The organism is Paludibacter sp. 221 (genome assembly GCF_010501035.1).
GTDB lineage: Bacteria > Bacteroidota > Bacteroidia > Bacteroidales > Paludibacteraceae > QVMH01.
The window spans coordinates 1-51319 of record NZ_QVMH01000018.1 but is presented as its reverse complement, the minus strand read 5'-3'; the positions used below and the strand labels follow the sequence as shown (position 1 = coordinate 51319).

36 protein-coding genes are annotated in these 51319 nt (G+C 41.1%); 20 read left to right on the top strand and 16 right to left on the bottom strand.

Going from position 1 to position 51319, the window contains the following annotated elements; genetic code table 11:
• Nucleotides 1-477: 477 nt before the first annotated feature.
• From mutA to uraA, 6 genes are all read left to right on the top strand, one after another.
• The gene (mutA, locus tag D0T49_RS05945; RefSeq protein ID WP_163629679.1) at nt 478-2355 is read left to right on the top strand and encodes a methylmalonyl-CoA mutase small subunit; all 1878 of its coding nucleotides are present in this window, start codon (nt 478-480) and stop codon (nt 2353-2355) included.
• A gap of 26 nt (nt 2356-2381) precedes the next feature.
• Nucleotides 2382-2771 (top strand): GxxExxY protein, encoded by a 390-nt coding sequence (locus tag D0T49_RS05940; protein ID WP_163629678.1) that lies wholly within the window; start codon nt 2382-2384, stop codon nt 2769-2771.
• Nucleotides 2772-2877: 106 nt separating this feature from the next.
• Complete coding sequence (gene scpA, locus D0T49_RS05935) at nt 2878-5007, top strand: methylmalonyl-CoA mutase (protein WP_163629677.1); 2130 nt, start codon at nt 2878-2880, stop codon at nt 5005-5007.
• Between the two features lie 108 nt (nt 5008-5115).
• Nucleotides 5116-5685, top strand: coding sequence for a hypothetical protein (locus D0T49_RS05930; protein WP_163629676.1), 570 nt, complete (start codon nt 5116-5118; stop codon nt 5683-5685).
• A gap of 794 nt (nt 5686-6479) precedes the next feature.
• Nucleotides 6480-7109, top strand: a complete 630-nt coding sequence (gene upp, locus D0T49_RS05925; RefSeq protein WP_163629675.1) for a uracil phosphoribosyltransferase — start codon at nt 6480-6482, stop codon at nt 7107-7109.
• An 86-nt stretch (nt 7110-7195) separates the two neighbouring features.
• Entirely contained in the window at nt 7196-8491 is a 1296-nt protein-coding gene (gene uraA, locus D0T49_RS05920) for a uracil permease (RefSeq protein WP_163629674.1), read from the top strand.
• An 860-nt stretch (nt 8492-9351) separates the two neighbouring features.
• Here uraA and D0T49_RS05915 read toward each other — a convergent pair.
• The 3 genes from D0T49_RS05915 to pta all read right to left on the bottom strand — a co-directional run bounded on the left by D0T49_RS05915 (nt 9352) and on the right by pta (nt 12667).
• Nucleotides 9352-10566: an acetate/propionate family kinase gene (locus D0T49_RS05915; RefSeq protein ID WP_163629673.1), complete on the bottom strand. Its 1215-nt coding sequence runs from the start codon at nt 10564-10566 to the stop codon at nt 9352-9354.
• A gap of 18 nt (nt 10567-10584) precedes the next feature.
• Complete coding sequence (locus D0T49_RS05910) at nt 10585-11550, bottom strand: 3-hydroxyacyl-CoA dehydrogenase family protein (RefSeq protein ID WP_163629672.1); 966 nt, start codon at nt 11548-11550, stop codon at nt 10585-10587.
• A gap of 118 nt (nt 11551-11668) precedes the next feature.
• Entirely contained in the window at nt 11669-12667 is a 999-nt protein-coding gene (gene pta, locus D0T49_RS05905; protein ID WP_163629671.1) for a phosphate acetyltransferase, read from the bottom strand.
• A gap of 279 nt (nt 12668-12946) precedes the next feature.
• On the opposite strand from pta, the gene D0T49_RS05900 reads away from it, so the two are divergent.
• The 3 genes from D0T49_RS05900 to D0T49_RS05890 all read left to right on the top strand — a co-directional run bounded on the left by D0T49_RS05900 (nt 12947) and on the right by D0T49_RS05890 (nt 16197).
• Nucleotides 12947-13264, top strand: coding sequence for a hypothetical protein (locus D0T49_RS05900; RefSeq protein WP_163629670.1), 318 nt, complete (start codon nt 12947-12949; stop codon nt 13262-13264).
• 173 nt (nt 13265-13437) lie between these two features.
• A complete protein-coding gene (locus tag D0T49_RS05895) occupies nt 13438-14925 on the top strand; it encodes a hypothetical protein (protein WP_163629669.1) in 1488 nt (495 codons plus the stop codon).
• A 369-nt stretch (nt 14926-15294) separates the two neighbouring features.
• Nucleotides 15295-16197, top strand: coding sequence for a diaminopimelate dehydrogenase (locus tag D0T49_RS05890; protein ID WP_163629668.1), 903 nt, complete (start codon nt 15295-15297; stop codon nt 16195-16197).
• A gap of 920 nt (nt 16198-17117) precedes the next feature.
• Here D0T49_RS05890 and D0T49_RS05885 read toward each other — a convergent pair.
• The 9 genes from D0T49_RS05885 to D0T49_RS05845 form a co-directional block, all read right to left on the bottom strand.
• Complete coding sequence (locus D0T49_RS05885; protein WP_163629667.1) at nt 17118-18296, bottom strand: LamG-like jellyroll fold domain-containing protein; 1179 nt, start codon at nt 18294-18296, stop codon at nt 17118-17120.
• A 188-nt stretch (nt 18297-18484) separates the two neighbouring features.
• A complete protein-coding gene (locus D0T49_RS05880; RefSeq protein ID WP_163629666.1) occupies nt 18485-19996 on the bottom strand; it encodes a DUF4091 domain-containing protein in 1512 nt (503 codons plus the stop codon).
• Nucleotides 19997-20080: 84 nt separating this feature from the next.
• A complete protein-coding gene (locus D0T49_RS05875) occupies nt 20081-21619 on the bottom strand; it encodes a DUF4091 domain-containing protein (RefSeq protein WP_163629665.1) in 1539 nt (512 codons plus the stop codon).
• Between the two features lie 84 nt (nt 21620-21703).
• On the bottom strand, nt 21704-23080 hold the full coding sequence (locus D0T49_RS05870) for a glycoside hydrolase family 27 protein (protein ID WP_239057013.1): 1377 nt from the start codon (nt 23078-23080) through the stop codon (nt 21704-21706).
• Nucleotides 23081-23584: 504 nt separating this feature from the next.
• Nucleotides 23585-24673: an FISUMP domain-containing protein gene (locus D0T49_RS05865; protein ID WP_163629664.1), complete on the bottom strand. Its 1089-nt coding sequence runs from the start codon at nt 24671-24673 to the stop codon at nt 23585-23587.
• A gap of 159 nt (nt 24674-24832) precedes the next feature.
• On the bottom strand, nt 24833-26359 hold the full coding sequence (locus D0T49_RS05860) for a RagB/SusD family nutrient uptake outer membrane protein (RefSeq protein WP_163629663.1): 1527 nt from the start codon (nt 26357-26359) through the stop codon (nt 24833-24835).
• A 13-nt stretch (nt 26360-26372) separates the two neighbouring features.
• A complete protein-coding gene (locus tag D0T49_RS05855; protein ID WP_163629662.1) occupies nt 26373-29807 on the bottom strand; it encodes a TonB-dependent receptor in 3435 nt (1144 codons plus the stop codon).
• Nucleotides 29808-30392: 585 nt separating this feature from the next.
• Complete coding sequence (locus tag D0T49_RS05850; RefSeq protein ID WP_163629661.1) at nt 30393-31415, bottom strand: FecR family protein; 1023 nt, start codon at nt 31413-31415, stop codon at nt 30393-30395.
• A gap of 115 nt (nt 31416-31530) precedes the next feature.
• Nucleotides 31531-32109, bottom strand: a complete 579-nt coding sequence (locus tag D0T49_RS05845) for an RNA polymerase sigma-70 factor (RefSeq protein WP_163629660.1) — start codon at nt 32107-32109, stop codon at nt 31531-31533.
• A gap of 801 nt (nt 32110-32910) precedes the next feature.
• Here D0T49_RS05845 and D0T49_RS05840 point away from each other — a divergent pair.
• Nucleotides 32911-33465 (top strand): DUF488 family protein, encoded by a 555-nt coding sequence (locus tag D0T49_RS05840; protein WP_163629659.1) that lies wholly within the window; start codon nt 32911-32913, stop codon nt 33463-33465.
• Nucleotides 33466-33667: 202 nt separating this feature from the next.
• Entirely contained in the window at nt 33668-34363 is a 696-nt protein-coding gene (locus tag D0T49_RS05835; RefSeq protein WP_163629658.1) for a hypothetical protein, read from the top strand.
• Nucleotides 34364-34444: 81 nt separating this feature from the next.
• Here D0T49_RS05835 and D0T49_RS05830 read toward each other — a convergent pair whose 3' ends face one another.
• Entirely contained in the window at nt 34445-35920 is a 1476-nt protein-coding gene (locus D0T49_RS05830; protein ID WP_163629657.1) for a hypothetical protein, read from the bottom strand.
• A 314-nt stretch (nt 35921-36234) separates the two neighbouring features.
• Here D0T49_RS05830 and D0T49_RS05825 point away from each other — a divergent pair, with 314 nt between their 5' ends.
• Nucleotides 36235-37626, top strand: a complete 1392-nt coding sequence (locus tag D0T49_RS05825) for an arginine decarboxylase (protein WP_163629656.1) — start codon at nt 36235-36237, stop codon at nt 37624-37626.
• 245 nt (nt 37627-37871) lie between these two features.
• On the opposite strand, the gene argC is transcribed toward D0T49_RS05825, so the two are convergent.
• The 3 genes from argC to D0T49_RS05810 form a co-directional block, all read right to left on the bottom strand.
• Complete coding sequence (argC, locus tag D0T49_RS05820; RefSeq protein ID WP_163629655.1) at nt 37872-38846, bottom strand: N-acetyl-gamma-glutamyl-phosphate reductase; 975 nt, start codon at nt 38844-38846, stop codon at nt 37872-37874.
• A gap of 657 nt (nt 38847-39503) precedes the next feature.
• The gene (locus D0T49_RS05815) at nt 39504-40073 is read right to left on the bottom strand and encodes a sugar O-acetyltransferase (protein ID WP_163629654.1); all 570 of its coding nucleotides are present in this window, start codon (nt 40071-40073) and stop codon (nt 39504-39506) included.
• Nucleotides 40074-40165: 92 nt separating this feature from the next.
• Nucleotides 40166-41101 carry a DMT family transporter gene (locus D0T49_RS05810; RefSeq protein WP_163629653.1) on the bottom strand — a complete coding sequence of 312 codons (936 nt, stop codon included), beginning with the start codon at nt 41099-41101 and terminating at the stop codon, nt 40166-40168.
• Nucleotides 41102-41519: 418 nt separating this feature from the next.
• Here D0T49_RS05810 and D0T49_RS05805 point away from each other — a divergent pair, with 418 nt between their 5' ends.
• From D0T49_RS05805 to D0T49_RS05770, 8 genes are all read left to right on the top strand, one after another.
• Nucleotides 41520-43310 (top strand): transglutaminase domain-containing protein, encoded by a 1791-nt coding sequence (locus tag D0T49_RS05805; protein ID WP_163629652.1) that lies wholly within the window; start codon nt 41520-41522, stop codon nt 43308-43310.
• Nucleotides 43311-43491: 181 nt separating this feature from the next.
• Entirely contained in the window at nt 43492-44370 is an 879-nt protein-coding gene (gene lepB / locus D0T49_RS05800; protein ID WP_163629651.1) for a signal peptidase I, read from the top strand.
• Nucleotides 44371-44571: 201 nt separating this feature from the next.
• Nucleotides 44572-45453 (top strand): DUF1573 domain-containing protein, encoded by an 882-nt coding sequence (locus tag D0T49_RS05795; protein WP_163629650.1) that lies wholly within the window; start codon nt 44572-44574, stop codon nt 45451-45453.
• A gap of 87 nt (nt 45454-45540) precedes the next feature.
• Nucleotides 45541-47301: an O-antigen ligase family protein gene (locus tag D0T49_RS05790; protein ID WP_163629649.1), complete on the top strand. Its 1761-nt coding sequence runs from the start codon at nt 45541-45543 to the stop codon at nt 47299-47301.
• Between the two features lie 385 nt (nt 47302-47686).
• Nucleotides 47687-48760, top strand: coding sequence for an efflux RND transporter periplasmic adaptor subunit (locus tag D0T49_RS05785; RefSeq protein ID WP_163629648.1), 1074 nt, complete (start codon nt 47687-47689; stop codon nt 48758-48760).
• Nucleotides 48761-49158: 398 nt separating this feature from the next.
• On the top strand, nt 49159-49509 hold the full coding sequence (locus D0T49_RS05780; RefSeq protein ID WP_163629647.1) for an NVEALA domain-containing protein: 351 nt from the start codon (nt 49159-49161) through the stop codon (nt 49507-49509).
• A 17-nt stretch (nt 49510-49526) separates the two neighbouring features.
• Nucleotides 49527-49916, top strand: a complete 390-nt coding sequence (locus D0T49_RS05775; RefSeq protein ID WP_163629646.1) for a hypothetical protein — start codon at nt 49527-49529, stop codon at nt 49914-49916.
• Nucleotides 49917-49983: 67 nt separating this feature from the next.
• Nucleotides 49984-51114 (top strand): 6-bladed beta-propeller, encoded by a 1131-nt coding sequence (locus D0T49_RS05770; protein WP_163629645.1) that lies wholly within the window; start codon nt 49984-49986, stop codon nt 51112-51114.
• The last annotated feature ends 205 nt before the right edge of the window (nt 51115-51319 follow it).

Genomic DNA, 51319 nt, shown 5'->3' with positions numbered 1-51319 from the left:
AGAGCGAAGTACAAAAAATGAAATACTGAGTAACTAATACCTTTTTAGAGGAAAGATACGAAAATAATATAGTATTTTAAGAACATCATTACAGGAAAACCAAATACCTTTTGAGCAAAAACGATGCTAAATTTTTCAAAAAAAAAGCCTCTTTCCTCTCTGTATACAAATACAATAAAAAAAACAGGAACAGCAACTTTTTGCTTAAAACTAACCCTGAAAAACATTTCCACAAAACACGATTGTTTTTATATGTTATAAAACACATGTTATACATGGATGAACAAACATTATTTTCTTGCAAAAAATATACTGAAAACAAACTTAAAGTAGTAATTTTGCCATCGTTTGTTTAAAAGTGCAGATATGCCGATAAAAATAATATGCCAATTCCATTGATTAAAGAAATTGGCATATCAATACATTTGGCACATTGGCACATTGGCACATTGGCACATTATTATCTAACTATATATTATGGCAAAAAACAAATTAAATTTATTGGCTGATTTTCCCGCCGTTACGACTCAGGAATGGATGGAGAAAATCGTAGCCGACCTCAAAGGAGCTGATTTTGATAAAAAGCTCATTTGGAAAACCAACGAAGGATTCAGTGTACGTCCTTTTTACAGGACTGAGGACATTGAAAACCTGGAAATAACCAATCTTTTACCGGGAGAATTTCCTTATGTACGTGGAACTAAAACCACAAACGAGTGGCACATCCGTCAGGAAATCAAAGTGGAAGACCCTGCCGAAGCCAACAAAAAAGCGTTGGATATACTAAACAAAGGGGTAACTTCCATCGGGTTCAAAATCAACAAAAAAGACCTGAGCGCAGCTTTTATTGCAATACTGCTTCACGGTATTCAGGCCGAAAGTGTAGAACTGAACTTCCAAACCTGTATAAGCTGCTCTGCCGATTTACTGACCTTGCTGCACAATTACTTCAAGTCGTTGAACTACGACCCGATGAAGTTACATGGTTCAGTAAACTTTGACCCCATCAGCAAAATGCTGCTGAAAGGTAAAAACCTGTCGGAAGAAGAAATTACACAAAAAGCCATTGCTACCATCGAAGCTGCAAACCAGCTTCCTTACTACCGTGTAATAGGCGTTAACGCTCTGACATTAACCAATGCAGGCGCGCACATTACTCAAGAATTGGGCTATGCGCTGGCATGGGGAAATCAGTATATTGCTATGCTGGACGAAGCCGGAATAGACCCTGCAACGGCTGCAAAACGCATTAAATTTAATTTCGGAGTAGGAAGCAACTATTTCATGGAAATTGCAAAATTCCGTGCAGCACGCCTGCTGTGGGCTTTAATAGTAGAAAAATATCTGGAAGAAGAAGTAGAAGAAAACCGTCAGGCAGTTTCGAAAATGCACATACATGCCGAAACAACTACTTTCAACATGACTGTTTTCGATGCTAACGTAAACATGCTGCGCACGCAAACAGAGGCTATGAGCGCAAGTATAGGAGGTGTAGATTCGTTAACTGTACTTCCATACGACTGTGTTTACAAAAATGCCGACGATTTCTCGGAACGCATCGCACGTAACCAACAGTTATTGCTGAAAGAAGAATCGCACTTCGACAAGGTAACCGACCCAAGTGCAGGTTCATATTATATCGAAACACTGACCAACGAAATAGCAAAACAAGCATGGAAACTTTTCCTTGATATTGAAGAACAAGGAGGATTCCTTGCCGCTGTTAAATCCGGCTCAGTTCAGAAAAACATAAAAGAAACGGCAGACTCACGCCTCAAAGCTATATCGAGCCGCAAAGAAGTGCTGTTGGGTACAAACCAGTTCCCTAACTTTACCGAATCGGCTTCGCAAAAAGTAGATTTGGAACCACACACATGCAAATGTGGATGTAGCAACGAACACGGACAACTGGAAACATTGCCATGCGTACGCGGTGGAGAAGAATTTGAAGCACTCCGTTTTGCTACCGAAAAAGCAGCTAAACGCCCAAAAGCATTCATGCTTACCATCGGCAATCTGGCAATGCGCTTGGCACGTGCACAATTCTCGTCAAACTTCTTTGCATGTGCAGGATACGAAATTATTGACAATCTTGGATTCAACACAGTAGACGAAGGCGTAAAAGCTGCCGAAAAAGCGGGAGCAGACATCATTATCCTTTGCTCGAGCGACGAAGAATACGAAACACTTGCGCCGGAAGCATACAAACTGGCAAAAGACAAATTCTTATTCGTTGTAGCAGGAGCACCGGCCTCAATGGACGACCTGAAAGCACAAGGCATACAGCACTTCATCAATGTGCGCTCTAATGTGTTGACTACGTTGCAAGAATTCAACCGTTTGTTAAATAATTAAACACGGAGACACAAAGACACGGAAGAATGAATAAATCGGAGTATGATTTATTAGGAAGTAAAATTGTAGATGCAGCATATTCTGTTCACAAAGAACTCGGTCCCGGCTTGCTTGAATCGGTTTATGAGCATTGTATGTTACAAGAATTAAGAACACGGGGCTTGACTGTGACCAGTCAAGTAAGATTACCACTAACTTACAAAGGAACAATTCTCGAAAAAGAATTTATTATTGATATTTTAGTGGAAGATACAATCATAGTAGAACTCAAAGCCTGCGAAGTATTGTTGCCCGTTCACGAAGTACAAATACTTACTTACATGAAACTTGCTGATAAGAAACTCGGATACCTGATAAATTTCAATGTTCCACTTATCAAAAATGGAATCAAAAGAAAAATAAATGGCTATATATAATTTCGTGTCTCACTATTAAAAATTATTCATTTGAAACAACAATAACACATGGAACAATTAAGAATACTTGGTGTCTTAGTGTCTCCGTGTTGAAACTCTCAAAAAAATGAAACCAAATTTTAAAGACATAAATATAGAAGATTTTGTTGCAGGGAAAACTCCTGAGCAACATAACAACGATACATGGCTGACACCCGAACAGATTCCGGTGAAACCTGTATACAGCAAAAACGACCTGAAAGGGTTGGAGCAATTAAATTACGCAGCCGGACTGCCGCCATTCTTACGTGGTCCGTACAGCGGTATGTACGCTATGCGTCCGTGGACAATCCGTCAGTACGCCGGATTTTCTACTGCCGAAGAATCAAACGCGTTTTACCGCCGCAACTTAGCATCAGGACAAAAAGGCCTGTCTGTAGCGTTCGACCTTGCCACACACCGCGGCTACGACGCCGACCACGAGCGTGTAGTAGGTGATGTAGGTAAAGCGGGTGTTTCAATCTGCTCGGTAGAAGATATGAAAATCCTTTTCGATGGTATCCCATTGAATAAGATGTCGGTATCTATGACAATGAACGGTGCTGTACTTCCTGTGTTGGCATTTTACATCAATGCCGGACTGGAGCAAGGCGCTAAATTGGAAGAAATGGCAGGAACTATCCAGAACGATATTCTGAAAGAATTCATGGTGCGTAACACTTATATTTACCCTCCAAAATTCTCGATGAAAATCATTGCTGATATTTTTGAATATACAGCTAAGAACATGCCTAAATTCAACTCTATTTCTATCTCGGGTTACCACATGCAGGAAGCTGGTGCTACTGCCGATATCGAGTTGGCTTACACACTTGCCGATGGATTGGAATATCTTCGGGCAGGGGTGAATGCAGGAATGGACATCGACGCTTTTGCGCCACGTTTGTCGTTCTTCTGGGCTATCGGGATGAACCATTTCATGGAAATAGCCAAGATGCGTGCAGCGCGTCTGCTTTGGGCTAAAATTGTAAAACAGTTCAATCCGAAAAATCCGAAATCGCTGGCATTGCGTACGCACTCGCAAACATCGGGTTGGTCGCTTACCGAGCAAGACCCGTTCAACAACGTAGGACGTACCTGTATCGAAGCAATGGGAGCAGCATTAGGACACACCCAATCGCTCCACACCAACGCATTGGACGAGGCTATCGCCCTGCCAACAGATTTCTCGGCACGTATAGCACGTAATACCCAGATTTATATTCAGGAAGAAACCCAAATTACAAAAGAAATCGACCCTTGGGCAGGTTCTTATTATGTAGAAGCCCTGACAAATGAAATTGCAGAAAAGGCTTGGGCGTTAATCGAAGAAGTAGAGAAATTGGGCGGTATGGCTGCGGCTATCGAAACAGGTATCCCCAAAATGCGTATCGAAGAAGCTGCCGCACGCACACAAGCACGCATCGACTCAGGCAACCAAACTATTGTAGGTGTAAACAAATACCGCTTGGAAAAAGAAGACCCAATCGATATTCTGGAAATCGACAATACAGCCGTTCGCGAACAACAAATAGCACGGCTGAAACAACTGCGTGCCAACCGTAACGAAGCCGATGTACAAAAAGCATTGGCAGCAATTACCGAATGTGCTAAAACAGGTAAAGGCAACTTGCTCGAACTGGCAGTAGAAGCTGCTCGCGTACGTGCATCGTTAGGAGAAATATCAGATGCCTGCGAAGCAGTAGCAGGACGTTATAAAGCAACAATCAGAACTATTTCAGGCGTGTATTCTTCAGAAACCAAAAACGACAGCGATTTCCAACGGGCAACAGAGCTTACGGAACAATTCGCGAAAAAAGAAGGTCGTCGTCCACGTATCATGATTGCAAAAATGGGTCAGGACGGACACGACCGTGGAGCAAAAGTAGTAGCAACGGGTTATGCCGACTGCGGATTCGACGTGGATATGGGCCCCTTGTTCCAGACACCTGCCGAAGCTGCTAAGCAAGCGGTAGAAAACGACGTAAACATAATGGGCGTATCTTCGCTTGCTGCCGGACACAAAACCCTTGTTCCACAAGTAATTGAAGAGCTTAAAAAACTGGGACGCGAAGACATCATCGTAATTGCCGGAGGTGTTATCCCTGCACAAGACTACGATTTCTTGTACAAAGCAGGCGTAGCAGCAATCTTCGGTCCTGGTACAAGCGTTGCAAAAGCGGCTGTTACCATTATGGATATTTTGCTGGAAGAGTAGGCTCTTTTTAAGCCTTTCACATAAAGAGACTTAAAACCTTATAGACAAACCCGCCTAACCTTTTTAAGCGGGTTTGTTCATAATACCTCACATCTTAAACTCAAATTTATGCCCTTAGAATACATTAACCGTAAAAAAAAAGCACATTATGTTAAAGTAAGCCTGACCAAAAACGGAAAAGAGCGCTATTATATAATAAAAGATAAATCCAAACTTGCTGAATCAGAGTTACTAACCGACATGCCACGCGGTTATGAATTTTACGAACAGCCGGAAGATGCATTAGTCGTTTTCCGAAAAATTGTAAAATCAAGTGTATCAAAAGAGGAGATGATGACCGTTGACTCCGTTATGCAAGAGCTAAAGCTACCAAACGACTATATTATCGACAGAGGAATAAACGAAATAAATGTTTATCTCGACCGCTTTACAAAAAAAGAAAACAAGGACTATTTCAGAGATAATATCCATTTATATCAGTATTATAATCTGATGTTGCGTTTTGTAAAATCAGGACGTAATTATAAAGCAGAGCGGTTCTGTCATTTACTTCGTTTTCATGGATGGATTACAATAGAAACTTCAGACGATTTAGAGTTTCTTGCAAAAAAATACTGCTATCATATTAATAAAGAGAGCTTATATGATTTTTGGATTGAGGGTGAAGAAGATTATTAAAATATCAATCATTTCACAATAAGACACGATAGAAGACCTGCCTTTCCACTCAAAATATCACTTTAATTTTTAAAGTCCCATAGAGACGGCTGTTTGGTAATAGCTAGTTTCACCATGTCATACTTGCGTGCCGTAGGTACGCTACTCGCTACAAAAGTTTCGTACCTACGGCACGAATAAAATCCATTATAACACACGTTTACCAAACTCATACTCCTACGGAGTATCCGGCAGGCAGCCGTGACCGGAAGACTTCAAGCATTAGAATAATCATGGCTTTAAGAACTGTAAGCCCAAGTTAAGCTTTAACCTGCGCTTTATACCTGCCTCTCGTTTGCAACGAGAGGTAGTATAACCTTATTTTCAGAAATAAACCTTAGTAACTCTAATATCTCTCATAAAACTAAACCTTATTAGCTTATTGGATAACAAAGAATAAATAAAGTAATAAGGTTGGCGATACTGGTCTCTGCCACTATTACTAAGGTTTATTTCTGAAAATAAGGTTTTCTGCCGGAGGTTATCTAAAAAGTGATAATCAGCACACGGAATACACTGACCTCGAGGACAAAAGAATAAAATGAGGATACTATAAATCTCCCTAAATCCCTCTCGGCCTCTCCCGCTTTCCAGGAAAAAGTTTTTGAGAGGGAGTTTGAGAGCGAGAAACAAAAGAACAATATCTGATGAATTTGGTGTTCAATATGTATTTTTGGTGCGTTGCCCCGAGTTAATGTTATATCTCCTAAGTTTTTTCCATAAATTTATTACTTTTGCAAAAAACATATTATCTCATGAGTAAATTATATATTATCGACCACCCGATGATACAGCATAAACTAACCATTATGCGTATGAAAAAAACGGGCTCTAAGGATTTTCGCGAACTGTTGAAAGAAATTTCCATATTAATGGGCTATGAACTTACAAAAGACCTGCCCCTATCAGAAATTGAAATAGAAACCCCGATGAAAAAGATGAAATCGAAACTCATTAAGGGTAAGAAGCTTGCCATTGTACCCATACTACGCGCCGGACTGGGCATGGTAGATGGATTGCTGAATTTACTGCCTGTGGCTAAAGTAGGGCATATCGGGCTTTATCGCGACCACGATACTTGTCAGCCCGTATTTTACTATAGCAAACTGCCTTTCGATATAGAACAACGCGAGGTTATCCTGTGCGACCCAATGCTGGCTACCGGAGGAAGCGCGTCGGATGCGATAGACCTGTTGAAAAAGAATGGCTGCTCTACCATACGCCTGATGTGTCTGGTAGCTGCTCCCGAAGGCGTAAAGGTGATTCAACAAAATCATCCTGATGTAGATATTTACACCGCAGCACTTGATGAGTGCCTCGACGAAAACGCTTATATCCTTCCCGGACTGGGTGATGCGGGAGATCGTATTTTTGGAACAAAGTAGTTTCAGTAGCGAGTAGCGAGTAGTGAATTTGTTTCACCAGTTCTATTGGCATATTAGCATATTGGCACATTAAATCATAAAATATCATGAGTTCGGAAAGAAGAATTATTCAAGTAGAAGAAAAAGTTCCTTTGCTGAAGGGAATCCCGTTAAGTATTCAGCATACGTTTGCCATGTTCAGCGCATCGGTTTTAGTACCTTGGTTGTTTGGCATGAATGCAGGTATCGTACTATTGATGAATGGTATCGGCACGCTGCTCTTCATTCTCATCACTAAAGGAAAATCGCCTGCATACCTTGGCTCAAGTTTTGCATTCTTATCCCCTACCTTCTTGTTGTTAGCCAATCCGGATTTCGGCTTTCAGTACGCTTTAGGCGGATTCGTCGTTTCAGGATTGGTTCTGTGCCTATTAGCCGTACTTGTAAAGTTTGTAGGGACAAAATGGATTGATTACGTATTGCCTCCCGCTGCAATGGGGCCTGTAGTTGCTCTTATCGGGCTCGAACTGGCAGGTACGGCAGCAAGCAACGGAGGCCTCATTTTGAGCGATACCTACACACAAATCAACCCTACGTTTGCCCTTGTATTTATCGTTACAATCGGCATAGCTGTGCTGGGGCAAGTGCTGTTTAAAGGATTCGCGGCAGCTATTTCCATACTTATAGCCATTATTACGGGGTATGTACTCGCTCTGTTTTTAGGGTTGGTTGATTTCGCTCCTGTAGTTGAATCAAATCTTTTTGCCGTTCCGCATTTCATGTTCCCTAAATTCAATCTACAAGCCATTCTTATAATACTGCCCGCCACACTGGTTGTTATATCAGAGCACATAGGGCATCAGGTGGTAACGAGCGAAATTATCGGGCGCGACTTACTGAAAGACCCCGGATTAGAACGCACGCTTTTCTCTGATGGTCTTTCCACTACAATATCCGGTCTTTGCGGCTCGGTACCTACCACTACTTATGGAGAAAACATCGGAGTAATGGCTGTTACAAAGGTGTATAGCGTTTGGGTAATCGGAGGCGCGGCTGTTATCTCTATATTGCTGGCTTTCTTTGCTCCTGCCTCGGCTCTTATCAGTTCCATACCCGGCCCGGTAATGGGTGGAATCAGCTTTCTGCTTTATGGGATGATTGGGGCTTCGGGTATCCGGCTCATAGTAGACAAAAAGGTAAACTATGCCAAAGCACGCAATCTGGCTATGACTGCCATTGTATTCGTTGTAGGTCTTTCGGGAGTATTTATCCAGATTGGCAATGTACAGCTAAAAGGGATGTCGCTTGCTACCATAGTAGGTATGCTAATGGGTGGACTGTTCTACCTTATCGACCGTCTGGGTTGGGCTAATGATAAAGACGAACCATCGCAGTTAAAATAAGGCTTCTATTACGCGATAACAACATATACATTTTAGAATCAGATAGTTAAAATACTTCTGTAATCAAATACTCTAAAAAAAGAAGATAACTCACCCCGTTAGTCGATGTAGATTAACGGGGTGAAGTTTTATTTCGTATACATCCTTTCAGGGGGATTATCTTAAAAGCAGGCAAGCCAATTGTTAGCCATTACAATTTGTAATGTAAAATAAGGTAATAAGGTAGGTTTGCTCTTACTTGTATTATTACTAAGGTTTATCAATAAAATAAGGTACTTGATAAAAACCTTATTTTCAACCAATAAGCTTAGTAGCTAATACTACCTGACAATCAATAACCTTATTACCTCATTTTGGGCGGTAATGATTTGATAATAGCAAAATTGCTTATTTTACTTTTGAGACATTCTCTTAACTATATGCGATATTTGGATTTATTTTAAAAAGTATGCTGACTTGAAAAGTCGGATTTTCATATGGAACAGTCCGATGTGTCGGACACCGCAGGCATGTGGCCTGCGGAGGAAAGATAAAAAGCACCCTCTGCCTGAAAGGCAGGACTGATTGCCACTGTCTTGCCTTTCAGGCGAAGTATAATTGGTAGCTGTTACCGCAAGCTGCGCTACGCTTGCATGCGGTATCCGATACATCGGACTGTTCCATATGCAAGTATTGCCTTTCAGGCATGAGCATACTTTTATTTAAACCTCCCGATATTTTCAATTGGCGTATAGCGGCTATAAGTCCGCTTTACGCCTAAGCTTTTTCTACTCTGCACATTCTTATAAAACAAATACGCCCCGTTAAATCTGCATAGACTAACGGGGCGTATTTTATTTTGTATTGTATCTTATACTCTCTTAAGCCTGCTTCTGTACTATCTCGAGTGTATCCGAAGCTATCATATACTCTTCGTCGGTAGGGATAACCACTACTTTTACTTTGGAGTCGGGGGTGGTAAGCAATACTTCTTTTCCTCTCGATTTTGCATTCAACTCTTTGTCGAACTTAATACCCAAATAGCTCAAGCCTTCGCAAACATACTCGCGTGTTCCGGTTTGGTTTTCGCCTACTCCTCCGGTAAAAACAATCACGTCAACACCATTCAATGCAGCAGTATAAGCTCCAATGTATTTTTTTATACGGTATTCGTACACATCCAATGCCAGTTTTGCACGTGCATTGCCTTCGGCCACGGCATTTTCAATGTCACGCATATCGGACGACAGGCCTGAGATACCCAACACCCCGCTATGCTTATTAAATAAAGCTGAAACTGCGGACGAACCAATACGCTCTTTTTCCATCAGGAAAGTTACTACACCCAAGTCCACATCGCCCGAACGTGTTCCCATCAGCAACCCTTCGATAGGAGTAAACCCCATAGAAGTATCTACCGATTTTCCGTTCTGAATAGCTGCTACCGATGCACCATTACCGATATGTGCCGTAATGATTTTGGTATTCTCGTAATCCAGCCCTAAAAACTCGCACGCACGACGCGACACATAACGGTGGCTTGTGCCATGAAATCCGTAACGGCGGATACCATATTTTGTATACAGCGAGTAAGGTATTCCATACATATACGCATAATCGGGCATAGTCTGGTGAAAAGCCGTATCGAAAACACCTACCTGTGGCACGTTGGGCAACAGCTCGCATATAGCGTTTATCCCTGCCAGGTTTGGCGGGTTATGGAGGGGAGCCAGTTCGATACATTCTTCCATCTTATGTATTACCTCGTCGGTAATCAGCACGCTCGAGCTGAATGCTTCTCCACCATGTACCACGCGGTGGCCTACTGCGTCTATTTCGTCCAACGATTTTACCGCGCCGTATTTTTTACTGGTCAGCACACCAAGTATATACTCTATAGCTGTCTGATGTTCAAGAATTTCGCCTTCAAGAATCACTTTTTGCTTATTATCTTCGTCGCCATACGTATGTTTCAGGAAAGAGCCCTTCATCCCGATTTTTTCCACACCTCCCGAGCCAAGCTCGTACCGGGTTTCCATATCCAGCAATTTATATTTTACTGATGAACTTCCACAGTTTAATACTAATATCTTCATTTTTCGTTCCTCCCTGTTTTATAAATTACCTTTTATGATATTACCTTTTTCATCGTACGTATAGAAACCTATCCCACGGCTGATGCCAAAATGCTTTGCACGGAACAGGCGCAGAAGTATAGGCGAGGGCTTATATTTCAGATGTCCGTACTCCTCGTGCATATTATTGAGCAGGCTCACTATTTTTTCAACACCCATTTGGTCGGCAGTACGGAAAACACCCTGATGGTGTCCGAAACCCACTGTCAGCACACGGTCGATGTCTTCTACATTGGAAATACCTTCCATCAGTATGCCACATGCTTCGTTCAACTGTATAAGGAACAAACGCAGGCTTACCAGTCCGGCAGATTCTTTAACGGAAACAAACTGATGGTTGATGAGCTTTGCAAACTGGCATACTTTATCAAAAGTTTCGTCGGAAGTATACAGGCTACGTACAATTTCGATAATCTGCGAGCCGGGAACATTCGACAGAAAATGCAGTCCTATACATCTTTCCTTATGTTTCAGTTCCGACGCCAAATCGGTAACTACCACCGTAGATATATTAGAAGCAATAATAGCCGTAGGGTCGAGCACTTCTTCCAAACGGTAAAATACCTCTTTACGCTGGGTTACTTCGCGCACTCCGGTTTGGTCGTCGTAGCGTATGGCTTCGATAACGAAATCGCACCCTTTGAAGTCTTCATAATCCGAAGTACCTGTAATGCGTCCCATCACGGCACGTTTTTCGTTCTGGGTCAGTCCCCAGTTTTCAATTTTTTTATTCAGTTTTTCTTCGATGCGGGTATTAGCATTTACTATTTTTTCTTCGGTAGGTTCAAGAAACACTACCTCGATACCATTTAGTGCTGCCGTAGTAGCTATTACACTACCTTCCTTACCTGCACCAACTACTCCAATGCGCGAAAACAAAGTGCTTTTTGCTTTCCGTTTACTTAATCCGTATTTCTCAATCGGTTCTTTAATGGGTTCTGCCATAATAATATATCTTATTAAGTAGCTACAAGAAATGAGCTACAAGCTACAAGTTTTTTTATCAGAAAAATCAGAAGGGAGAAAAGTTTTTTCACTTTTATCTCCCCTCCTTTGAATAAAATTATTTCATTGCCTGATTGGCTGTGATGGTTATCATGTGTACAATATCTTCGACCGAGCACCCGCGCGAAAGGTCGTTTACCGGTGCTGCCATACCTTGCAGGATAGGGCCTACAGCCTGAGCACCCGAAAAGCGTTCTACCATCTTATAACCAATGTTACCTGCTTGCAGGTCGGGGAAAACCAAAACATTTGCATGTCCTGCTATCTTGCTTCCAGGAGCCTTGCTTTGTCCTACGCTCGGAACTAATGCCGCATCGGCTTGCAATTCGCCATCAATCTGCATGTCAGGAGCCATTTCCTGTGCCAGTCTGGTAGCTTCTGTTACTTTATCAACCAACTCGTGCTTTGCGCTGCCTTTGGTCGAAAAGCTCAACATACCAATACGTGGCTCAAAACCTGCAACCGCCCGTGTGGTTTGTCCTGTGCAAACAGCAATCTGCGCAAGCTCTTCGGCTGTTGGATTCGGGTTTACCGCCACATCGGCAAAAACAAGCAATCCGTTTTCGCCATACTGCGCGGTAGGGGTAAACATAAGCATCGCCCCCGACACTACTTTTATTCCGGGTAATGTTTTTACTATCTGAAAAGCCGGACGCAATACGTTTCCGGTGGTGTTTTGTGCTCCCGCAAGCTCGCCATCGGCATCGCCGTTTTTTATCATCAAACATCCCAGATACAATGGATCTTTCGCCAGTTTTTCTGCCTCGTCCATGCTGAGCCCTTTACTTTTTCTTATCTCAAAAAGCAGGCTTGCATAGTCCTTCATTTTCGGATTGGTTTCGGGGTCCACTATCTCAGCTTCCGAAATGTAATCAAACTTATTCTCGGCCGCCATCTCCTTTATTTTCTTCTCATCTCCAATAAGAATAATTTTCGCGGCTTTTTCCTTCAAAATGATGTTTGCAGCAGTTAACGTACGAAGCTCAGTGCCTTCGGGCAGAACAATCCGTTGCGGATTAGCCTTGGCACGTTGCATGATTTTTTCTAATAATTCCATTTTTAAGTATTTATCTTGAATGTTATAAAATTTGCTATGCGGGGGAGATGTCAGAACACCGTAACTACCTGCAAATATAGTGCTATTTTACAAAATTGCAATGTAGAGATTACAATTTTATACATTTATTTTTCAATAATCTAATTATCAGGCGATAATATAGATTTAGGGATGTATTTTTTTGTGTTTTTTACGCATCCCGCTAAAAAAGACAGAAATACATTAGCACGCTTTTTGTAACAGCAGGAATAACGATATAAAAACAGAACGAAATTTAAAATGAAATCAAAACCATCATTAGCTTATTGCATCTTTATGGATATTGCAGGATTTGCCACCTACGCCATCCCCTTTTTCGGAGAGTGGATTGATGTAATATGGGCTCCCCTATCGGCATTTATTTTTTATGCAAGTTTTGGAGGTAAAACCGGCAAAATAGGCAGTATGATAAACCTTGTCGAAGAGTTACTACCGGGCACCGACTTTATACCTACTTTCACACTGGCCTATATTTACCAGACCATAAAAGAAAAAAGAGATGCCAAACATACAAAACAAGGTAATACAGAAACCGGATTTTACAAAAAAGCATCGTGATACCACAATTTATTCTTTTATAACTCTGCTGTAACAGAACAAAGGGCTGTTTTAATATGTTTTAAAACAAATCCTTGTAAATAAGCCTTACTTTTGCAGGGCTTATTTGCTTTAGTAAACTAATTATTACTCAGATGCCAACTCTAACGCAGACCAAAACAATATGTATCATTATGCTTTTAATAAGCATACCGTTGGGAGTTATGGCACAAGAACCGGTAAAAACAGCCACAATCCCATACAGTACCCGGATTGAACTTCCGCCTGTTTTGGATGAGTCTTCGGGGTTGATGTGGTGGAATGGTAAACTATGGTCGCACAACGATAGTAGCGGGTCGGATAGTATTTATGCTTTCGATTTAGAAACTCCTCAAAACTATGAACAGTATCATAGCGGTGCCCCAAACAAGGACTGGGAAGCGTTGGAACAGGACGAAGAATATGTGTATATAGGTGACTTCGGAAATAACAAACGGATACTCCGGCAGGATTTGCGTATCTTCAAAATCAGTAAGAAATCGTTGCTCGAAGGCTCACCCGCCGTTGATACTATCAAATTTTATTATCCTGAGCAGACCGATTTCAGCGACCGCCCTCAAACTGAGGACACTGATTTCGACTGCGAAGCATTTATCGCTGCCGGAGATAGCCTGTACCTGTTTACCAAGCAATGGATAAGCAGGCAAACAGCCGTATACTCCTTGCCCAAAGAGGCGGGAACATACGCAGCCAATTACATCACTACATATAATATCGACGGGCTTGTGACCGATGCCGATTATTTACCAAACAAACGGATTTTAGCCTTATGTGGTTATTCATCCACCTATCTGCGCCAGTTTATCTATATCCTTTACGATTTTGAAGGAACGGATTTTTTCAGTGGGCAGAAATATAACTTCACCCTTAATTTGGGGCTTTTTCCTCATCAGGTAGAAGGCATTACTACCCCCGACGGACAAAGGTACTACGTAACGAACGAACAAACTCCGGTAAGCACACAACGGCTTCACACGTTCGATGTAGGAAATTATTTTGAGGAATACCTGCAACGCCCCGAAACCGCCGGAAAAATATCGGGGGCTACGTTTGCATGTCAGGATAATATTCCGGTAACTTATTCCGTACTACCTATACCGCAAGCCGAAACATACGAATGGACATTGCCGCAAGGCGCAAAAGGCAACAGCACATCGAATAGCATAACCGTATATTTCGACACAACTGCCGTGTCGGGCAACATTATAGTAAGAGGGGTGAACTCCTATGGCACAGGGGGCGGTTCGAGTTTGCCAATCACCGTAATCAGGAAACCAACCACACCATATATCCATGTAGCCCAATGGGACAGAAATATACTGGTAGCGTCTTCGCCCACCGGAAATCAATGGTACAACCACGAAGGAGCCATAGCCGGAGCAACATCACAATATCTTAAAGTAGACAGATACAGCAGGTATTATGTAGTTACGAGCGTAGAAGGATGCAGTTCAGCACCTTCTAACGTCATCCGGACGGGGGCTTTTATGTATCTGGACGTAAATAATACTAAATTTGAAACCGATACTATTATAATACCCAAGAAAGCGTTGCCTCTGCATAAGCACATAGAGGACAATCCTAAAAAGAAGAAACGTAAGTTCCTGTTTTGGTATTTATAAACACAGATACTTTTGCACGTAACAAAAGATGAAAAACGAGATAATTATCATTTTTTCAGAGTCCCGCTAAAAACAATTAGAAAGCATGAGTAGCGATTTTATTTTATTTATTCAATAAATTAGCACTATTGATTACAATTCATTACTCAAAGAGAACTTTTGGTTATAATAAATTTGATATATAAGTAAAAAGATATGATTTCAATTACCTTTGTAATGCAAAACAATGTCATACAAAAACACATAGAACACAATAGAAATTACTTACAAACTATGTGTCCCCTATGTGTGAAACTAACTGAACCTATGTGTCATAAAACACAAATTAGATTAACTTGATTATTTAAAACAATAAAAAAATTAAGATATATGAAAAAAATCCGCACCGCCATAGTAGGTTACGGCAACATTGGAAAATCTACAGTAGAAGCCGTTCAGGCCGCGCCTGATTTCGAGTTAGTGGGAGTTGTACGCCGTTCTGCATCGACAGGCAATGTACCTGTAGAGCTGACAGGAATAAAAATAGTAGACAACATCAAATCGCTTACCGATATTGACGTGGCTATTCTTTGTATACCAACACGCAGCATACCCAAGTTTGCAGCCGAATATCTGGCAATGGGCATCAATACCGTAGACAGCTACGACATTCATAGCAGCATCTGGGATTTACGCCAGGATTTGGATGAGGTGGCAAAAGCAAATAATACGGTTGCTATCGTTTCGGCAGGCTGGGATCCGGGAAGTGACTCGGTGGTACGTACCTTGCTCGAAGCCATCGCCCCGAAGGGTATTACATACACCAACTTCGGGCCGGGCATGAGCATGGGGCATACCGTTGCCGTAAAAGCCATCGAAGGTGTACACAAAGCACTATCAATGACTATCCCGATGGGAACAGGTATTCACCGCCGTATGGTGTATATCGAAGTAGAGGAAGGCTACAACTTCGACGATGTGGCAAACGCTATAAAAATGGACCCTTACTTCCGCAACGATGAAACCCACGTAACAAAAGTAAGCAGCGTAGACAACTTGCTGGATATGGGACACGGTGTAAACCTGACACGCAAAGGAGTGTCGGGAACAACACAAAACCAGTTGTTCGAGTTCAACATGAAAATAAACAACCCTGCGCTGACAGCACAAATACTGGTGGCCTGCGCACGTGCCACGATGAAAGCAAAACCAGGTGCTTATACAATGATTGAAATACCAATGATTGATATGCTTTACGGAGAAAAAGAAGACCTAATCCGTCGCTTGGTATAATGGGGCATTAAACATAGTTTTTTTTTTTGACAGGAAATGCATAGGAAGTAATCAATACTTTCCTATGCATTTTTTTATTGTGGTAATTCCCTATTTCATAGGAATATACAGCAAAATATCGTTTTTTCGATTTAAATTTTCACACTGACATTTAAAGTCCCATAGGGACGGGAGTTTGGTAATGGCTGCTTTTAATCATTGCCTCTGCGTGCCGTAGGTACGCTACTTGCTGCAAGTGTACCTACGGCACGAACAATACTTCGTTATCATGTGCTGTTACCAAACTTATACTCCTACGGAGCATCCGGATGGTATTTTCAATCTCCAAAGAAATGTTTAACGCATCAGCATTAACCTTGTTTTATTGACAAACCTTAGTAACCACACAAGTAGGAGTAAACCTACCTTATTACCTTATTTTACGTTACAAATTGTAGTATGCAGCAATTGACTTATTTGCTGTTGAAACAAGCTCTTATCACAATCAAAGCTCTGCGTTGGAATATATGCAGGTTTCTAAACTTGCTTTTAAACTCCGACGTAGCGGGACGCTACGCCGAACAGGGGTGCTATGGGTAGAGTAATTTGAAACCACTATACACCGCTCCAACAGCTTTGTCCGTACAGCGGCTTTATGCCGCTGTACGGATAACACGCCATACCACGTACGAAATCGCATTGCTACATTGCTACCGCACGATTTGCATCGTGTGGTATTGTTAAACGCTAAAAAGATACTCATAAAAAATATCAGCCTTAGCTCTACTGCGAACTAAGACTGATATATGAAGAGGATTGGGTTTTACATCAAAAAGATAAACATGAAAACCGTTTTTTTTAAATCAGTCCATCCCCTTTCTGACAAATAACTCTATTGCTAAACCTACATCTGTAGCGATGTATCTCTCATAAAACTAAACTTACCGTATAATTTTCCAGCTTTTGCCACCTTCTACCGCAATTATATACAAACCATCCTGCCAAGCGGTGGTGCTTATTTCCATCACTTCGTCCGAAGCTATATTCTTAAACATTAACTGTCCGCTTGCACCATACACAACCACTTGGTTTCCGGCCTCAATGCCTTTGATTGTAATCAGGTTATCAGTCTGTACTAAATTCATTCCCGAAATTTTAGCATTTTCATCCAATGTAGTGGCTAAAGGAAGGGTAACTTCCAGATAATCGGAATAAGCTGTTGCGATAAAAGAAGCTTCCTTTACCCTGAATTTATATTTACCTGCTGCCAAGCCTGAAAAATTAGATGTATTCTGTACTAAATTTTCCCTGTAAGTAACGTTTTCGCTTGGGTCGGTAATTTCCACTGTCCATTTATTGCCTGTGGTTCCTTCCCATGTCAGGTCGAACTCATATTGCCCTTTAGTATCATACTGCAACGCAGCAGGCGTTTTTGCCGCTACACCCCACGCATAGTCGGTATCAAGCGTACCCATAAACCAGCCTTTGTTTCCGTCAGGGTTTACCAAGTCTGCTGTATTGTCACCTGTTCCTTCCATAAAATTGAAGTTCTTCACCAATCCCGCAGTATTGGCCGCGATACGCTTTTGATAATTCTGGCTTATCTCGTCGGCCGTACGTGCCACGTTCCATAAGCGGAAATCGGCCAGCTTCCCGACAAATGGGTTACCCCAAGGGGCACGCCCCAGATACAATGGTTTGTTGTCTGCCTCGGTATTATACCCTGCGCATGGTTGTGAGCCTGCGCTTACTCCATTTACATACACAATCATATTAGTTCCATCGGCCACACAAGCGATATGTGTCCAGTTTCCTTTCCACGTTGCAGGGTCAATCCATACAGAAACCCCATCCAGTTGGAATTTAAAATGCCCGTCGAAACCCAATAGAAAACCCTTGTCGGCATGCATGTTCGATGCAAAAAAACCTGCATTGTTATCAATATACAACCACGTTTCCACAGTCATAGTAGCAGCTCCGATAGTAGTTTCCAATGCATTCATTCCCGCACCGGTGGATTTAAACTCAGCATATCCTACATCTGCTTTCGCATTCAGTCCAAAAACACATGCCAATACTATAATACATGAAATCTGTTTGAAAAAAGTAGAGATTTTCATAAAGCATAAATTTAAAAAGTTAATAATCTTATTTCTTATCGTCTATAATCCGTTGACCCCATATTTGGCGCAAGCCTGCGACTTGTATCCTTGTTTCTTTACAGTTTAAAACTGCATTTTATTTTCGGCACAAGTTACGCTTCGCTAAACTTGTGCCAGTGAAAGGTAGTCCCGTTGACTGTTGACCGTTAATTCTTCAGTATATCCAATACCGAATTGCGGAATTTATCAATTATCAGGTAATTATCCGTATAGTTGTCGGGAGCTGTATATATATTACCGAAAATAGATTCGGCCTTAGCCCTTCCTATTTTTTGCTCAAGTTGTACCAGCAATTCGTAATCTTCCATACTGTCGCGCCATCTTTCCATACGGATGGATACAACAGGCTCGCTTACTCCAAAATGTTCTCCGGGATAGATAAGCACCCCATCGCCCTCAGGCAAATCGGTACGGAACTCCAGCGTTTTCTCATCAGCGTAGGCATTAACCGCCCAATACAGAAATCCGGTAGTTTTTTCTTTCCAGCTACGCCACATCACAGCACGATTCTGGTAGCCACTCATGCTCAGGAGCAGGTTTGGCTCTTCGCCTCCGGGGCCCATACACACGTACGTCCACCACTCTTCATTGTCTTTCAGCAACATACGGCAAGTATCAGCATTGGCTTCGGTAGTATGTAGCGCCCATGCACTCATACTGTATATCTGCGTATCACCACGCCACAAATCGAACACCGACCACAGGTTATCTTTGTATTTGCCATCCTTAGGGCCACAGAAGAAAGTGGTAAGTACCTTTGCATTTGGCGCAACCTGATGGATGTCGTTTGCAAACTTCTTTATCTGAGCATACTCGCTCATAAGCACAGGCTCGTCCCACAGGTAGAAATAGGCATCGTTCAACATGCCCTTTTCGTTATATGTTTCCAGCATATTTTTAAGTTCGCCTTTGGATAAAGAATGGTAAGGAAGCGCGTAACGGTTGAAACGCTCGTCCGACAGGAATTTATAAGTACGTTCGTCATCCCATTTCCAAGGCGATGATGATGCTTCGTGCTTCATACTCTCTTCGAGCCAAGTAGAGAAATAAGGATTCATGCGGTAATCGAGGCATAAATCAGCCCATTGCAGTTTTGCCTTTTCCAGATTGGCTGCCGAATAATTTTTTTCCAATTTTTCCTCTATTATCCCAAAAGTTGCGGGGATAGTAGGTGTTACAGGCAGTTCAACATCGTAAACCGTTATATTTACTTTTATCTCCTGCTCTTTATCGTCGCCTTTAATTATTAGTTTTTCGGTGTAATTGCCGGGGACTGTAGCATAATTGGTCTTGTACGTCACCCACAATTTGGCTACCGAATCGGTCAGTTCAATCTCACTACCAAAAGGCACTAAAACATCATTAAATCCATTTATACTCTCTATTCGGCGGCAATTAAATTGAATATCAGGTGTCTCGTTGTGGCGGGTAATAGTGTAAACCTCGCCCGGCGTACCTTTGAATACTATCTGAAAATGTTCGCTTTCGGCTTTTGCCAGCGCAATGTTTGTTTGGCACGAAGCAGCGAAATTTTCATAACTCTCTACCTTTTCTACCGAAGGAAGGATACGGCACTCTATTTTCTCCTTGCTGCAAGACGAAAGCAAAAACAGCAACAACAATGTACTTACTAAAAATATATTTTTAAAACAACGCATATTTCAGGTTTTAATTTTTGAATAAAATTTAATGTTCTATTTTTCAAGCCCTGTTATCTGACCGATAAGGCTTGTAACTCGTAACTAATTCACAATTCCATCAATCAGTTTCTTTTTAAAAACCTCCACATGGCTTATATTGGTAGTGTATTGCGAAGGATTTTTATACACATTTGCCAAGAGGCTTTCGGCCTCGCTCCTTCCCTTTTTCTTTTCAAAGAGTGTCAGCATTTCATAATCTTCTGCGCCATCTCTCCACCGTTCCAAACGGATTGAGACACACGGCTCGTCCACTCCAAAAGGCTCGCCAGGATAAACAAGAAGTCCGTCACCTTTGGGAAGTTCCGTACGGCTTCGTAAAGGGTTCATACTTGCAAAACCATTTACCACCCAATACAGAAAACCTGTGGGCTGTTCTTTCCAGTTTCGCCACATGACTACCCTGTTCGGAATGCCCGAAGAGTTTTGTGCCAATCCCGGAGCATCGGCCATACAAACGTATGTCCACCACTCTTCGCCGGCTTTTAGTTTTGCCTTGCACTGCTGCGAACGGTACTCGTTTGCCTGCAACGACCACACACCTGTACAAAATATGCTTGTAGCCCCGTGCAGTATGTCGAACACCGCAAACAAATCGTCTTTATTAGCACCATCTTCGGGTCCACGATAAAAAGTTGTAATTACTTTAGCTTCAGGGGCATATTTATGAATTTTATCGGCAAATACCTTGATTTGTTCGTACTCCGCCATCTTGGTAGGCTCGTCCCATACGTAGAAATACACCTTATCGATAAGCCCCTCTTGCCTTGCACGGCTTAGCATTGCTTCGAGTTCCGTATCGTTCAGCCCGTGGTAAGGCAGAGCAATCCGGTTAAAACGCTTATCCGAGAAATAAGCCCATGTTTTATCATCGTTCCACGCATAGGGAGACGAATTTACTTCGGTACGCATAGACCCCGAAAGCCATGTGGAAAAGTAAGGCGAAATACGGTATGTGAGCAGCAAGTCGGACACTTCCTTACGCTTCGTTACCTTCTGTGCTTCCGATAGCCCCGCAAGGATGAGATTATTCGGGTTTATCCCGAAAGCCGAAGCTAAAGACGGAGTTTCGGGCAATGCCGCGTCCTCTATCTTAATAGAGACTGTTACAGAATGCTTCTCCGAAGAATTTTTGAAGCGGATAATTTCCTTATACGTTCCTGCCCGGGCATCCATTCCGGTTTTGAAAGTCAGCCATACCTTTACCAGTTTTTTATCGGGTTTTACCTTGCCGTGGCAAGGCACAAGCACATCTTCCATCGACTCGAAAGTCATAATCTTACGACATTGAAACTCAATGGGGTTACTGTTAGCATCCCTCTCAATGGTCAATTCTCCATTACCCGCAGTTTCGATAACAAACTGAATGCTCTCATACTCGTTTTTCAGCATCCGGAGGGCTGTTTGGTTGCTTACCGAATACGACTTGTAACCATCTACCTTATCCAAGCTGTTGAGTATCCATGTGCATGTGGCTTCTTCCGGCTTCTCCGGTTCATCTCCTCCGTTTATATCCGGCTCTTTGCACGAGTAAATCAGCAGCGGGAACAGAAGTATCCAAAAAAATATTTGTAATTTTTTCATATCAGTTTTTTTAATGACTATCCGCGAAATAACCTAAAATTGAACTACAATAGACACAATAGATATTAGGCGTTAAATGGATACTCAGTTTTTGTTTTTTATTTCAATAAGCCTCACTCCATGAGCGTTTATCGACAGTTTCACCGCATTGTTGTGCACCGGTACGTTATTGCCGTTCCACAAATCCTTAATCATGAAATCGCCTATATGGTTTATCTCTTGTAGAGAGAATACGTAATCTTTAGCAGGCTCATCGTTCAGGTTGAATAAGGCGATGTAATACGCCGAATCATCTTTGCTCTGTGCAAACCAGCAAATAATCCCGTCACGCTCAAACAGTTCCCTGTTGTTTTTCGAGCTCTGATTGATTTTCAACACATCGTTGTTTGTAACCAAGCTAAGTGTAAACTTATCCATCTCAGGCAAATTACAACCCAGCATCATAGGCGAACGAAACATCGACCAGAGCGTCATCATAGTGTATTGCTCGTCCTCAGTAAAGTTTGTAGGGCGCGGCTTGCCACGCATAGCACGCTGCGCCATAGGCCCGATGGGCAGCATATCGGCATCAGGCCAGTGCCCGTTGCCTATATATCCCTGCCATTTGCGACACAAGGGGAATTGCTCTTTCAGCGACTCCCAGTTATCCCAGAAGTCTTCCGAAATACGCCACAGTTCAGCCGTATGTTGCAGGTGGTTGATGTTTTCCACAGGTGCAGGGCCGGGCGAAAGGCTCAATACTATAGGGCGTTTTATTTTATCCATCGCCTTGCGTATGGCTTCAATCTCGTCGTAAGCATATATGGGCGACAGTAAATCATCTACTTTCACATAATCTATCCCCCACGATTCGTACAGTTCGAACATCGAATCGTAATACTCCTGCGCCCCCGGCTTGCTCATATCTATGCCGTAAAAGCCGAAATACCACTCGCACTGCGAGTCGAGGTTTGCTATATCGCGTGCACGATAATTAGTCTTTTTCACCGGAGTATTTTGTTCTACAGCCTGAACAGGTATTCCACGCATCAGGTGGATTCCTATTTTCAAACCTTTGCTGTGCACATAGTCGGCAATACCTTTCAGTCCTTGTCCGTTTTTAGCCGAAGGATATTTTTCCGTATCCACTATCAGGCGTCCGTATTCATCTATCAGTTGAGGCGGATTTTTTGCCTCGTACTGTTCCAGCGTTACCATGCCCGGAGCGTACCATCCGGCATCTATTATTATATACTCCCAGCCCGAACCGTTCAGGTTTTCTGCCATAAAATCGGCATTCGCTTTTACCTCATCTTCGGTTACCGACGTTCCGAAACATATCCAGCTATTCCAACCCATAGGAGGACGCTCTGCCAACGATTTTTTACCCTGTCTTACATTCTCTGCCTTTTTTGTTTGCTGGCAACCCATTACCGCCAGCAAGCAAAAAAGAAAAAACACTGCTTTTTTATACCTTTTCATAAAATAGTTACGAGTTACAATTTTTTATTTTTTAAAAACACGGAGACACGAAGGCTTTTTGTTCTTTTTGCCACATAGGTTCAGTTAGTTTACACATAGAAACACATAGTTTTTTTCTTTCCTGTCCCTCGTTTGCAACGAGGGGAAGTGTCCGGACTTTATGTCTATCCGTAAAGCGGACTCGAAGCCGCTATACGGAATGGACGTTTACACATTACTTGTTCTTTTAGTCTCACGGGATTTGTAATCCCGTGATTTATTAACTGCGGATTACAAATCAGTCGTGGTCGGAAGATTTTAAGCGTTAGCATAATCCTGATTCTAAGGGCTGTAAGCCCGTTTTAATTCAGCCCAATGGCAAAGCGAAGCGTCGCCTTGGGTTAGTTTGCAATAGCAAACTTGGCGGGCTGTAAGCCCAAGTTAAAGAGAAGTAAAGAGTAAGAGGCAAGTAAATAACGTTATACTTTTTACTTTCTACTTTTTTACTTTTCCCCTCGTACTTGTTTAATCCATCACACAACGCAGAGAGAAACCTCTTGTACGGTCGTATGGATAAAGTGCTGCGCCAAAGTCATTTTTATTGAATCCATAGGTAACTGCCTGATTAGGGAAATTAGCCGGATTGGGGTCCCAAGGGAATACGTCGCCTTCTTGCGGAGCTGTTGCTGTCCAGAAATAAGTATTGGCAAAAGGCTCAATCACGTCGTTTACAGGCACTTCCCAGATATAACCTGTAGCAGCCATATTGAAGCCTATTGAGTTAGTTCCGATGTTAGTGGCAGTAGGGTCCCAAAGGGTTTTATCTTTCAGGGCAGTCCCCGGCCCGTCACCCTCGTCGCAAGCATTGATAAGAAAAACCCACTCTGCCGATGTTGGTATGTGCCAACCTTCGGGAGCAATTCCCTGAATTTTTTCGCCTTCCTCGGCGCCTTTAGTGCCTTTCATCACGGCAGTCCATGTATAATATGCCCCAAAAGTTTTTATCCACGAATCGTCTTCACCTTCTTGTGGGGTGTAAAACTTATAACCTTCTACAGGAGTGCCATCGCTGTATTTTGTCGCACGGAGGTTATCTGCCAACCATACGGCATAGTTGCCTGTTAGTGGGTCTACTACACGGCACACACGGTATGTCTCATTATCGCGAGGGTCGACAAACGGTTTGTAAAAACGGAACAGTTTCATGCTGCGTACTTCGCTGTTTGCTACCGCACCTTCTTTTTTACCTTGTATTTTCCAGTACAAATCGCCCCTGTTGTATTCTTTTACGCCCAGTTCGCCCAGTATCGCGTCCAGTTCGGCATGGGTAAGTTTTTTAGTGAGTTCCGTGCCTACCGAAATAGTTTTAGGGTTATTCATTTCATCGTCCAGACTAAAGAGGATAGAGTATTCTACACCCTCGTCTTCGTTGTCCCACTCAAACTCCAGTTGTTTCTGCTGATTATCGTACAGCAGGTCGAACTCTTCCAAATCGTCCGGCAGATAAACAGTAATATCAGCTACAGTAGGGTCGCCATTGTCAGGCCCGTTTTGATTACATGCAGTGAACGAAATAAAAAGCACTGCCAATAAATAAATACACGCTTTTTTCATGATTATTCGAATTAAGAATTAGTATTAAAATAGTTACAAGTTACTTCGTCCTTCGGACAGTTACGAGTTACAAGTTGAAAGTACTTTTCCCTTTATCTTTTTACTCTATCTTCCCCTTTTTACTTTTACCTTTCAACTTTTTACTTTTTACTTCTCCCTCTAAAAACCATCATTCTGGTCGATATTAGTATTTTCGTAACAAGCCGCCTGTGGAATAGCATATAGTATATGCTTGGGCTCGGCCGAGACTTTACCTCTTTCCAAGGCATTGGATATGAGTTTTCCGTGACGTATCAGGTCAGGGCGGCGCATGCCTTCCCAGCAAAACTCCCAACCCCTCTCTTTTAATATATGGTCGCGGAAAGCATCTTTATCGGTAATATCATCCACCAGTTTCTCGTGAATGCTTCCTTCGTAATTATCGAAAGCACGGCTACGGATTTGATGCACATAGCTCTTCGCTTCATCGGTAGGGCCATGTAATTCGTTCAATGCTTCTGCCTTAGCCAGTATAACCTCGGCATAACGGTTTATTACATACTCGCTGCCATCCCATTGTCCGGTAGTGCTGGGGTTTTCCTGATACTTCATCGGTATTGCACCGGGGTTGCCTACATACTCCGTACGGCGGTCTACCATCCGGCTGCCATTCCAGTAAGTACTCAATAACGCATTCAGCCTTTTGTCGTTTTCATTGTATGTGTCGTAAAACGCCCAAGGAACAAGGAAACCTCCCCACTTTGTCAACGGTATATTATCTAACGAAACATAGTCGGCCGGAAGGGCATGAGCCAGAAAGCAGTTGCCTAAGCCCCCAATAGGCACATTGGGCATCGGGAATATTACTTCTTTATTCCGCTGGTTGGTTGGCGACCATATCGACATATAGTCTTTCTGCAATTCATATTTGCCATCTGCTATCATTACGCCGGCTACGGAATCGGCTTTTTCCCACCAGCGCATTGCTTTTGCTTCGTTATTGCGATAGTGACGTTCCTGTCCGGCTTCGTGCATGTACAACTTCAACAGATACATTTGCGCTATACCCACAGTCATACGTCCGTAATCGCCTGCGGTTAGCCTGTCCGTAGTTTTCAGATTTTCCTGAACCTCTTTGAGTTCCGTTTCCACAAAGCTCACATACGTCTCTACAGTAGGACGCTCAGGATAATAGTTTTGAGCTTTGTCGGGGTTAGTCGCAATATCGGGGTCAAGTACCAGCGGCACAGTACCATAAAGGTCGTAAAGGTCATAAGCCCATACAGCCCGCAAACAGCGCACTTCGGCGGTATATTGCCTTTTCAGAGGTGCAGATATAGATACTTTACGCATACGCTCAATTAATGAAGTAGCCCTTGTTACAGCGGGAACCAATCCATTGTAGAACAATCCCATATCGGCTGTTTCTGCTTTCCACAAATAATCCATCTGAGGCTCCCACAGCCAGTTGCTGCTACACTCGTCGGTACAGCCTATCTGCATGGTAAGCAGCGAGCCCCATGCGCAGCTATACCTGTCCCAACCACCTCCTCTGAGTTCGTGGTAAATACCTGTAACGGCGGCTTTCACATCACTTTCGGTTTCCAACACATTGTCGCCCGACAGTTGGTCGAATACTTCTACATCAAGGTTGCACGAAGTAAGCAACAAGATAAAAAGCGATAAAATTATATTTCTTGTTTTCATGGATTGTGTTTATTTAAAATGTTACATTTAAACCGATAGAATATGTATGCTGGTTAGGATAACCCGCTTTGAAATCCGTTTCGGGGTCGTTGCCCGAATAAGGGGTAATGACAAACGGGTTGGAAACATCTACATAGATACGTGCACTGGAGAATACTTTCTCGAATGTACGCTTCGGCAACGTATAGCCAAGGGTTATATTCTTACAGCGTATGAACCACGCTTTTTCCCAAAGGTAATCGGACGGCTGCGGATAAGCGCTTACAAAACCGGATGGCAAAGTAGCGTCAGGGTTATCTTTCGACCAGCGTTCGCTCACTTCGGTCATCATATTCTGTCCGTTAAGAATCCGCCTTATTTCGGGTACCGAATATTTACCGCGTGTTTCGTTATTCACAATCCGGTCGAACATACCGTAGAAGAAGATATTCAAATCGAATCCCTTGTACTCAAATGTATTGCCCAAACCGATGGTAAAACCGGGGTCGTAAGTACCTATCAGCACAATATCGGCTTCGTCTATTATCCCATCGGGGGTGTCCATGTATTGCACTTTTCCGTCGGCTCCGGGTATAAGGTTGCCAAACTCGTCGCGTACGTAGCCATTCACGTCTTTCACCTTGTACTGACCGGGCAGCAGGTTAGGCATATAAGCCGGAGGAGCTTCGTCTATCCCCAGAATACCATCCGAAAGGTATGAGTAATGGGCACGTATAGGGTCGTCGTTCTTCTGCCAGGGGTTCAGCACATCGTCAGGATTTCGTTCTTTCCATCTGTCTACGTATCGGGTGAAGTTCAGTTCGGTATTCCATTTGAATTGCCCTGTGAAATTTGTGCTGCGCAACGAAATTTCCAGACCTGTACTCTGCGTTTTGCCTATGTTTGCAGCAACTGTGCTCACTTCCATGAACGATTTCAGCTTACGCAGCCCAAGCAAGTCTTTTACTTCTTTTTTGAAAAACTCGACCGAACCGCCGATACGCTGGTTGAAAAAACCAAAGTCAAGCCCTACGTTCAACTCGGTGGTGGTTTCCCATTTCAGGTCGGGGTTTGCCATTTGCGATTTGGTAGTACCTATGTTCACCGAATTGCCAAACACATACTCGTACCATGCGGCTGTGTAATACTCAAAGGCACTGTTACCTATATTGCTGTTTCCTGTTTGTCCCAAGCCCACACGGAGTTTCAAATCTGACAAAAGGTCTACATCTTTCAGAAAATCTTCTTGCTTTATACGCCATGCAACAGCCCCCGAAGGAAAGAAACCATAACGGTTGTTTACCCCAAATTTATCGGAACCATCTACACGGGCTGTAAAAGTAAAAAGGTATTTGTCCATCAGGTTGTAATTCACTCTGCCAAAGTAAGATAGCAATACGCTTTTCGACTTGTTAGAACTTACCGTAGGTCGCTGTACTTCGCCGGATGCCAACGAGTTATAAAGAAAAGCATCGGTAAAGAATTTTGAATTTGAAGCCGCAAACCCCTCATTTTCAAACCCTTGAAATGAATATCCGGCAAGGACATTGAATTTGTTACTGTCGTTCAGTTGGAAATTATAATTCAACGTGGCTTCCAGCAACTTATCGAAAGTCATAGCCAGACTCTTACTTGCCTTACCTCCTTCTTGCTGTCCGTAAAGGGTGGTTTTGGGCAGGTACGAATTTCTTATACCATTTTGGTCGTCGAAACCAAGATTCAGCTTTGCAATCAAGCCTTTTATAGGCTCTGCCTGTATGTATGCGTTCACGAGCAAACGCTTGGTCTTTGTGTAATCGGTTATTTCAAGCATCGACACCGGATTGGGTACGGTGGTCATCAACTCGCTCAGCACATAGTTACCGTTCTTGTCTTTTACGGGCACAGTAGGGTCGTAAGCCATAGCCGAGTTTAGCAGGCCTGAGTTTTCAAAATCCTCAGTACCAAGCGGAATATTGGTTGATTTTATATTACTGTGAGTGGCGTTTATCCCGTAGGTAAATATCTTACTTAACTGGTGCTCCACGTTTATCCTGCCTGTATAACGTGTAAAATCCGAATTTTTGACAACTCCATCCTGGTCGAAATAGTTGAACGATGCCATGTATTTCAGTTTGGAAGTACCGCCCGATACCGATACGTTATGTTGGTGTATCATCCCCTGGCGGGTCACAAGGTCGTACCAATCGGTACCTTGCCCGGCATTGGCTATTTGCGAATCGGTATACGGATATTTTAGCCTTTCGGTTACCGTACTTGGGTCGGTGTTGCCATAGGGATAAATACGGTTGTCGTAATACCATTTTTCTTCGGCAAATTTGTTGGCTTCTTTCATAAACTCGGTGGCCGTAAGCATTTCTACCCTGTTGGCTATATTCTGTACGCCATAACTAAAATTGTAGCTTACCACCGCATCGCCTTCACGGCCTTTTTTGGTGGTAATGATGATAACACCATTGGCTGCACGCGCACCATATATAGCGGTAGAAGATGCGTCCTTCAATATCTCTATGGATTCGATATCATTAGGGTTTATTGAGTTCAGCGGATTGCGCGACCCAAAGTTTGAATAGCGGTTGTCCGAAGCCGGCTCGACCGAGCCTCCGCCCACCGGAAAACCGTCGATAATATACAAAGGCTCATTTCCTGCTCCTGTAGAAGCCGCTCCCCTGACTAGCATCTCGATACCGCCGCCGGGCTGCGCACTATTCTGAACTACGGTAACACCGGCTGCCTTACCCGAAAGCATGTGCGAAATAGAGGTATTGGATGCCATTGGCAGGTCTTCCGTTTTCACGGAACTTACTGCTCCCGTAAGGTCACTCTTTTTCATCACCCCATAGCCGATAACTATAATTTCGTCGAGGCTATTCAGGCTCTCTTTAAGTGAGATATTCTGCACATCGCTCCTGCCGATTTTTACTTCCTGTGTTTCAAATCCCAGATAGGAATATTGTAAAGTCGATTTATCGGGAACTGTAATATAGTAGCTTCCATCAAAATCGCTGACCGTACCGGTTTGTTCTCCTTTCACCACTATATTAACCCCGATAAGAGGCTCACCTTTGTTATCGGTTATACGTCCGGTTATGGTACGGCGGCTATCTGTTTTTTCGGCTGCTGTAGGTTGGGAGGTGGTTTCTTTTTTATTAACGAGCACCATTTTGCCGTTAATCTCGAACGAAACGGATTGCCCCTTGAAAATAAAATCGAGTACCTGCTCTATCGGATTGCCTTGAAAAGCTCCATTCACCTTCGCATTCAGATTCACATCATTTGTCTTGAATACAAACGAGTAGCCTTCCTGATTTTTCAGTATTTCAAGAGCTTGTTCTACTGTTACATTGGGGAATCTTACCGAAATCCCCTGTGCGGATACTGTGATGCTCATAAAGAAAAGTAGCACAGCAAATATACCTCTACACCAATGTTGTGTAAAATAACTGTTGACTTTTTCGTGTTTTCGCATGATATTAATTATTTAAGAAATAAGTTTCTACTGTTATTCTCACCGGATTCAAAACCTGTCCTGTCTTTCTCATATTCGGCACAAGTTGCGCTACGCTAAACTTGCGCCAGTGTGAGGATTTGAAATCAGTCGTGGTCGGAAGATTTTAGACGTTAAAATAATTCTGATTTTAAGGGCTGTAAGCCCGTTTTAATTCAGCCCAATGGCAAGCGAAGCGTCGCCTTGGGTTAGTTTGCAATAGCAAACTTAGCGGGCTGCAAGCCCAAGTTAAGATTAACCTGCGCTTTCAGCGCGCTGAATGATTAATTTATTTTAACCCAAGGCGACGCTTCGCTTGCCGTTGGGCTGAAATAACCTGCCACTCCGTGGCGAAAAATCTTCCGACCACGACTGATTTGAAATCCAATGAGACCAGACACGCCGTTAGGTGTGTAAGTTTGGTAGAAACGTTGGTAAAAGTATCCAGCGTGCCGTAGGTACGCTACTTTAGCCGTAATTGTAGCGTACCTACGGCACGCCTATAATGGGATACATCCACATTATTACCAAACTTTAATCCCTACGGGATATTTTACAAATACCCTGTCAATAAATCTCTACTAATTGACCTTGGCGCTTTACGTGTATCCGTTTGTCGGAATCAATGGCCTTGAGTATCTCCTCGGGTGACTCGTTGTTGACAAATGCCATGTGATAGCGGATGTCTTTAAGCGAATCGTTTTTTATCACAATCTTAAGGTTAAAGTTACGTTCGAGCTGGCGTGTGATTTCTTCCAATGTTTCATTTTTGAAATAATACTTGCCATCTTTCCACGATGAATATTGTTCTAACGAAAATTCACTTTTTTGTATCGTATGTTTATCCCTGTTGTAGCATACTTGCTCTCCGGGTTTCATTATGTATTTTTTTCCTTCGTGCAATTTCGAGTTGCTGCTGAAAGCTACCGACCCTTCGAGCAGGCTCAGTTTAATCGTTTTGTCCTCTGCGTACGATTTCAGATTAAACTTGGTTCCCAATACTTCAATATTCGACTCGTTAGCCTGCACTATGAAAGGTTTTTTAGTATCTTTGGCTACATTGAAAAAACCCTCGCCCGTAAAGAACACCTGTCTTTTCTTCGACGTAAATTTGTCGGGATAAATGATTTTACTTCCGGCATTGAGCCAAACCACCGTTCCGTCGGGCAGGGCTACATTGGCAATATCGCCATAGGCAACTGATTTTTCGCTCCAAACAACTGACTTTTCAGTCTGAGCCGAGAAGTACAGGTAAGCCGAAAGTGCCATAACAGGTAAAAGAAGAATAGCAGCAACACGCTGAACCCGGTTAATCCAAGTTGTTTCACGGCGTTGTTTCCGGTTTACCACAGGTATTTCTCCTGCATTTACAAGCCTGTTTCTGAATTCTTCAAAAGCAATGTGTATTTCTTCTTTCGGCGTAGCGGAAATTTCCAGTTCTTCCCAAAGGGTAAATAGTAAATCGGTAGCTTCGGGCGATTTTCCATTCGCATAAAACCAATGCTCTACTTTTTGGGCAGTTTTTTCATCACAGTTATTGAAGAAATAACCGGATAGTTCCTGTTTTGTTGGAGTTGACGTTTTCATCATTTCTTGTTTCTATTATTAATACGAATAAGGATGGCGGCACACGTAACGAAAAAATATTTTTTTTTCGAAACACTTGTTTATTAATCTGTTAAAATGCTATTTTACAATGAGATAGTTATTGGATAAAAAAGATAAAAATCCAAAATAAAAAATCGCTCAGGTTCTTTTTTATAGTAGCAAGGGCAAGGCTTATATGTTTTTCTACCGTTCGTTTTGATATATTTAGCTTTTGTGCTATTTCGTCGTTTGTAAGAAACTTTTCCCTGCTCAGCTTAAAAACCAGCTTGCGCTGCTCAGGCATCGACAGCAGGGTAGTATTTACAAGCTCTTTTATCTCTTTTATATTATACTCCGAATCAATTTCATACTCCAGCTTGCTATCCACTTTTTGCAACGACTCCTGATAGTGCAGAAAATAGTACTTGCTACGGAAGTAATCATGCACTTCGTTTTGTGTAATGGTAAAAATGTAACTGCTGAACGATAAATCGGCCGAAAGTTTCTCCCTGTTCATCCACACTTTCATGAAAACGTTTTGCGCTATTTCCTCGGCCGTATCCTCATTCTTTATCATACCCTGTGCAAAATTCTTCACACGGGAATAAAACAAATTGAATAAATCTTCGAAAGCAGCGATTTTACCCTGCCTTATTTCTTCAATCTGATGTTTTGATAACTGAGGAGTATTACCCATAAAAAATGAGGGATGAACTTAATAAATATTGAGTAAACAGATATACATCTAACAAAACAAATATATAATATATACTTATCAAAATCAATACTTATTATAATGTATTCATTTTTATTTAGTTAATTAGCTGTCCGAAAAAAACGTTTTAAATACACTTCACTTTACAATTAAAAAATAGCTTAATATAAGTAATACGTTCGTAAAACACGACACACGTAATTTACTGCAAAATCAATTTCTTATTTTCTGCTCATTGTCCGCTGTCAGTCACTATTGGCATAGGACCAACACCCGATGTCCGGTTTTTTACTTTAAGGCGAACCAACTCAAGGTAAAAAAATGAGTTTATCCCAAAAGTAAATTCAATTTCGCAGCAACATCACCATACACAAGAATCAATCGTTAAAACCAATCTCAACTACTTTAATTTTATACACAATAACTTTAATTATATAATGAACACTCAACATATACTAATGAAAATAAATAAAATTCATTTTCATAATTTAGCTTAATAACAGAAAAATAATTCGAGAAAAAATATTAAACAACTAAGTAACAAAAGTTTATAGCTAGCATAAAATCAATTCACCAAACAACAAACACGACAATCGCTTTACGTTTTTTTAACACAATTATTACAATATGGTTAAACGACATATATATTACTAATAACCAACAATATAAAAACAATAACAGCACCGAAAAACAAGCCTCGGTGTATTTTTATTAAAAAATTTATTTAAAAAATTTTATATATTTGTATTTAACTGAAACGAAGAGCAAAAAAAGGATTATAGCATGGACATAAAAACAACTATATATTCTATTGGGCATGGCAGCAAAGACATAGCCGGCTTTATCAGCGAGCTTAAAACTTTCGGTATAGAATATCTGCTCGACATACGCTCTAAGCCATACTCCAAATGGCACTCGCAGTTCAATCAAAGTATTCTAAAAAGCGAATTAGAAAACAATAATATAAATTACGTATTTATGGGCGACATGCTGGGAGGACTGCCGGAGGACAGAACCTGCTACGACGCCTCGGGAAAGGTGCTTTATGATACTATTAAAGAAAAAGATTATTTTAAAAAAGGTTTATCCAGATTAATAACCGCAAACGAAAAAAAAATAAAAGTAGCCATCATGTGTAGCGAAAGTAAACCTGAAGAATGCCATAGGAGCAAACTGATAGGACAGGAACTGCTAAAGCATGATATATCATTAAACCATATTATTTCCGAAGAAATAATAAAATCGCAAGAAGCAGTTATGGCCGAATTGACCAAAGGCTGCGGAATAATAAATCTGTTTGGAGAGAGGACAGATTTTAAATCGAAGAAGCCACATTAAGAACAGGCTTCTTCAAAATATCGGGGAAGCAGCATGACTGAAGAATGCACCTTCTCTGACTTAGAACAACACCAACAACAACCAACATTCATTAAAAAAATCAACCCTGACGTACAGGGTTTGAAAATAATTTTGGGACAAGCCGAAGATTGAAAACCAATCGGCATGCCCCGGCAGCTAACATATTAACTATTATAGACCTATGAAAAAAGAAACTATCCTAATTATTTCGAAAACGGTGATAAATCCCGGACAACTTTGTGTGGGTGCGCTAACAAGTAGCGGACGGCAAGTACGTATTCTCGACAGGCTGGGCAACAACCAGCCACAATATACCAATTTGAATTTAGGACAAATATGGGACATCGAGTACACGGACAAAGAAGACAATACACCCCCGCACGTGGAAGACATCTTAGTGTACAAACGACTGCAAAGGGGCAACAGAAAGGAAGATATCACAATGAAAAGCCTTGTCGAAAAATTCAACATACCCATCTGGCAAGGGCATCCGGACAACCTCTTTGATGGGTTGCTCCAGTGGACGCCCAGCGGCAGCGGATACATCGAAAAAGGAAAAGGAGTGCCAAAACACAGTGTAGGATTCTGGATAAGCGACCGCGATTTGAAAAAAAGAGAATACGAAGGCGACAGATACCTGTATCCGATGAAGAAAGAATGGCGGAATTTTAAACTGAAAGGACTGCAAACTCCGGTAGACGTTATTCCGGCAGGCACACTGATAAGGGTATCGCTATCGAGATGGAAAACATTCAGCCACGACAAAACGCCTAAATGCTGGCTGCAGCTATCAGGATGGTACGAGCTACCGGAAAACGTAACACCCGGCACCGAAGAAAGAAAAGGCAGAACCCCGGACCTTCCTCTTTTGATATAAAGAGGGAAAAGGGAAAAGTAGAAAGGAAAAAGCACTAACTTTCTACTTTTACCTTTCTACTTTTACCTTAATAAGATATAATCACTCGGCATCTATCTCGTCCAATTCACTGACATCGCTTATACCATTGCGATTGAACAGCAAGCGGTATTTTTTATAATAAGCATCATTGTCCGACTCGCATTGCAATACGAAATAAAGAGCATATACACGGTTTCCCATGATGGTTTTAAACCCCGTTTCATCGTCAGGAAGAAAGACCGGAATCAGCGGGTTATCCATCTTTTTTATAAAAGACGTGAGATTGAGCCGGATAACATCATTAATGCCCGATAAGCGGTACTCTTTATACTTCTCAATTTCTTTTTTCGACAGGGAAACCAGCTTTCTGAACAGAATTATTTTCTCATCATATATCTTATTCTCTGCCTCCACCAACGACGACTTATTGCGCAGGCTCATAATCTTGGCAGGCACTTTCTGCTCCTCCATAAAATCAAACCCCTCTTTAATCCAGCCTATCTCCTGGTTGCGGATACTCAGTTTCCATTTACGGTCGAAATACCTCCGGTCGAGCTTGGACGAAAAATACGCCCTCGACATCTCTTTTATACGGTCTTTCATCATATAACTCAGCACCAAAGCAAAAAAGAGCGAGGTGGTAAAATTACCAAAACGCTGAGTCGCAAAAAAAGAAATAATAGTTGCAAAAAACATGGCAATACCCGCAGCCAGACTGTAATAAAACTCGCGAACGAAAACAGCGTCTTTTTTCTTTACAGTTTGCAGATAGAGGTCGCTTTCCACAAATTTTTTCAGAATATTCCGTTTTATCAAAATAAGGCTGTTCAATTCCTCGTCGTGCTCGCTCGGCACATTATAGCCCATCAGCCTCCTGTTCTCGTTCTCGCCCTCGGCCAGCCGCATGAGGCGGGGCTTCACCTCGCCATAGTAAGACTTGCCCGACAATTTCCTCATCACCTGATAAGTCGTCAGCTCAACGATATTTCCCAAAAACTCGTCGCCAAACAAAAAATACTCTTTCTGCTTGCTCGTCAGAGCTTCGCTCTTCAGCAGCTTATCGCGTATTGCCCTATACTCTGCTATTATTTTTTTTATATCATTTATATAACTATCTACCAAAGCCAGCATTTCGGGCTCCTCCTTGTAACGCCCTATCTCGGCCGAAGTTTCGCGCAGAGCACTCTTCAATATACAGAGCAACATTTTTGTCTGGTAAACATAGTTTTCAGTATTACTATCGTCGGGGGCGAACAGCAACTTCTCTACCGCACGATGCAAGCGGGGAAAAGGACCAATACCCATCTGAATATCCGTCAACGAAAACACCGGGGTGATAAGCCGCATATTCGACTTTACATCGGCATAAAACTGGTCTTTGGTATAAGTGGCATGGTTTATATCCAAACCATTGGGAATGAAAATCCATGTATTTATTCTGAATTCATTCTCATCCTGCACCTCGTTTTCAGTCACAAAACCTATTTTAAATTCTACCGAAAACTTATCATGTATTCTTACCTGAGTATTTATCATAAGCAGTTACCAGCAATTAGTTACAAGTTATAAATATATTTTTTCCGAGAGGTTGTTTCAAACACCACCTATCGAAACACATCACAAATTTACATTTAAATTAAGACTTATTGCACAAACACACCAAATCTACACTAAAAAAATACGCCAACAACAAATAAAACAATTCAAACACGCCATTAATATCAATTTTAATATTACTTTTGCACACTTTTCGCCGCAGAAAAGAAAGTTTAAGTAACTTACATTTGTTTATTTCACCCAAAGTAACTAACTTGGATTTTTATTTTTAAAACCAAATTAAAAAACAGAAAATGAAAAACAAGTACATTGATTTGCAACAGCAGTCTTTCGAATTTCCCAATGAAGAGTTCAATGTCATCGAAAACGAGCTTCATTGGTTTGATGTTCCTATCATGGATATAATAAAGCAATACGGCACGCCACTACGTATTACATACCTGCCCAAGATAGCCCAGAACATACAACGGGCAAGGCGTATGTTCAATGTAGCAATGGCCAAAGTAGATTATACCGGCGACTATCATTATTGCTATTGCACCAAGAGTTCGCATTTTTCATTTATAATGGAGGAGGTACTCAAGCACGATGTACACATAGAAACTTCTTCGGCCTTTGATATAAATATCATCGAAACTCTTTTCGAACAAGGTACAATAACCAAAGACATATTTGTGGTATGTAACGGATTCAAACGCCCTCAATATGTCGAAAACATTCAAAACATAATAAGCAAAGGATTTCATAACGTAATTCCTATATTGGACAATAAGTTCGAATTGGACTTGCTTATGAACGATTTCAAAGAGAAGTTTAAAGTTGGTATCCGCATCGCATCGGAAGAGGAACCCAAGTTTGACTTCTACACATCGCGCTTAGGAGTACGATACAACGACATCATCCCCTACTATATTGATAAGATTGCAAACAACCCGCAGGTGGAACTTAAGATGCTTCACTTCTTTATCAACACAGGGATAAAAGACACCGCTTACTATTGGAACGAGCTTAACAAAGCGGTAAACCTTTACTGCGAACTAAAGAAAATATGTCCCGAACTCGACAGCCTGAATATAGGAGGCGGATTCCCCATCCAGTCGCACTTGGATATGATGTACGACTATGAATACATGGCTGAAGAGATAGTAGCACAGATAAAAAACATCTGTTCGCAAAACGGAGTGCCCGACCCTCATATTTTTACCGAATTCGGGTCGTACACCGTAGGCGAAAGCGGCGCAATGCTTTACTCTATTGTAAACCAAAAGAAGCAAAACGACCGCGAGCTTTGGAACATGATTGACAGCTCGTTTATGACTACATTGCCCGATACATGGGCAATCAACCAACGTTATGTATTTTTGGCAATCAACAACTGGGACTCGGAGTACGAACGTGTAAACCTCGGCGGGCTGACCTGCGACAGCGAGGATTTTTACAATGCCGAAGTACACTCAAATGCCGTATTTTTACCCAAAATGCAGGAGGGAAGGGAACAATACATCGGTTTTTTCCACATGGGAGCTTATCAGGAATCACTTAGCGGATTCGGAGGCATACAACACTGCCTGATACCCGGCCCCAAACTGGTAATTATAGACCGCGACGAGGATGGCGAATACTTTACCAAACTATTTGCCAAAGAGCAAAGTTACAAATCGATGCTTAAGATATTAGGATATTAACTGTATTCCCGAAAACAACAAAAAAGGAGGCTCTTTCAAGAACCTCCTTTTTTGTCATATCATTATCACATTCAATATGTATACTGCCTAAAAAAGAGAAAGGTAGCCCAAACAGACTACCAATCTTAATTAACCTTAAATCTAATACTATGAAAAAATCACGGTACAAAGGTAACTGATTTTTCAATATCAAGCAAGAGAAAAAATTATTTTACCACAAAAAATGTAAGAGCTTGTCTACTTTCCTAAAATCCGATTGATTTCAGGTTCAAGCCCGTTTTTTCATCCAATCCAAACATCAGGTTCATATTCTGCACTGCCTGTCCCGAAGCCCCTTTCAGCAAATTGTCGATGGCTGAAATGATGAACAATTTATCATCGTGCTTTTCCAGATACACAATGGCTTTGTTTGTATTCACTACCTGTTTCATATCCGGATTTTCATCTACAACAAATGTAAATGCGCTATCTTTATAAAAACCGTGATATAGCTCATAAGCCTCTTCCAAGCTCATGGAGCAACGTGTATAAGCCGTTACAAAAATCCCCCGTGCAAAATCGCCACGCACAGGAATAAAATTAATCGGCTTTTCAAAACCGGGTTGCAACTGGCGTACCGATTGCCCTATCTCCTGCAAATGCTGATGCCCGAATGCCTTGTAAACCGATATATTATTGTTGCGCCAGCTAAAATGCGATGTAGACGAAGGTTTTACCCCTGCACCCGTAGAGCCTGTAATGGCATTGATATGCACCTCGTCAGTCAAAAGCCCCTTCGATGCCAACGGCAATAAAGCTACCTGAATAGCTGTAGCAAAACATCCGGGGTTTGCAATGCGCGAGGCTTTTTTTATCTCATCGCGATTCAACTCCGGCAAGCCGTAAACAAAATCATGTTCCGGGCTCTTTGCACGATAATCGGTCGAAAGGTCGATAATCTTAATATGCCGGGGCACATTGTTTGCTTCCATAAACTTACGGCTATCGCCGTGTGCCGAGCAAAGAAAAAGCGCATCCACCTTCTCGAACGGCAGTTCGGATGTAAACACCAAATCGGTATCGCCTACCAACCCGCTATGTATATCCGCTATCTTATTGCCGGCGTTGCTGCTGCTGTTTACAAACACAATTTCGACCTGCGGATGAAAAACCAGAATCCGCAACAACTCTCCGGCAGTATAGCCTGCCCCCCCGATAACTCCTACTTTTATCTTCGACATGTAATAGATGTTTTATATTTAAATAATTAACACTCACCAAATTTGCTTTTATCAGTCCCATAGGGACGATAGTTTGGTAATGACAATCATTATTTCAGCCCAGCGTGCCGTGGGTACGCTACTTATAGTGTCGGTCTCGTACCTACGGCACGAGCTATTCTTATTACAACAATTATTACCAAACTATTGCTCCTACGGAGCTTATTTTTCCATTGTTTCTTATCATGAGAGTTTTTACACTCATGATTTGAACATGCAAAATTAAGCAAAAAATAACATTCCCCGTCTATTAATCAGTATTTAGTACATGACAAAAAACTGAATAGCAATCAATAAATTGCTGACATTAAATGATTTTATTTAAATTATCAACTTCCTTTTGCCTTGATGCAAAAGGAACAAAAAATCAAGACTATGCCCGCTTCGCACGAAAAATTAGCGTTTGTCGGCTAAAATCTTCCAAACTCACTCCTCACGTCGCTCAAACAGGGAAGATTTTTTAACGCCGACTGCTCTTATTTTTCGGCTCACCGGACAAGGTCAAAAGAGTACCTATAACAGATTGAAGAAACATTCAATATTTTTTGTCATGTACTGAGTAACCAGTATTTAAAACACTTATAAACTATGTGGCTATAAAGCGTACATTATAATTTATTATTCCGCTTCATTCCCTATCTGCCGTATCACCCTGCAAGGATTGCCTACAGCCAAAGAGTTTGCCGGAATATCTTTTGTAACTACGCTCCCCGCACCTATTACACTGTTATCGCCTATTGTCACACCTGGTAATATAGTTACATTCGCTCCAATCCAAACATCATTCCCGATAGTCACAGGCTTGGCATATTCCAGACCCTCGCGGCGTTGCTTAGCGTCGAGCGGATGCCCAGCCGTATAAATACCCACATTAGGAGCAATAAATACATTATCGCCAATCTGTACCTTAGCCCCATCAAGAACAACGAAATTCATATTGGCAAAAAAGTTTTCGCCAATTTCGATGTTATACCCGTAATCGCAGTAAAACGGAGAAATAAAAGTATAATTCTCGCCCACCTTACCCAACAAACCTTTCAGCAAGGATTTTTTCTCGTCCTCTTTTTCGGGCGACAACAGGTTATATTCATACGTCTTTATCCGTGCCTGCTTCATTTCTTCTTGCAGTACGGCATCGCAATTAGGATTATATATCAAGCCTTTGGCTACCTTTTCTTTTTCGGTCATAACAAAGCAGTTACAAGTGATTAGTTACAAGTCTTATTTTCTGACAATTAAAAACAATACTTATAACTTTAACCTAAACAAGTTCTTATATTCTATTTTTCGCCTTTAATAGTTTTATTCGCTTTTTCGGCATCCAACTGCGCTTTCGACTTACTTACCGTTACGAAATACACGCCGGTAAACACCAAAACTCCCGACAACACTTTATCCCACCCAAAGGTATCCAGCCCCAAAGCCACAGCAACAAGGGCAGCAACTATGGGTTGCACATAATTGTACATACTGATAGTGGTAGGGCGCAGCACCTTTTGCCCGATAGGTATAAGCATATAGGTGATAAACGTAGCAAAAACAACCACATACCCTATTCTGAGATATACATTTGCCGGTAGCGAAGCAAAGTCGGTAGCTGCAATGGAACGGTAACACACAGGCAAGCATAGGACGGTAGCAAAAAGAAACATCCATTTCATCAACGTTACCGGAGAATAACGGGAAATAAGCCCTTTGAACAAGGTGAGATATAGCGAATAGGAAATAACACCACCCAAGATTATAAGATTGCCCCACATGCTACGTCCGCCTGTATCTGCACTGGCATGATTCAGAATCAGCAACAAGGCACCCGACGCCCCGATTACCACGCCAAGCACTTTTTTCAGGGTTATAGGCTCCTTAATAATAATTGCCGCCAAAAACATGCTAACAATGGGGAGCAGCGTAATCACAATGGAAGCATCAATGGGCGAAGTCATCGATAATCCGGCAATAAAAGGCATCTGATTGAGCACCAGCGCAAAGATAGAAGCAAAGAAAAGCAGCATAATATCTTTTGCAGGCACATGCTCCTTTTTTGTAAACAACGATACAGTCCAGAACAGAACCATAGCACCCGACATTCTGAAAAAAGTAAGCACAAAGGGGTCGAGCGTATCAGGGATAAGGGAGCGGGAAATCGGGGTATTAAACCCGAAAATGACATTTGCAACCAATAGTGCAATGTGTCCGGGAGTTTTACTATTTTTCATTTCAGTGCTGAATTACACACCATTTTTTATGTATGCAAAGATACGATAAAAGGAGAGGAAAACTCACGGTTTGCATGAATAAATTATTCCGAAAGAATATCTATCATACCATGCTCCTGAATATTTGAATTTTATTTAAAAAATATAGAATTTAAATCTTCATTTTTACAATTATGTTAATTTATTTTGTTTTATTTGCATAACGAACCTTTTATTACAGCAAACCATGAGAAATACCCTATTGCTAATTGTTTTTAATTTAACTCTATTTTCATGTCAACAAAACCCCTCGCTACTGGAACAATCTCTGCAATTTGCAGGCAATAACCGAAGCGAGCTGGAGCTAGTTTTGAAACACTACTCAAAAAACCCACAAGATAGTTTAAAGTACAAAGCAGCATGTTTCCTGATCGAAAATATGCCTTTCTACTATTCTTATAAGAACGAAAAGCTACAAATTTTTCAGCAGGAATTGTATGATACAACAGTCGAGAACCATTGTTCTGCCGAAGAAGCAATTGGCATATTAGAAAAAAAATATGGAAAACTAAATACTAATGAATACGAGAAAATACACGACTCACATCTCATTACATCTACCTATTTGATTAACAATATAGAGTGTGCGTTTAAAGTATGGGAAAATAGGGAATGGAATACTTTTTTTGATTTTGATGATTTTTGCGAATTTATCCTCCCATACAGGATAAACAACGAACCCCTAGTGGAGTGGCGCGAGAAGTATTACAACACATTCAACCCCATATTAGACTCTTTACTTACAAATAAAAGGGATCCGCTGGAAGCAGCCCAAATATTGTTCGACACGATAAGCAGCAAAGAGTGGGCATATTATTGGTACAAGCCACACCTTTATGTATATGCCGATGCGTTATGCCTTTTAGACAAACCGGTAGGTGACTGTTCCGAATTTGCTAACTATGCAGTATACATAAGCCGCGCGCTGGGTATACCCGGAGGGATTGATTATTATTTACAACACCCATATAACCTGCCTGGGCACTACTGGAACTTTGTTTTCGACACTTTAGGCAATACATGGGAATACTCAGTAAACTCGACCTCTCCCAGAATACCTAAAAAAGAAAAACCCTTACGTGGGCGCGTCTACCGAAAACATTTCGGCATACAAGAAAAATCACTTCCAATCGTTACACGCTTAGAAAAACAACTTCCCTATTTACTAAACAACCTGTTTGTAAAAGACGTATCGGAACATTATTTCCACAGCGATTCGATTGTTATTGACTGTAAACTGGATGCGCTACAAGACTCCATTCTCTATTTATGCACATTTGGCAGCAATGGCTGGGTGCCTATAGCCTGGACGATATACAATGATAACAAATTCACATTCGAGTATGTAGAAAAAAACCTACTATATTTACCCGCTTATTATATCGGTGGACAAGTGCTACCGATAACAAATCCCGGCGTAGTAAACAACAATAACAAGTTTACCTCCATACAGATAAACAACTACAGCAAACAGAACTTGTGTGTAAACCGAAAATATCCGCTCAATCCAAGTTTCAAGCGTTATCAGAAACGCATTATAGGAGGAAAGTTTCAAGCCTCGGACAATCCCCTATTTAAAAATGCAGTAACATTTGCCACCATTACAACTGAAGCCGATATGAACTGGCATAGCATAAAAATCCCGACACAAAGGAAGTATCGTTATTTTCGTTATTTATCAGCTCCAAAAGGACATTGCAACATGGCCGAAATAAAACTTATTGATTCGGAAGGCAAGCTCTTAAGCGGCGAAATAATAGGAACTTCCGGCTCCTACAAAAATAAAGTTGACAATAAAAAAGAAGCTGTATTCGATGGCGACCCTTTAACTTTTTATGATGCCATTGAAGGTGATGGAACATGGGCAGGTATCGACTTCGGCAAAAAGGTACAAGTGAACGAAATCAGATACATTTTCCGAAACGACGACAACAACATCCGCCTTGGCGACACGTATGAACTATTTTACTGGAACGGCATGCAATGGGCTTCGATGGGAAGAAGAAAAGCAGAGGAAAGCATGTTGAATTTTAGCGAAATACCTAAAGGCACTTTATTATGGCTGAAAAACCACACACGCGGAAGAGAAGAACGTCCTTTTTTCTACATCGATGGACAACAGGTATTTATGGGCACACAAGAAGCCGAACGGATATTCGACAATATCTAGAGCCTATTTTATTTTGTACTGAAAACGTTCTTATTGGTTCGGGGCAACAACTCCCTACAACTTTTTTACGCTCTTTTTAGCATATTTTTTTCTTTTGGCTCAGCCCACCAAATCAGCAAGTTAAATAAAACAGCTATACATAAAACCTCCACAAACCCTTCAAAACAGCAAAAAGCACTTTATGGAACAAAAAAATATTCTCAGTAAAAAAAAACATGTCGGAAAAGACATTCTCCACTTTGCTCTGCTTATAGTGGGTGCAATCGTTTTGGCCGTTATTTTCAGGATATTCTTTTTCACATCGTTCAGAATCCCTACCCCATCGATGGAGCCGACTATTGTGGCGGGCGACCATATAATGGTAAACAAAAGCATTCCCGGAGCACGGATATTTAAGGACTTCAACTTTATAGAAACAGGTAAACGCCCCAATATATACCGATGCAAAGGCATCAGGAATATCAAACGAAACGATGTATTGGTATTTAACTTTCCTTACTACGATTGGAACAGATTGAATTTTGATATGAATACTTACTATGTAAAACGCTGTGTCGCCATACCGGGCGATACTTTTTACATCGACAACGGTATTTACAAGGTAAAAAACTCTACTTGTATCTTGGGTCATTATCATAATCAGCAACAATGGGTTGCATCCGAAAACTTATCATCATATTATTCTTTTCCGTATGACACCAAACTAAACTGGACAATGCTGAATTTCGGGCCACTATACATCCCCAAAAAAGGCGACTGCCTACCTATTGGCACACAAAACATAAGCCTGTACAGAAGACTGATTGAGTACGAAACAGCAGGAGAAGTGGAGATACGAAAAGACAGTATCTTTCTGAATGGCATCCACATGACACACTATCGCTTCGACACCAACTATTATTTTATGACAGGCGATTTAGTTTCCGATTCGCAAGATTCGCGTTACTGGGGAATAGTGCCCGAAGACCATATCGTAGGAAAAGCTGCTTTCGTATGGAAATCGAAAGACGGACATACAAAAAAAATGCGCTGGAATAGAGTTTTCAAACAGATAAAATAACACCCTATACATAAAAAACTTCGGAGGTAACGCAAACCGGACACAAAGTCAGGCTAAAAACAAAGAGGGTGGAATTTGTTACCACTCCATCAAAGAAGCATAACACCTCACTCCTACTTCCTTCCGAAAAAAAGACACGGAAATAAAACAATAAAAACAAAACATATGCTAATTATCGAAAACACAACAATTTATAAACTTATGAGAAAAAAAACATTTCTGATCAGCATGCTACTTCTCGCTGTATGCTTTATTGCCTGCCAAAAGAAAAATCCGCAACACGAGGAGGCAAAAAAAACAGTAACCGAATGGATGGGAAAAACAATTATCTTCCCCGACAATGTGTCCTGTACACACATATTGCAAGATAGCGTTACAAGCACCATTGCAAACAAACCTTTTAAAATACTGTTGTATACCGATTCGGTTGGTTGCACAAGTTGCAAACTACGACTTTTCGATTGGAAAAATATCATGAATGACACTGACACTCTGTTTCCCGGAAAAGTAGAATATTTATTTTACTTCCATCCCAAAAGCGTAAAAGAACTGACTTTTATTTTGAAACGCGATCGTTTTGAACATCCCGTTTATCTCGACATAGAGAACAGGATAAATGATTTGAATAGCTTTCCGGAAAATCAGAGCTATCACTGCTTCTTGCTCGACGCCGACAACAAGGTACTCTCCATTGGCAATCCTTCGCTGAACCCAAACATCCGGAATCTGTACAAGCAGATTATAAGCGGCAAGGCTGAACCCGACAAAAGAGACAGCAATACTACAGCCGAACCCGACAACAGCAATATAGAAACAGATGTATTGGTTGCAGGCATGAAATCGAAGATAGTGTTCACGCTGAAAAATACCGGTAATGCTCCTCTGGTTATCCACGACATAAAAAGCACCTGCGGCTGTGCCGTTCCCAGCTGGGAAAAACAAGCTATCGAATGTGGCAAAAGTACCAGCATAACAGTAGAAACTACCCCTGGGCAAAGCGGATATTTCAACAAAACAATTAAAGTATACTGCAATACCGAAAACTCCCCCATCATACTAAGGATAAGCGGAGTAGCAAAATAAGAAACTAAAAACCAACTAAAAAATACTGTGAAACTCAAGAATACTTTTAAACATACCCTGAATTTTATTTTGCTAATACCATTTCTTATGGTACTGGCAACTGTTTTCATTGTTAACACAGAACTGGCCAATCCGGTAGTCAGCGGAAAATACTTTTGGTTTTACGGCTGGATTGCAGTATCATCAATAGCGGTAGTCGTAATCTATTTTATTAATCACAAAAAAGCACACTGGCAGCTGCCCGATGTGCTTGTATTGTTTTTCGGAATCGTAGCACTAAGCTCGTCGTACTATGCAAACAGACAAATCAATACAAAGTGGATATTATTATTATTGTGCCTTGTGCTATATTTTTATTTTCGTATAGTGTTATCGGCTAATAAACCTAATCGCTACTGGCTGGTTTTATTCCTGATAAGTACGGCCTTGGCACAAGGCATTTGGGGTTTGATGCAGTTGTATGGTTTTCGCATATCACAACACAATCTGTTTTTGCTGACGGGCTCGTTTTTCAATCCCGGCCCATACTCCGGTTATCTGGCGTTTATCACACCAATTGCTTTTTACTATATTCTGGCCGATTACAAGGTTCTGAAACGGAAACCTAATCTCCGGTTCACCTTGTTTTATCTGCGCTGGCTTAGCTCGGTAGCAACAGTGCTGGTTGTATCACTTACACTGCCTGCTACCATGAGCCGCGCCTCATGGCTGGCCACATCGGGAGGAGTTATCATTGCTGCTCTTGCATTTTTTTCGAAAAAGTACAAATTGCAAACCTACATCAGGCAACACAAAAAGAAAGCGGTACTGATTTTCGTATGTTTAACACTTTGTTGTAGCATTGGCAGTGTCGGGATGTATCATCTGAAAAAAGACTCGGCCGATGGACGGGCATTAATGTGGAAAGTATCGCTTCGCACAATACCATCTCATCCCCTTGGGGTGGGCTTAAACAATTTTTCGGGGATTTATGGTGAGCAGCAAGCTGCATATTTTGCCTCAGGAGAAGCTACGGAGCAGGAAGAGTTTGTTGCCGGAGCTCCCGAATATGCTTTTAACGAATACTTGCAAATTTGTATTGAGCTAGGCGTTTTTTCATTTTTATTATTCAGCGGTGCAATTCTTTCGTTCATATATTCCGGATACAAACGCAAAAATATACCGGCTATAAGTTCGCTGATAGCCTTGCTAATTTTTGCATTTATGTCGTATCCGTTAAATTTACTTCCCTTCGTCATAGCACTCGTATTTGTGTTGGCCGATTGCATATCCGAAACGCCAAAGATGGCTCACAAGAAAAGAGACAGCAGATTGACGTATATCTGCTTGCCGGCAAGCATGCTTCTTGTAGGCTTATGCCTCTGCAACCGTTACCCTACATACCAAGCATATAAGGATTGGAACAACCTGAAAATGCTTTATAGCATGGGGCATTACAAGGAGGCAGAAAAAAGTTATGCACAGTTATATCCTTATCTGAACGACCAAATCAACTTCATGTTTGAGTACGGACGGGTATTGCGCAATATCGGCAAATATGAAGAAAGCAACGGGGCGTTAAAACAAGCTGCGCTAATACGTTGCGACCCCATGCTTTACAACATCATGGGACAGAATTACCAGGATTTGAAATTGTACGACCCGGCGGAAGCAGCATATATTAAATCGTCGAACATCATCCCCAACCGTCATTACCCGCACTACCTGCTAGCTAAGTTGTATATAGAGAAAGGGGATACCGCCAAGGCACAAGAAAAAGCACGGTTTGTTATCGGCAAACGTCCTAAAGTAGCATCTCCGGCCATAGAGGAGATGAAAACAGAAATGGAAGAGCTTTTAAAAAAATGAACTTGAATGCTACAAAAGTACAATTCCATTAAAAAAATAACTATATAAAATTAATTTATCTCTTGATTTTATTTGTATATATTTAAATTAATCTGCCTTCAATATTGCAAATAAGTAAAAATTTAATAAATTAGCGGTTGTTATATTAAATTATTTCAAAAACAACACGTATAAAGACAAAAAAATAAAATATACTTTTCTTCGCTAAAACAAGAATGCCGGTTCCGGCCCACTCCTGTTTCTTTCTGAAAAGCAGGTACATAAAGGTAAAAAGTGGCAGCTTTGGATGTATGAATACAATGATTCTACAAGGGCATAAATTTATTTGGCAAATAAAATTTTAAAAAAAAAACATCAGATTGTTGCTATGAAAACACGGTATCCAATGAAAAAAAAGATTTTATTATTAGGTATATCCTTATCTGTTTTGGCGTGCGGAAATGCCGGCAAAGAGAAACTTGCTACCGATAAAGAGAAACAACCGAGCGAAGTGGTAGACAAATCGACCCCGGTGAAGGTAGTACGCCTGGAATATTCGGATTTTACGCACGACATGATAGCCAACGGCACCGTCAGTTCGCGCAACAAGGTTGACCTGCGTTTCCTGACCTCGGAGCGGATAGTTGCCATTTATGTAAAAAATGGGGACAAGGTAAACAAAGGGCAAAAGATAGCCGAGCTAGACCGCACGAAACTTGAAAACAGCTTGCTGCAGGCTAATGATAATTTTGAGCGTGCAAAGCTCGAATTGCAGGATGTGCTGATTGGGCAGGGATATATCCTTCGCGATTCGGCCTCTATCCCGGCCGATGTTATGGCACTGGCAAAGATACGGAGCAACTACGACCAAAGCCTAATTAACCGGCGTATAGCTGAACTGAACCTGAAAAACGCGGTACTAACCGCCCCTTTTCAGGGAGTGGTAGCTAATTTGTTTTCGAAAACGCACAATTATCCTAATGCGGGCGAGGCTTTTTGTACTATTATAGACAACCGGCACTTGGATGTGGATTTCAACGTACTGGAAGTAGAGCTCCCTTTTGTGCAGAGGGGCGATATTGTAAGTATCTCGCCTTATGCTATCAACAATTGGGGAGCCGACGGACGCATTGTCGAAATAAATCCCGTAGTGGATAAAAATGGTATGGTACGCGTAAAAGCGTCTTTGCAGGCAAGCGACCGGCTTTACGAAGGGATGAACGTACGTGTGTTGATACAGCAAAAAATGAACCGGCAATTGGTTATACCCAAGGGGGCATTGGTGCTGCGCAACAACCGGAAAGTGGTGTTCACGCTGAGAAACGGGCAAGCCAACTGGGTATATGTAGAAACCGGTGCCGAAAACTCGTATGGATATGTAATTGCCGACAACTCGCTGCAAGTGGGCGACAGCATTATCTACGACGGGAACATCAACCTGGCACACGAGAGCAGGGTGACAGCGGTAGTTAATGAATAAAGCTAAGTACATGGTCTTAATTAGCTTTTATTTTTTGCCACATAGGTTCAGTTAGTTCCCACATAGGTACACATAGCTTATATGTAATTTCTACTGTGTTTCCATGTGCTTTCGTATGTGCCCTATGTGAGCTAAATAATATAAATTAAATTGTGTCGAATACTTATGATAAATAGTGTAAAAAAAAACGATGGAAGTAAAAGGGCGGAACGTGTTGTCTCCCCAACAAAGAAGCACAATGCTCCGCCCCGAGCTTCCTCCCAAAAAAGAAAGGAGGTGACCGGCAAAGATACAGACTAATTATTGAAAACCTGCGGGGTTTTAACCTCTGTTGAAATGATACACACAGAGTTACAATTAATTAAGAATTAAATTTTAATGAAAAAAGAAAATTTCATATGAAAAAGAAAATAATCATCGCAACCGCTGTATTTGCATTTGCACTGGTTGCAGCATTTAATGTGAATCTAAATCTGAAAAAAGAAAGTAATCTTTCGGTTATTGCCTTAGCAAACTTGGAAGCACTAGCCGGCGAGAGTAGTGGTGGAGGAAAACCTTCTGAAAATAAAGAAAATGGAGGTGGATATAAACTAGGTAAACTGTATGAAACTACTTCTGTTTGGATGCATTCGATTGCTGGTTCGTATCTTCAGTCTACTAGCAAGGCATATGATTGTTGCGTACCTTCCGTTCAAATGAATGCTTGCAATTTTAATTTAGAAGATAGTAAATGTAAATCATTACGTTAATAAATACTTAATAAAACATGAAAAAAATAATCATCGCAATATTTGTTGCCGTAATATTTATTATAGCAATAAACATACATTTGAATATTAGCAATAATAATAATAGTATATCTGTTATAAAATTAAAAAACATATTAGCATTAGCTGCAAATGAAAACACGGGACATAATAATTCTAACTCAAATGAGTCTGGAAATTATACTTGGGGATATACTAAAGGCACTTTAAACAAGGTCACAAAGATTACAGTCGGAGGAAATTTTTCTATTGGTACAAGTGGAGCCGACATCGGAGGCAAAGGTGAAGCAGAAATAACACCTTACACTTGTTGCATTAAAAGTGATCACCGTAATGGATGCAATTTTAGTTTAGAAGATGACAATAAAGTATGTAACCAATTAAGATAATTATTTCGTGAGATTATTTTAGTTAATAACTGAGATAATCTCACCTCACTCTAAAAATTTATACATCATGAAAAAAAATTATTTTTTCATCGCTCTTATTATATCTATTGCCTTTTTCAACTGTTCTAAAAAAAACATAGAAGAAAATGACATTATTGTAAAACTCAATGAAAAAGAAATAATAAATTATAATTCTGTAATCGACAGTATTAAATACATAAAATTAGAAACAAAAAAAGAATCTTTGATATCCAACATTAAAAAAATTTTGATGGATAACAATAACCTATATATACAAGATAATCTATCACGAATCTTTGTTTTCAACTCTCAAAATGGTTTATTTAAGTACGTTATTGATAAAGTAGGGCAAGGCCCCGGAGAATACATCCACATACAAGATTTTTGCTTAAACAAACAAAACATAGAGATATTAGATATACGTAGAAAACAAATTATTCATTATAAAACAGAAGACGGAAGTTATGACAAATCATTCACATTAAAAAAATTCACATATTCGATTTTTCCTTTAAATAACGAAAACTATCTAACCAATTTACCTAACGATTTAGGTGATAATAACAAGTTTGGAGTCGATTTATTAGATGCAAACTATACTGTAAAAAAAAATTTATTAGAATATTCGGGTAAATATCCTCTATTTTCTGAAAACGAATCTATTTTCTCTGAATTAGATTCGAATACTTACGGTATCCTATCGATTGTCGAAGGAGCTATTTATCATTTTAGCGAATCTTCTTTTGAAAAAAAATATTCATTTGCGTTCAATGGGAAAGACAAGGTAAAATTCAATAAAGGAAAAACATTACTGAGTAATAACTCGCAAGAGTTGTTAGATAAAATTGCTTATATAAGATTTTATAAAGAAACAATGCATAACATTATTTTAAATGTAATAAATGCAAATTCAATATATTTAATAATCTATTCAAAGTCCGAAGGAAAAGCTCATAATATAAAGTACTTATCCGGGCATTTACCACTACCTACGGCGGGTTTCTTAAAGTCCGAAACAAGAAATACGTTATTCAATTCCATTGCCCCCGATATCTATTTAGAACTAATTGAAAACGAACCTGAATTTAAGAAAAACATAGACAAAGAATTATATTCTTTAATAATGAATTCAACAGAGGATTCTAATCCGATATTACAAGTTATTCATCTGAAATAACAGCTTTTGAACATATATAGAAATTTTAATTAAACTTGAAAAAACAGCTTTTTTGGGGAGAAGAGTTAATTGGAACAACTGCTTTGCATTCGCCCCCCCCGCTGCCGCGAAGTTGTACTTCGTGGTTTGCTCGGTAAAAGAGCAAGGTATTTCAAATGATTGCCTTGCAAGCAAACCACAGGCTACAAGCCTGCGGGAGCAGGGG

What these genes read in the sequence shown, in the direction of transcription:
- D0T49_RS05910 (WP_163629672.1), bottom strand. Translation starts at nt 11,550, where the DNA reads ATGGCAGAACCCATTAAAGAACCGATTGAGAAATACGGATTAAGTAAA.
- D0T49_RS05840 (WP_163629659.1), top strand. Translation starts at nt 32,911, where the DNA reads ATGGACATAAAAACAACTATATATTCTATTGGGCATGGCAGCAAAGAC.
- D0T49_RS05865 (WP_163629664.1), bottom strand. Translation starts at nt 24,673, where the DNA reads ATGAAAAAAGCGTGTATTTATTTATTGGCAGTGCTTTTTATTTCGTTC.
- D0T49_RS05845 (WP_163629660.1), bottom strand. Translation starts at nt 32,109, where the DNA reads ATGGGTAATACTCCTCAGTTATCAAAACATCAGATTGAAGAAATAAGG.
- D0T49_RS05915 (WP_163629673.1), bottom strand. Translation starts at nt 10,566, where the DNA reads ATGAAGATATTAGTATTAAACTGTGGAAGTTCATCAGTAAAATATAAA.
- D0T49_RS05830 (WP_163629657.1), bottom strand. Translation starts at nt 35,920, where the DNA reads ATGATAAATACTCAGGTAAGAATACATGATAAGTTTTCGGTAGAATTT.
- D0T49_RS05875 (WP_163629665.1), bottom strand. Translation starts at nt 21,619, where the DNA reads ATGAAAAAATTACAAATATTTTTTTGGATACTTCTGTTCCCGCTGCTG.
- D0T49_RS05825 (WP_163629656.1), top strand. Translation starts at nt 36,235, where the DNA reads ATGAAAAACAAGTACATTGATTTGCAACAGCAGTCTTTCGAATTTCCC.
- D0T49_RS05770 (WP_163629645.1), top strand. Translation starts at nt 49,984, where the DNA reads ATGAAAAAAAATTATTTTTTCATCGCTCTTATTATATCTATTGCCTTT.
- D0T49_RS05895 (WP_163629669.1), top strand. Translation starts at nt 13,438, where the DNA reads ATGCTTTTAATAAGCATACCGTTGGGAGTTATGGCACAAGAACCGGTA.
- D0T49_RS05810 (WP_163629653.1), bottom strand. Translation starts at nt 41,101, where the DNA reads ATGAAAAATAGTAAAACTCCCGGACACATTGCACTATTGGTTGCAAAT.
- D0T49_RS05835 (WP_163629658.1), top strand. Translation starts at nt 33,668, where the DNA reads ATGAAAAAAGAAACTATCCTAATTATTTCGAAAACGGTGATAAATCCC.
- argC (WP_163629655.1), bottom strand. Translation starts at nt 38,846, where the DNA reads ATGTCGAAGATAAAAGTAGGAGTTATCGGGGGGGCAGGCTATACTGCC.
- D0T49_RS05850 (WP_163629661.1), bottom strand. Translation starts at nt 31,415, where the DNA reads ATGATGAAAACGTCAACTCCAACAAAACAGGAACTATCCGGTTATTTC.
- scpA (WP_163629677.1), top strand. Translation starts at nt 2,878, where the DNA reads ATGAAACCAAATTTTAAAGACATAAATATAGAAGATTTTGTTGCAGGG.
- D0T49_RS05855 (WP_163629662.1), bottom strand. Translation starts at nt 29,807, where the DNA reads ATGCGAAAACACGAAAAAGTCAACAGTTATTTTACACAACATTGGTGT.
- D0T49_RS05795 (WP_163629650.1), top strand. Translation starts at nt 44,572, where the DNA reads ATGAGAAAAAAAACATTTCTGATCAGCATGCTACTTCTCGCTGTATGC.
- D0T49_RS05880 (WP_163629666.1), bottom strand. Translation starts at nt 19,996, where the DNA reads ATGCGTTGTTTTAAAAATATATTTTTAGTAAGTACATTGTTGTTGCTG.
- D0T49_RS05785 (WP_163629648.1), top strand. Translation starts at nt 47,687, where the DNA reads ATGAAAAAAAAGATTTTATTATTAGGTATATCCTTATCTGTTTTGGCG.
- D0T49_RS05805 (WP_163629652.1), top strand. Translation starts at nt 41,520, where the DNA reads ATGCCTTTCTACTATTCTTATAAGAACGAAAAGCTACAAATTTTTCAG.
- D0T49_RS05780 (WP_163629647.1), top strand. Translation starts at nt 49,159, where the DNA reads ATGAAAAAGAAAATAATCATCGCAACCGCTGTATTTGCATTTGCACTG.
- D0T49_RS05930 (WP_163629676.1), top strand. Translation starts at nt 5,116, where the DNA reads ATGCCCTTAGAATACATTAACCGTAAAAAAAAAGCACATTATGTTAAA.
- uraA (WP_163629674.1), top strand. Translation starts at nt 7,196, where the DNA reads ATGAGTTCGGAAAGAAGAATTATTCAAGTAGAAGAAAAAGTTCCTTTG.
- mutA (WP_163629679.1), top strand. Translation starts at nt 478, where the DNA reads ATGGCAAAAAACAAATTAAATTTATTGGCTGATTTTCCCGCCGTTACG.
- D0T49_RS05815 (WP_163629654.1), bottom strand. Translation starts at nt 40,073, where the DNA reads ATGACCGAAAAAGAAAAGGTAGCCAAAGGCTTGATATATAATCCTAAT.
- pta (WP_163629671.1), bottom strand. Translation starts at nt 12,667, where the DNA reads ATGGAATTATTAGAAAAAATCATGCAACGTGCCAAGGCTAATCCGCAA.
- lepB (WP_163629651.1), top strand. Translation starts at nt 43,492, where the DNA reads ATGGAACAAAAAAATATTCTCAGTAAAAAAAAACATGTCGGAAAAGAC.
- D0T49_RS05860 (WP_163629663.1), bottom strand. Translation starts at nt 26,359, where the DNA reads ATGAAAACAAGAAATATAATTTTATCGCTTTTTATCTTGTTGCTTACT.
- upp (WP_163629675.1), top strand. Translation starts at nt 6,480, where the DNA reads ATGAGTAAATTATATATTATCGACCACCCGATGATACAGCATAAACTA.
- D0T49_RS05775 (WP_163629646.1), top strand. Translation starts at nt 49,527, where the DNA reads ATGAAAAAAATAATCATCGCAATATTTGTTGCCGTAATATTTATTATA.
- D0T49_RS05790 (WP_163629649.1), top strand. Translation starts at nt 45,541, where the DNA reads ATGGTACTGGCAACTGTTTTCATTGTTAACACAGAACTGGCCAATCCG.
- D0T49_RS05940 (WP_163629678.1), top strand. Translation starts at nt 2,382, where the DNA reads ATGAATAAATCGGAGTATGATTTATTAGGAAGTAAAATTGTAGATGCA.
- D0T49_RS05890 (WP_163629668.1), top strand. Translation starts at nt 15,295, where the DNA reads ATGAAAAAAATCCGCACCGCCATAGTAGGTTACGGCAACATTGGAAAA.
- D0T49_RS05870 (WP_239057013.1), bottom strand. Translation starts at nt 23,080, where the DNA reads ATGAAAAGGTATAAAAAAGCAGTGTTTTTTCTTTTTTGCTTGCTGGCG.
- D0T49_RS05900 (WP_163629670.1), top strand. Translation starts at nt 12,947, where the DNA reads ATGAAATCAAAACCATCATTAGCTTATTGCATCTTTATGGATATTGCA.
- D0T49_RS05885 (WP_163629667.1), bottom strand. Translation starts at nt 18,296, where the DNA reads ATGAAAATCTCTACTTTTTTCAAACAGATTTCATGTATTATAGTATTG.